Source organism: Pseudomonas sp. QLc11A (genome assembly GCF_052112305.1).
GTDB classification, from domain to species: Bacteria; Pseudomonadota; Gammaproteobacteria; order Pseudomonadales; family Pseudomonadaceae; genus Aquipseudomonas; species Aquipseudomonas laurylsulfatiphila.
The window spans coordinates 1-57,671 of the sequence record NZ_JAVAJJ010000027.1 but is presented as its reverse complement, the minus strand read 5'-3'; the positions used below and the strand labels follow the sequence as shown (position 1 = coordinate 57,671).

The following is a 57,671-nucleotide window of genomic DNA, read 5'->3' as shown; positions in this document are numbered from 1 at the left end:
GCTGCAGGCCGAGCAACTGGGCATCAAGAAAGTCGATGGCGGCCCGCAAGGCGGTCGCGTCGAGTTCGCTGCGCAGACGCCGGTCGACCCGCTGACCCTGATCAAGCTGATCCAGAGCCAGCCAAAACGCTACAAATTCGAAGGGGCCACGATGTTCAAGTTCATGGTTCCGATGGAGCGCCCGGAAGAGCGCTTTAATACTGTAGAGGCGCTGTTCGAGCGCCTCGTTCCGAAAACTGCTTGAAGGACGCCGCATGCGCCTGTTCCGCTCACTGACCCTGCTGACCCTTTTGATGCCAGCGCTGGCCGCCCCCACGGCATCTGCCGATGACCTGTATCAGGTCGAAATGATTCTGGTCCGGCAAAACGCCGTGCCGGCGATTGTCAGCCGCGCCGCACCGGAAGACTGGGCCGCTGGCGCCCAACCCGTCAGCCCCGACAGCCTGCGTACGCCAAGCCTCAATGGCGAGGTGGAAAAACTCACCAGCAGCGCCGACTACACGGTGTTGCTGCACAAGGCCTGGCAACAGACGCTCGGCGAAAACGCCAGCAAAGTGGCGATCAGCGACGGCAAGGAACAATATGGTCAGTTCCCGATCGAGGGCACGCTGAGCATGAAACTGGGACGATTTACCGACGTCGACGCCGACTTCTGGGTCAATCAGATCGATGCCAATGGCATGGTGACTGCCAGCGAGCGCTTGAAACAGGAAAGCCACACCAAGAACGGCCAGTTGAACTTCCTCGACAACGGCCACCTCGGCCTGCTGATCAAGATCACTTCGCTGACCGCCCCCGCCCCCCGAGCAGCTCCCGAAGAAATTCCGGACTGATTCCCTATGTCCGCGACCCTGAGCAAACCCCTGGCACCATCCTGGGTCAGCCGATTCAAGGAACAGAGCCTGGAGCGTGGTCGCCGATACGCGCTGGAGAATCGTGTCAGGATCGTCGAGGCCGGCGACGCAACCATCGTCGCCGCGTGCGAAGGCTCGGGCGGTAACGTTTACCGTCAGACCATTCGCCTGCGCGAGTCAGCCAAAGGCACGCTGCTGATGGTCGATGCCATCTGCTCCTGCCCGGTCCACAACAACTGCAAACATTGCGCAGCGGTGCTCCTGCAAGTGCAGGAAACCCTCGACTACCCCGCTGCCGCCAAAGACGCCGAACTCCTGGAAAAACTCCAGGCCGTCCTGGAAAACCGCAGCCCGAAAGCCCCGCCGCAAGTGCTGGTGGACAATGTGCAGCCGGTACCGCGCCTGTGGCTGGCCAGCATCGAGTTCAGCGCCTTCGAACCGCGCAACGGCCGAATGCAGCGTTACATCCAGCATCGTGCGGCGCTGTCCTTCAGCTATCTGGACGAGTACGTCTCCGGACAGAAAAACACCGATATCCTGATTCGCCAGGAAACCCAGACACTGCGGATAAAACGCCACCCGGACGTGGAACAGTCCTACCGGGAACAGTTGCGAATCCTCGGCTTCAAAGTCGCCACCCGACAAAGCAAGGCCTTGCCGGAAAGTGCCGGCGAGCTGTTCGAAATGGTCAATGACAGCGCCTGGCTGACCTTTACCCTCAATGAACTGCCGAAGTTGCGCACCCAGGGCTGGGAATTGCAGATCGACGAGGACTTCGGGTTCGACCTGACGGCGGTAGATGACTGGTACGCCACGGTCGAACAGGCTCCGGAGCGCGACTGGTTCGACCTGGAACTGGGGATCATCGTCAACGGCGAGCGCTTGAGCCTGCTGCCGATCCTGCTCAACCTGATGCGCTCCCACACCGAAATCCTCAACCCGGAACGCCTTGCCCGACGCCGCGACGACGAGTTGATCCTGGTCAACATCCCCCATCGCCCGAACTCCGAGCACGGCCCGCTGCAAGTCGCCCTGCCCTTCGGCCGCCTGAAACCGGTGCTGGCCACCCTCGGCGAGTTCTACCTGCAGGAACCCGGTGACACCACGCTGCGCCTGAGCAAGGCCGATGCCACGCGCCTGAACCCGCTGGAAGACATGCCACTGCTCTGGGAGGGTGGCGAACAGATCCGCACCTTTGCCCAGCGCCTGCGTGACATCAAGGACCACACGGCCGCCGCCCCGCAAGGCTTGAATGCGACGCTGCGTCCGTATCAGCTTGAGGGCTTGAGCTGGATGCAATCGCTGCGGCAGCTGGAAGTGGGTGGCATTCTCGCGGACGACATGGGCCTGGGCAAAACCCTGCAGACACTGGCGCACGTGCTGAGCGAGAAAAACGCCGGCCGTCTCGACCGGCCGTGCATGGTGGTGATGCCGACCAGCCTGATTCCCAACTGGCTCGACGAAGCAGCGCACTTTACGCCGCAGCTCAAGGTACTGGCGCTGTACGGTGCCAGCCGTAAAAAACACTTCGACAAGCTGGCTGACTACGACCTGATCCTGACCACCTATGCGCTGCTGCCCAAGGATGTCGAACGCCTGGCGGCGCAGCCCTTGCATATCCTGGTGCTGGATGAAGCGCAGTACATCAAGAATCCGACCAGCAAGGCCGCTCAGGCTGCCCGCGAGCTCAATGCCCGGCAGCGCCTGTGCCTGAGCGGCACACCGCTGGAAAACCATCTCGGCGAACTCTGGTCACTGTTTCACTTCCTCTTGCCCGGCTGGCTCGGTGACGTCAAAAGCTTCAACCGCGACTACCGCGTACCGATTGAAAAACGCACCAGCGAGGTCAGGCTTCAGCACCTCAACGGCCGGATCAAGCCCTTCCTGCTGCGCCGCACCAAGGAACAGGTGGCCACCGAGTTGCCGCCGAAAACCGAGATCATCCACTGGGTCGAACTCAACGAGGCCCAGCGTGACGTTTACGAAACCATGCGCCTGGCCATGGACAAGAAAGTCCGCGACGAGATCACCCGCAAAGGCGTAGCCCGCAGCCAGATCATCATTCTCGAAGCGCTGCTGAAACTGCGTCAGGTGTGCTGCGATTTGCGCCTGGTCAACGAGGCGACCCTGCCAAGCCGTGGCAGCACCTCGGGCAAACTCGACAGCCTGATGGAAATGCTCGAGGAATTGTTCGAGGAAGGTCGGCGGATCCTGCTGTTCTCGCAGTTCACTTCAATGTTGTCGCTGATTGAGGATGAGCTGAACAAGCGCGGAATTGCCTACGCCCTGCTGACCGGCCAGACCCGCGACCGCCGCACTCCGGTGAAGGAATTCCAGAGTGGCAAGCGTCAGATATTTCTGATCAGCCTGAAGGCTGGTGGCGTTGGCCTGAACCTGACTGAAGCGGACACGGTGATTCATTACGACCCGTGGTGGAACCCGGCGACTGAAAACCAGGCGACCGACCGGGCGTATCGCATTGGCCAGGAGAAGCCGGTATTTGTCTACAAGCTGATTGCGCGCGGCACGGTAGAGGAGAAGATCCAGCACCTGCAGAAGGAAAAATCCGACCTCGCGGCCGGCGTGCTGGATGGGCGCAAGGCCGGGGACTGGAAACTGCAGAGCGATGATATTGAAGCGCTGTTTGCGCCGTTGCCGGAAAATCTCGGAAAACGCTGAGATTTGTGGTGCTTGAACCGGCCCCTTCGCTGGCAAGCCAGCTCCCACAGTGACCGCGTCGAACACAAACTCTACGAACGCCACTAAACCTGTGGGAGCGAGCTTGCTCGCGATGAAGTCAACTCGATATCAAGCGGAGCTCAGCCCTTGAGCACCCGCGCCAGCGTCGATTTCACCTTGCCCATGCCGTCATGCAACGCCTGCTCGATCTCGGCCATGGTGATCACCGCCGTCGACTTGCCCGCCGCCGGGTTCACCACCAGCGCCAGACAGGCGTAATCCAGCTCCAGCTCGCGGGCCAGGGCCGCTTCCGGCATACCGGTCATGCCGACGATGTCGCAGCCGTCGCGCTCCAGCCGCGCGATTTCAGCCACCGTCTCCAGGCGCGGCCCTTGAGTGCAGGCATACACGCCATGACTGCTGTAGCCCACACCCTCCGCCGCCAGCGCCGCGATCAATTGCTGGCGCAACGGCTCGCTATAGGGGTAGCTGAAGTCGATATGGGTGACGTGTTCCAGGTCATCGGCAAAGTAGGTGTGCTCGCGACCACTGGTGTAGTCGATCAACTGATGCGGCACGCAAAAGTGCCCGGTGCCCATGGCCGCATGGATGCCGCCCACGGCATTGACGGCCAGAATGGCCTCGGCACCTGCCTGCTTCAGCGCCCAGAGATTGGCGCGATAGTTGACCTGATGCGGCGGGAAACGATGGGGATGGCCGTGACGCGCGAGGAACAGCACTTCCTTGCCGGCATACTCGCCGATTTGCACGTCGGCCGAAGGTGCACCGTAAGGCGTGTCCACCGCCAGTGACTGGCGAATGCTCAGGCCTTCGAGTTGAGTCAGGCCAGTGCCACCGATAATCGCGTAAACCGTCATAACGAACAGTCCTTAATCAATCAATTGAGCTTCTTTGAGCGCGCCGACAGCGGCCAGCCAGCGCGGATCTTGACGGTATTCGGTGCTGGCAAACGACTGGCCGCGCATCCGCGCAATGCGCCCGGAAGGCTTGACCTTCTGGCGTTGCGCAGCACTCAGGGCCAGTTCAGCGGCTGCACGATCGTTGCATACCAGACCCATGTCGCAACCGGCCGTCAGCGCCGCCTCGATACGGCTGGCGGCATCGCCGACCACGTGGGCGCCCGCCATGGACAGGTCGTCACTGAAGATCACGCCATCGAACTGCAACTCGCCGCGCAGGATGTCCTGCAACCAGCGGCGGGAGAAGCCTGCGGGCTGGGAGTCGACCTGTGGATAAATAACGTGGGCCGGCATGACCGCGGCCAGTTGCTTGCTCAATTTGGCAAACGGCACCAGGTCGTTGGCGCGGATCTCGTCGAGGCTGCGTTCGTCGTTGGGGATCGCGACGTGGGAATCAGCCTCGGCCCAGCCGTGACCCGGGAAGTGCTTGCCAGTAGCGGCCATCCCGGCGCTGTTCATGCCACGGATGAATGCACCCGCGAGCAAGGCAGCGCGCTCGGGATCACCTTCGAAAGAACGGGTGCCGACAACGGCGCTGCGCTGGTAATCGAGGTCGAGCACAGGGGCGAAACTCAGGTCCAGGCCAACGGCCAGCACTTCGGTCGCCATGATCCAGCCACACTGCTCGGCCAGGTATTCGGCGTTCGGGTTGTCGGCAATGGCGCGCATGGCGGGCAGGCGCACAAACCCCTGGCGCAGGCGCTGCACGCGGCCGCCCTCTTGATCCACCGCCAACAGCAGATCGGGGCGAATGGCGCGAATCGCTGCACTCAGCTCGCGCACTTGACGCGGATGCTCGATGTTACGGGCAAAAATGATCAGGCCGCCCACTTCGGGCTGGCGCAACAATTGGCGATCTTCAGCCGTCAGCCAGGTACCGGCGACGTCCACCATCAACGAGCCTTGCAAGCCAGCAGTCATAAAAATTCCTTGATAACAGAAAACCCTGCCCACATGAATTCGCCGCCAGGGGCAAGGCCTGGCAGATTGGCGAGTTCGATGGAAAACGGGTTCAGAACGAGAGTCGGCATGGGCGGCTAGCTTAGCGGATGTCAGCTGCCGCGCCCACCCGTGCGCGGTTAAACCTTGGCGGCAACCGGTGTCGATTTGCTGCGTGGACGCAACTGGGCAGTGGCCATGGCGGTATCGGTCACACCGGACTCGGCACGCATGCCGGCGGCCAGGAACGGCACCATCAGGCGCATGACCTGCTCGATCGAGGTGTTCACGCCGAAGTCGGTTTCGGCAATCGCGCGCAAGGCCTTGATACCGGACATGCTGAACGCTGCCGCACCCAGCATGAAGTGCACCCGCCAGAACAGTTCGATGGGCGGAATACGCGGCGCCGCTTCGTTGACCAGCATCATGTAGCGCCGGAATACCTTGCCGTACATGTCCTCCAGATAACGACGCAAGTGCCCCTGGCTCTGACTGAACGCCAGCCCCAGCAAACGCATGAAGATGGACAGGTCGTTGCCGCTGCGCGGTTGCACCACCAGGGCCTGCTCGACGAGGATTTCCAGCAACTCTTCGAGGGTCGGCTTGATATCAGGCTTGGCCTGACGCCGCTCCAGCTCTTTGTCGAGGCTGATGCAGAACGGCCCGAGGAACCGCGAGAAAACCGCCTGGATCAACGCCTTCTTTGAACCGAAGTGATAGTTCACCGCCGCCAGGTTGACACCGGCCTTGCTGGTGATCAGGCGCAACGAGGTTTCGGCGAAACCTTTTTCCGCGAACAACTGCTCGGCTGCATCAAGAATGCGTTCAACGGTTTCCGACTGGGCCATGGCTACTCCGCCTGACAAACACTTGTTTGAAACATACGTTTCAGCCTGTGCCTTGTCAAGTCTGGCAGTTCGTTTCGGGAATGGTCGGTCAGACATTTAACCACACAACGGCGAAGCTTCAATCCACTGACTGATTGACCGTCTGGCGGCGACTGAAAAATGGAGCATTGCCAAGACCGACTTACTGTATATAATCCCAGTCACTGTATAAAAAAACAGAGCAATCAATATGCTAAAGCTGACGCCACGACAAGCAGAGATTCTGGCTTTCATCAAACGCTGCCTGGAAGACAACGGATACCCCCCCACCCGTGCGGAAATCGCTCAGGAACTGGGTTTCAAGTCACCCAATGCGGCGGAAGAGCACCTCAAGGCGCTGGCCCGCAAGGGTGCCATCGAGATGACGCCTGGCGCCTCCCGTGGCATTCGCATCCCCGGCTTCGAAGCCAAGGCCGATGATTCCACCCTGCCGATCATTGGCCGGGTCGCAGCCGGTGCTCCGATTCTAGCGCAGCAACACATCGAAGAGTCCTGCAACATCAATCCTGCCTTCTTCCACCCGCGCGCCGACTACCTGCTGCGCGTCCACGGGATGAGCATGAAGGATGTCGGCATTTTCGACGGCGACCTGCTGGCCGTCCACACCACCCGCGAAGCCCGTAACGGCCAGATCGTGGTTGCACGAATCGGCGACGAAGTGACCGTCAAGCGCTTCAAGCGTGATGGCAGCAAAGTCTGGCTGATCGCCGAAAACCCCGAGTTCGCCCCTATCGAAGTGAACCTTCAAGATCAGGAACTGGTGATCGAAGGCTTGAGTGTCGGCGTGATTCGCCGCTAAAGGAGGCTCCATGCAGTTCCCACAGCCATCACCACAGCAAACCCAACTGCCGTTGTTCGAAGCGTTCATGGCACAGCCATTGGCGCCGATCCTGAAAGACGTAGTCGAGTCCCCCTGGAGCGCCGAACCTGACGTTTTCAGCGAGCTGTCACTGCGTGGTGCAGCCGGGAACTGCCTGAGCCTTCTGGCACCTATCCTCAGGGAGTTGAGCCAGGACCAGGACGCACGCTGGCTGACACTGATCGCGCCGCCCGCCAGCCTGACTCAAGCCTGGCTGCGAGATGCCGGCCTCAACCGCGAGCGCATTCTGTTGCTGCACCCCCGAGGCACCCAAAGTGCCCAGCAACTGACCTGCGAAGCCCTGCGTCTTGGGCGCAGCCATACGGTTGTCAGCTGGCTCAACCCGTTGAGCAGCCAATCCCGGCAACAGCTGATCAGCGCCGCCCGGACCGGGGACGCTCAGAGCCTGAATATTCGTTTGGGATAACTGACAGCCGGGGCGCGAGCTTCACCGCGCGAGGCTTCTCCAGGAAGAGAGAAGCCGATGTGTAGCGACATCAAGAAACCGACGGACGGGGATCAATGAAGAACCCGTGGCCCCTCGTCCTTGTCGAATTCGCCTTCAACCAGGCGACCTGCCATCTGGACTCCCACGCTCAACATCGCCTTGGCGACTTCCACGTGTTGCCCTTGCAGGAACGCTTTGGCGTCCTCGGAGAAATCCAAAGTAACCAGAGAACCCTCGTCCTCGGCCCTGCGCAGCTCGATACGGCCGTCTGGTAACTCGACAATTTCTAGAAAGGACGTTGGCATAAAGGATTGTTCTCCACGAAAGGCGGGGATTATATAGGCATCGGCCAGGCTTCGCTCGGGATCTTGACCAGATGCCACCCCAAAACTGTTTCTGTCAGCACTCGTTCAGGCCTTCGCGAAAGCGGATCGCCAATCCTTTCAGATTCTGGCGCCAGCTCTCCAGCTCTTCCCGACTCAGTTCCTCTGGCTCATCCGCTTCATCCAGATTGACCGCCTGAATCAGTGGCTGGGTCACGTCCCCTTTTGGCTTGCGGGGCGCGCGCGGCGGCTGAAACAACGCAGCATGGGCAGCCAACAACCTGGCCAGCCAGGTCTGCGGGTTATTGGCCAGTTCGACCAGCTCGGCCATTTCCGGAATGGCGATGGTTTCCAGCACTTCGCGAGTCAGCAGCAGCTCCGCACGGGGTGCATTGGCCTGAGGCAGGCGATAGAAGCCGGCGATTTCATGGCACAGGCCCAACAGCGCGCCGTACAGGTGAAACAGCGCCGATTCGCGTCCGGCCTGGATCAGCGCCAGGGAATTCATCGCCCGCCCCTCTTCAGTGCGCGCCAGTGCTTCCAGCGACAAGCCGGCGAAATAAATCTTCTGATTGGTGCGGGTATAAAGTTCGTGGGCCATGACGGCAGCCTCCACAACGAAATAATTGCTTCACGCAGGTCCTGTAGGAGCGAGCCTGCTCGCGATGGACTTGAGAGCAACGCGGGCATCCTGAAAGCCCGCGTTATCGTTGACGACCATCGCGAGCAGGCTCGCTCCTACAGGGGTCTTGCGATTCTACGCCTTCGCAGTTCCCATGCGCCTTTTGTAGGAGCGAGCCTGCTCGCGATGGACTTGAGAGCAACGCGGGCATCCTGAAGGCCCGCGTCATCGTTGACGACCATCGCGAGCAAGCTCGCTCCCACAGGGGTCTTGCGATTCTACGCCTTCGCAGCCGGGCGCTTGTCTTCAACCGTCCACTTGCCGCCGTCGTAGAACGCTTTCCAGCCAGTCGGCTTACCGTCAACTTCGGTCTGCACGTACTGTTCCTTGGTCTTGCGGCTGTAACGAATCACAGCCGGGAGGCCATCGGGATCTTTCTTCGGCGCTTCGCAGAGGAAGTGATACTTCGGATCAATCTCATCCTTGTGCGGCACGATCTCGATAACCAGCGGAGCACGCGTCTCACGGTTTTTCGGGAACTGGCTGGCCGCCAGGAACAGGCCGGATGCACCGTCGCGCAGGATATAGGTGTCGTTGACCTTTTCGCATTTCAGCTCAGGCATCTTCACCGGGTCCATCTTCGGCGGCGCCGCATCACCGCTTTTCAGCAGTTTGCGGGTGTTCTTGCAGGTCGCGTTGGTGCAGCCGAAGAACTTGCCGAAACGGCCGGTCTTGAGCTGCATCTCGCTGCCGCACTTGTCGCATTCCAGGCTCGGACCTTCATAGCCCTTGATGCGATAGGTGCCCTCTTCGATTTCGTAGCCGTCACAATCCGGGTTGTTACCGCAGATGTGTAGCTTGCGCTTCTCGTCCAGCAGGTAGGCATCCATCGCCGTGCTGCAGATCGGGCAGCGGTGCTTGCCACGCAATACCAGCGACTCCGACTCACCTTCGTCGTCCGCGGCGATTTCGTCGCCCGGCACCAGGTTGACGGTGGCCTTGCAGCGCTCTTTCGGCGGCAGGCTGTAGCCCGAGCAACCGAGGAACACACCGGTCGACGCGGTACGGATCTGCATCGGACGACCGCAGGTGGTGCACGGAATGTCTGTCATCACCGGCTGGTTGGCACGCATGCCGTTTTCCGGGCTTTCGGCTACTTCGAGCTTTTTCTTGAAGTCGCCGTAGAACTCGTCGAGTACGTTTTTCCAGTCGCGTTCGCCCTGGGCCACGTCATCGAGATGCTCTTCCATGCCGGCGGTGAAACCGTAGTCCATCAGGTTCGAGAAGCTCTCGGCCAGGCGTTCGGTGACGATGTCGCCCATCTTTTCCGAGTAGAAGCGACGGTTGTGCAACGCCACATAACCACGGTCCTGAATGGTCGAAATGATCGCTGCGTAGGTCGAAGGACGACCGATGCCGCGTTTTTCCATTTCCTTGACCAGGCTGGCTTCCGAGTAACGCGCCGGCGGCTTGGTGAAATGCTGGGTCGGATCAAGCTTGATCAGCTTCATCGCGTCGCCCTGGGCCATGTCCGGCAGTACATCGTCGTCGCCTGGCTTGGCGATTTGCGGCATGACACGGGTGTAACCGTCGAACTTCAGGATGCGGCCCTTGGCACGCAGCTCGAAGTCGCCGGCGCCCACAGTGACGGTCGTCGACAGGTATTGCGCCGGCAGCATCTGGCAAGCCAGGAACTGGCGCCAGATCAGCTCGTAGAGGCGCTCAGCGTCACGCTCCATGCCCGACAGCTTGCTTGGCTCGGTGTTGGCGTCGGAGGGACGAATCGCTTCGTGAGCCTCTTGTGCGCCTTCCTTGCTGCTGTAGACGTTCGGGGTTTCCGGCAGGTACTTCTTGCCGAACTCGCCTTCAATATAAGTACGCGCCATCGCCACGGCATCAACCGAGAGGTTGGTCGAGTCGGTACGCATGTAAGTGATGTAGCCGGCTTCGTACAGACGCTGGGCCATCATCATGGTTTTCTTCACCCCGAAGCCCAGGCGGTTGCTCGCGGCCTGCTGCAGGGTGGAGGTGATGAACGGCGCCGACGGCTTGCTGCTGGTCGGTTTGTCTTCGCGCTTGACGATGCTGTAGCTGGAAGCCTTGAGCTTTTCCAGCGCGGCCATGGCCTGGGCTTCGTTGAGCGGCTTGAAGGCTTCGCCTTTCTCGCGGGCCACGTCGAAACGCACGGTCGCGCCTTTTGCGGTGCCAAGGTCGGCGTGCACTTCCCAGTACTCTTCCGGGATGAACGCACGGATTTCACGTTCGCGCTCAACCACCAGCTTCACGGCAACCGATTGCACGCGACCGGCGGAAAGACCACGAGCGATCTTGGCCCACAGCAGCGGCGAAACCATGTAGCCCACGACGCGGTCGAGGAAACGACGGGCCTGTTGGGCGTTGACGCGGTCGATATCCAGCTCGCCCGGCCGGGAGAAGGCTTCCTGGATCGCCTTCTTGGTGATTTCGTTGAACACCACGCGCTTGTAGCGGCTGTCGTCACCACCGATGGCTTCGCGCAGGTGCCAGGCAATGGCTTCCCCCTCGCGGTCCAAGTCGGTTGCGAGATAGATGGTGTCAGCATCCTTGGCGAGCCGGCGCAGCTCTTCGATGACTTTTTCCTTGCCCGGGAGGATCTCGTACTTGGCTTTCCAGCCATGGTCCGGATCGACCCCCATGCGCGCGACCAGCTGCTTGCGCGCTTTTTCTTTAGGCGACAGTGCCGGCGCTTCACCCGCAACAGCCTTGCCGCGCTTGGCGGCCGGCTCTTTGCTGGCGCTAGCCGAACCGCTGGTGGGCAGGTCTCGGATATGGCCGATACTCGACTTCACCACGTATTCGTTGCCCAAATACTTGTTGATGGTCTTGGCCTTAGCCGGGGATTCCACAATGACCAGCGATTTGCCCATGGATCAGAAAATTCCTGAATTCGAGAAGTGAAAGGCGGTTGGCGCCTGACGCGGCACCGCTATATATAGTGGCTACAAGGTGAGGTCAAGCGCAGGGTATTGCGCGCACTCAGCTTATGGCTTGGTAAAAAGGCTTTCCTCGGCCTGCACCAAAGCAAAGCGTGGCACCTGTTCGCCGTCAACTTCGACCGACTCCAGGAACATGCTCAAGGGACGCACCCAAAAGCCGTAATCGCCATACAGGGCTTGATAGAAGACCACTTCTTCTTCGGTTTCCGAATGCCGCGCAACACTGAATACGCGGTACTGCGGACCTTTGTAATGTTGGTAGAGCCCAGGTTGTATCGGCATGCTTTGGCCCTCACTCAAATTTTTTCAAAATAAAAACAAAATAAATCCGGAAAAACAAAAACCGGGGCACTTGGCCCCGGCTTCCATCAACGAAACGCTTAAACGCGTTCGAAGACGGTGGAGATGCCTTGGCCGAGACCAATGCACATGGTGGCTACCCCGAAGGTACCGCCATTCTGCTTCATCACATTGAGCAAAGTGCCGGAGATACGCGCACCGGAGCAACCGAACGGGTGGCCCAGGGCGATCGCGCCGCCGTGCAGGTTAACCTTCTCGTTCATCTTGTCGAGCACTTTCAGATCTTTCAGCACTGGCAGGGCCTGTGCGGCGAAAGCTTCGTTGAGCTCGAAGAAGTCGATGTCGGAGATGCCAAGACCCGCACGCTTCAGTGCTTTTTGTGTGGCCGGTACTGGACCATAGCCCATGATTGCCGGATCCACACCTGCTACCGCCATCGAGCGAATCACCGCCATAGGCTGAATGCCCAGGTCCTGTGCGCGCTGCGCCGACATCACGATCATGCACGAAGCACCATCGGTGATCTGCGACGAAGTACCTGCTGTCACGGTGCCGCCCTTCGGATTGAACGCTGGCTTGAGAGCCGCCAGGCTTTCCAGGGTGGTTTCCGGACGAATGGTTTCGTCGTAGTCGAAGGTTTTCAGGAAACCGTTCTCGTCGTAGCCCTGCATCGGGATGATTTCGTCTTTGAACTTGCCTTCCACGGTCGCCTTGTGGGCGAGTTGGTGGGAGCGCATGCCGAAAGCATCTTGTTGCTCGCGGGTAATGCCGTGCATTTTGCCCAGCATTTCCGCGGTCAGGCCCATCATGCCCGAGGCTTTCGCCGCGTACAGCGACATGTGCGGGTTCGGATCGACACCGTGCATCATGCTCACGTGACCCATATGCTCGACGCCACCAACGACGAACACGTCACCATTGCCAGTCATGATCGCTTGCGCAGCAGTGTGCAAGGCGCTCATGGACGAGCCACACAGACGGCTGACGGTCTGGCCGGCCGAGGTGTGCGGGATCTGGGTCATCAGCGACGCCATGCGCGCGATGTTCCAGCCCTGCTCCAGGGTCTGGTTCACACAGCCCCAGATCACGTCTTCGACTTCGTTCGGGTCGACCTTGACGTTGCGTTCCAGCAATTTGCTGATCAGGTGCGCCGACATGTCTTCGGCGCGGGTGTTGCGGTGCATGCCGCCCTTGGAGCGGCCCATCGGAGTACGACCGAAGTCGACAATCACGACGTCTCTAGGATTCAAGCTCATAAGTTCACTCTCACTCTAGTTGGGGGCGCTTAACCGAAGAAGCTCTGGCCGTTCTTGGCCATTTCGCGCAGCTTCGCGGTCGGGTGGTACAGCGCGCCCAAATCAGCGTACTGGTCAGCCAGGGCAACGAACTCTGCCACACCGATCGAATCGATGTAACGCAGCGCACCGCCACGGAATGGAGGGAAACCAATGCCGTAGACCAGACCCATGTCGGCTTCGGCAGCGGTTTCGACGATGCCGTCTTCCAGGCAACGCACGGTTTCCAGGCACAGCGGGATCATCATCCAGTTGATGATGTCTTCGTCAGTGACTTCGCGCTGTTCAAAGACGATTGGCTTGAGCACTTCCAGCACCGAAGGATCGGCGACTTTCTTCTGCTTGCCCTTCTTGTCGGTCTCGTAGGCGTAGAAGCCCTTGCCGTTCTTCTGGCCCAGGCGCTTGGCTTCGTAGAGCACGTCGACGGCCGAGCGACGGTCGTCCTTCATGCGGTCCGGGAAGCCTTCAGCCATCACGTCACGGCCGTGGTGGCCGGTGTCGATGCCGACCACGTCCATCAGGTAGGCCGGGCCCATAGGCCAGCCGAACTTTTCCATGATCTTGTCGATACGGACGAAGTCCACACCGGCGCTGACCAGCTTGGCGAAACCGCCGAAGTACGGGAACAGTACGCGGTTGACCAGGAAGCCCGGGCAGTCGTTGACGACGATCGGGTTCTTGCCCATTTTCTTGGCGTAGGCAACGGTGGTGGCAACGGCCAGCTCGCTGGACTTCTCGCCACGGATCACTTCCACCAGCGGCATCATGTGCACCGGGTTGAAGAAGTGCATGCCGACGAAGTTTTCCGGACGCTTGAGGGCCTTGGCCAGCAAGGTGATGGAAATGGTCGAGGTGTTGGACGCGAGGATGGTGTCCTCTTTGACCTGGTCTTCAACTTCAGCCAGTACGGCCTGCTTGACCTTCGGGTTCTCGACGACTGCTTCCACCACCAGGTCCACGTGACCGAAATCACCGTAGGACAAGGTCGGACGAATGCCGTTGAGCACTTCAGCCATTTTCGCGGCGGTCATGCGGCCTTTATCAACGCGGCCAACCAGCAGTTTGGCGGCTTCGGCCAGACCCTGCTCGATGCCGTGCTCGTTGATGTCCTTCATCAGGATCGGCGTGCCTTTGGAAGCCGACTGATAGGCGATACCGCCACCCATGATGCCGGCGCCCAGTACGGCAGCCTGCTTCACGTCCTTGGCGATTTCGTCGTAGGCCTTGGCCTTTTTCTTCAGCTCCTGGTCATTCAGGAACAGACCGATCAGGCTCTGCGCGGCAGAGGTCTTGGCCAGCTTGACGAAACCTGCGGCTTCAATTTCCAGGGCCTTGTCGCGACCGAAGTTCGCGGCTTTCTGGATGGTCTTGATCGCCTCAACCGGCGCCGGGTAGTTCGGGCCAGCTTGACCTGCCACGAAACCCTTGGCGGTTTCGAAAGCCATCATTTGCTCGATAGCGTTCAGCTTCAGCTTTTCCAGCTTCGGCTGGCGCTTGGCCTTGTAGTCGAACTCGCCGGATATGGCGCGCTTGATCAGTTCCAGCGCGGCCTCTTGCAGCTTCTCTGGAGCAACCACTGCGTCGACAGCGCCAACTTTGAGCGCGTCTTCAGGACGGTTTTCCTTGCCGGCGGCAATCCACTCGATGGCGTTGTCGGCACCGATCAGACGCGGCAGACGAACGGTACCGCCGAAGCCCGGGTAGATGCCCAGCTTGACTTCCGGCAGGCCGATCTTGGCCTTGGTGGACATGACGCGGTAGTCCGCCGCCAGGCACATTTCCAGACCACCACCCAGCGCGATGCCATTGATCGCGACAACGGTCGGAACGTTGAGGTCTTCGAAATCGCTGAAAATCTTGTTGGCTTCGAGGTTGCCAGCAACAAGCTCTGCATCCGGCAGCTTGAAGTTGTCGACAAATTCGGTGATGTCGGCGCCGACGATGAACACGTCCTTGCCACTGCTGACGATCACGCCCTTGATCGAAGCATCTGCCTTGATGGTGTCTACGGCCTGACGCAGTTCGTTCAGGGTTAGACGGTTGAACTTGTTGACGGACTCACCCTTGAGGTCGAACTTCAGTTCGACGATGCCACTTTCAAGAGCCTTAACCGTGATGGCTTTACCTTCGTAAATCATCAACTGATCTCCACGATATGGAAGCTGAACAGTACACGTCGGACGCAGGCGAATGGCTTGGCAGGGACGTTGATCGTCAATGCTACGCCCATTCCCCCGGCACACCCGCCAACGCGATAGTCGGGATTCTGTAGGAGCGGTCTGAAATACAAACGCTCAATTCATACGCCCGTTTGATTTGGGTACGTCACCTTCACGGAATTTCCGGCAATTGTCAATCGCCCGAAACACGGGTTGAAACGCGACTTTCCGGTCACATCCGTACTGCGAAGACCTTAAACACGCCGAAGCATGCAGGGGCATTCATAGAATCAATTGTTAGAAAATGCGCCCTAATTCGCTGCAGCCCGTGTTTAACAAGCTACGCTGGCGGAACCAAGGGGAAATTGTGAACGCTTTTGGCGAATGCCCAGCGTAAGATCAGCCAACACCGATTTACCGGCCTGCCTGGCCAACTCCAGCCCGATGATGAATGTCGGGCTTTTTATTGCGTACAAAAAAGCGGCAATTGCGCTCCTCTGCACTCTGTAGGAGCGAGCCTGCTCGCGATGAACCTGAGAGCGCCACGGGGTGTCAGGTTTCAAGCATCATCGTTCACGTCCATCGCGAGCAGGCTCGCTCCTACAGGGGATCGGAGCTTCAGGCGAGCGCCTTGAGGGTGGCATCGATGTGCTGCAACACCTCGGCCTCGCCCTTCTCGCCCCAATACAAGGCAATCATTTGCTTGTCGGCCTCGACCTTGTAGACATTACCCGGCAATTTTTCGAAATGATTGAGCAGCGCCTGGTCTTCACAGATTTCCTGCCATTGATTGACCCAGACACCCGGTGATTTTTGCCAGTAACTCCAGCACGCCGCCTGACTGCCACGTCGCGGACGATGGTACTGGGCGCACGGGCTCGGCGGCTCCTGGCTCAGCCAGTGTGGCCACTCCTGGGGCGCCAGCTGCATGGCCAGCCCAATGCGCCGGGCCTCCATGCGCAGGGCGATGCGCCCACTCTGGGCACGCGACGGGCGCAACCATGCCAGTGGGCTGAGTACCACCAACAGGATTGACACCACTATCCACACCGTCATATCTGTACTCCCGATTCTTGATGAGCCCATTGTGTCACTTTGGAACCAATGCGCTTGAAACCAGCCATACTTACCAATATTGCAATCCTCAGGAGGAGCACCTCATGCCCTACAACCATATTCTGGTCGCTGTAGATCTGACCGAAGAGTGCGACCCTGTGATCCACCGCGCTCGCGAGCTGTCGGTGAGCAACGGCGCGAAATTGTCACTGGTGCACATTGTCGAGCCGATGGCGATGGCCTTCGGCGGCGACGTGCCGATGGACCTGTCACAACTGCAACAGCAGCAGTTCGATCAGGCCAAGGAACGCCTTGACCGCTTGATCCTCAAATATCCGGAGCTCTCCAAGGAATACAGCCACCTGACCTATGGCCAGCCACGCCAGGAAATCCACCACCTGGCCAAGGAGCAAACCTGCGACCTGATCGTGGTGGGCAGCCATGGCCGGCACGGCCTGGCACTGCTGCTCGGTTCCACCGCCAATGACGTGTTGCATGGCGCGCCTTGCGATGTGCTTGCGGTACGCCTGCAAACCAAAAGCTGACAACACCTGCCCCTGTAGGAGCGAGCCTGCTCGCGATGGTCGTCAACGATGACGCTGGAAGCCTGATGCCCCGCGGCGCTCTCAGGTTCATCGCGAGCGAGCTCGCTCCTACAGGGAACTGCGTTGCATATGAAAAGCCCGGCGTTCATCTCTGAGCGCCGGGCTTTTTATTGCAGGATCAATCAGGCATCCAGTTCGGCCCAGCGCTCGACCATCACGTCGAGTTCAGCCTGCAACTGCGCCAGCTGAGCGATCACTGCAGCCGTCTCGGCAGCCGGGCGCAGGTAGAAACTCGCGTCGGCCATTTGCGCTTCAACGGCAGCGATCTGCTGCTCCATGGCTTCGATCTCGCCGGGCAACGCTTCCAGCTCACGCTGCAATTTGTAGCTGAGCTTCTTCTTCGCCACTGGCGCTTCGACTGCCGCCGCAACCGGTGCCGGCTCGGCCTTCACCACTGCAGAGTTCAGGTCAGCCTTGCCGGACTTGCTTTCGGTTACGCCGAGCAGGCGCGGCGAGCCGCCCTGACGCAGCCAGTCCTGATAACCGCCAACGTATTCGCGCACCTTGCCTTCACCTTCGAAGACCAGGGTGCTGGTCACCACGTTGTCGAGGAATGCCCGGTCGTGACTGACCATCAATACGGTGCCGTTGAAGGTCAGCAGGACCTCTTCGAGCAATTCGAGGGTTTCGACGTCGAGGTCGTTGGTCGGTTCGTCGAGTACCAGCAGGTTGGCCGGCTTGCTGAACAGCTTGGCCAGCAACAGACGGGCACGTTCACCGCCGGACAGCGCCTTGACCGGCGTGCGGGCACGCTGCGGGCTGAACAGGAAGTCGCCGAGGTAGCTCAGCACGTGGCGGCTCTGGCCGTCGATATCGATGAAGTCGCGACCTTCGGCGACGTTGTCGATCACGGTCTTTTCCAGATCCAGCTGATGGCGCAACTGGTCGAAGTAGGCAACATCGATCCTGGTGCCCTCCTCCACCTTGCCGCTGGTTGGCTGCAAGCCGCTGAGCATCAGCTTTAGCAGCGTGGTCTTGCCGGTACCGTTGGCGCCGAGCAGACCGATACGGTCGCCGCGCTGCAGCACCATGGAGAAGTCCTTGATCAGGAACGGACCGCCCGGGTGAGCAAAGCTCACGTTATCGAGGACCATGACCTGCTTGCCGGACTTGTCGGCGGTTTCCAGCTGGATGTTGGCCTTGCCGGTCCGCTCGCGACGCTCGCTGCGCTCGACGCGCAAGGCTTTGAGCGCGCGTACGCGGCCTTCGTTACGGGTGCGGCGGGCCTTGATGCCCTGGCGAATCCACACTTCTTCCTGGGCCAGGCGCTTGTCGAACAGCGCGTTGGCGGTTTCTTCGGCCGCCAGTGCGGCTTCCTTGTGCACGAGGAAACTGGCGTAGTCGCCGTTCCAGTCGATCAGGCCACCACGATCCAGTTCGAGGATGCGGGTTGCCAGGTTCTGCAGGAAAGAACGGTCGTGCGTGATGAACAGCACGGCGCCCTGGAAATCCTTCAGCGCCTCTTCAAGCCAGGCGATGGCACCGATGTCCAGGTGGTTGGTCGGCTCGTCGAGCAGCAGCAGGTCCGGCTCGGACACCAGGGCCTGGGCCAGCAGGACGCGACGACGCCAGCCGCCGGACAACTCGGCGAGGGTCTTGTCGGCCGGCAGTTGCAGGCGACTCAGGGTGCTGTCGACCAGCGTCTGCAAGCGCCAGCCATCGCGGGCTTCGAGGTCGTGCTGGACGTGCATCAGCTTGTCCAGATCGGCATCGGTGACGATGTTCTGGCTCAGGTGGTGATACTCGGCGAGCAACGCACCGACACCGTCCAGGCCTTCGGCCACCACGTCGAACACTGTCCGCTCGTCGGCCACCGGCAATTCTTGCGGCAATTCGCCGATCTTGAGACCGGGTGCGCGCCAAACGGAGCCGTCATCGGGCTTCTGGTCGCCCTTGACGAGCTTCATCATGCTGGACTTGCCAGTGCCGTTGCGGCCGATGATGCACACCCGCTCACCACGGGCGATCTGCCAGGACACCTTGTCCAACAACGGCATAGCGCCGAAAGCAAGGGACACATCGCTGAATTTGAGCAGGGTCATGAGCTTCTCCAAAAACCGGGCGCGCATTCTACCTGACTTGAGGCTTCAGAAGGCCGGCAATTTCACTCTCGTAGCACTCTGAACGACAAATGTTGCGAACTGATGCGGGAAGACCCGCAAAGCTTTCGCCGGCTGCTGGCAAAAGGCTAAGCTACAGACAATTCAGTGCGGGCCTGACCCGCACTTGTCATGTTTTCTCTGCCTGGACGTCTCATGCGCAGTCGCCTTTTCAATCTTTTGTCGTGTTTTTTACTTTCAGCCGCAGCGCTTCAATCCGCCCAGGCGGTGGACCTGTCCACCCAACGCCAATATTACGATGAAGCCAAGCGCGCCCTGGCCAAGGGTGATACCGGCCCGTATTTCCGTTACAGCCAGGCCCTCGCCGATTATCCGCTGGAACCGTATCTGGCCTATGACGAACTGACCGCGCGCCTGAAAACCGCGAGCAACGCCGAAATCGAGAAATTCCTCGCCGAACACGGCGACCTGCCCCAGGCCAACTGGATGAAACTGCGCTGGTTGCGCTGGCTGGCGGAGCGGGGCGACTGGGCGACTTTCGTCAAGTATTACGACCCGAAAATGAACTTCACCGAACTGGACTGCCTGAATGCGCAGTACCAGATCAGCCACAACCTCAAGGCCGAAGGTTACGCCAACACCGAAAAGCTCTGGCTGACTGGCAAATCCCAGCCCGAAGCCTGCGATGCCCTGTTCGGCATGTGGGCGGCCGAAGGCCAGCTGACCGAGCAAAAACGCTGGGAACGCGCCAAACTCGCCGCCCAGGCGCGCAACTACCCGCTGGCCAACAGCCTGGTCAACGGCATGACCACCCTCGCCCCGCGCGGTCGCTTGCTGGTGGACGTCGCGCAGAAACCGGAACTGCTCAATCAGCCCTCACGCTTCACCCCGGCCGATGAAGCCATGTCCGACGTGGTCAGCCTCGGCCTGCGCCGCCTGGCTCGCCAGGACCCGGACAGGGCCATGAACCTGCTCGACGGCTACGCCAGCAGCATGCACTTCTCCCGGGATGAAAAAGTCGCAATCGCCCGGGAAATCGGCTTGACCCTCGCCAAACGTTTCGACGGCCGAGCCCTGGACGTCATGACCAAATACGATCCGGAACTGCGCGACAACACGGTTTCCGAATGGCGCCTGCGCCTGCTCCTGCGTCTGGCGCGCTGGGACGATGCCTACCAGTTGACCCGCCGCCTGCCCCAGGACCTGGCCACCACCAACCGCTGGCGCTACTGGCAGGCCCGCAGCCTGGAACTGGCGCAACCGCAGAATCCGGAAGTGCAGACGCTCTATAAAAACCTGGCCCGCGAACGCGACTTCTATGGTTTCCTCGCCGCCGATCGCTCGCAGTCACCCTATTCGCTGAACAACAAGCCGCTGGTGATGAGCCAGGCGCTGATCAACAAAGTGCGCAACACCCCCGGCATACGTCGCGCCCTGGAGTTCCACGCTCGCGGGCAAATCGTCGACGGTCGCCGCGAGTGGTACCACGTCAGCCGCCACTTCAGCCGTGACGAGATGGTTGCCCAGGCCAAACTGGCCTACGACCTGAAATGGTACTTCCCGGCCATTCGCACCATCAGCCAGGCGCAGTATTGGGACGATCTGGATATCCGCTTCCCGATGGCCCACCGCAACACGCTGGTGCGTGAAGCGAAGAATCGTGGCCTGCATCCGAGCTGGGCGTTCGCCATCACTCGCCAGGAAAGCGCCTTCATGGAAGATGCCCGCTCCGGGGTCGGCGCCTCGGGCCTGATGCAACTGATGCCCGCCACCGCCAAGGAAACCGCACGCAAGTTCAGCATTCCCTATAGCTCGCCACAGCAACTGTTCAACCCGGACAAGAACATCCAGCTCGGCGCCGCTTACCTGAGCCAGGTGCACAGCCAGTTCAACGGCAACCGCGTCCTTGCCTCCGCCGCCTACAACGCCGGCCCGGGTCGCGTGCGCCAATGGCTGCGCGGTGCCGACCACCTGAGTTTCGATGTGTGGGTAGAAAGCATCCCGTTCGACGAAACCCGCCAGTACGTGCAAAACGTGTTGTCGTACTCGGTGATCTACGGCCAGAAGCTCAACTCGCCACAGCCGATCGTGGATTGGCATGAGCGGTTTTTCGACGATCAATGACCGGTAATGCCGGTTATGTAGGAGCTGCCGCAGGCTGCGATCTTTTGATCCTGCTCTAAAAAATGCCCGCATCAAACGATGCGGGCATTTTTTTGTCAGGGGTCTTTAAGATCAAAAGATCGCAACCTGCGGCAGCTCCTACAGTTCGGCGGCAATCTTGCCGTCACTGAACTGCAACGCCGCCAGCCGTGCATACAAGGCATTGCTGGCAATCAGTTCCTGGTGCGTCCCTACCGCCACCAGCTTCCCCTGATCCATCACCGCGATCCGGTCGGCGTTTTTAACCGTGGCCAGGCGATGGGCGATCACCAGAGTGGTTCGGTTCTTCATCAGGCTCGGCAGCGCCTGCTGGATCAGGTGCTCACTCTGGGCATCGAGGGCGCTGGTGGCTTCGTCGAGGAGCAGGATCGGGGCGTCCACCAGCAACGCGCGGGCGATGGCCAGGCGTTGGCGCTGGCCGCCGGACAGGCCGAGACCGCCATCCCCCAGATGAGTCTGGTAACCGCTGGGCATGGCTTCGATAAAGTCATGGGCGTAAGCGATCTTTGCCGCTTCCTGTACCTCGGCCAGCGTCGCCTGCGGATTGCCGTAGCGAATATTGTCTTCAATGCTGCCGAAAAACAGCGCCGGGGTCTGTGACACCAGGGCGAAGCAGCGGCGCAAATCCAGCGGATCGAGCTGAGTCAACGGCACGCCATCGAGCAGGATGCGCCCCTCGGCCGGGTCGTAGAAACGCAGCAGCAAGTCATACACCGTCGACTTGCCGGCCCCGGAGGGCCCCACCAGCGCCAGCGTCTCACCGGCATTGACTGTCAGGCTCAAGCCGTCGACAGCGTAACTTTCCGGCCGCGACGGGTAGGAAAAACGCACATTTTGCAGCTGCAGGTGGCCGTCGACCCGTTCCGGCAGCGTCACCGCGCCTGCGACCGGTGGCAGGATGATGTTTTCCGAACGCAGCAACTCGGCAATCCGTTCGGCTGCGCCGGCCGCCCGCTGCAATTCCCCGATCACCTCGCTCAAGGTGCCGAACGCACTGCCGACGATCAGGCTGTAGAACACGAACGCCGCCAGCTCGCCGGCGGAAATTCGCCCGGCGATGACGTCCATCCCGCCGACCCACAGCATCACCCCGACCGCGCCCAGGACCAGCACGATCACCAGGGTAATCAACCACGCCCGCTGGAAGATGCGCTTGCGTGCGGTGTTGAACGCCTCCTCCACGGTCACGGCAAACCGTTGCTCGTCCTGGACCTGATGGTTGTAGGCCTGCACGGTCTTGATCTGCCCCAGGGTTTCGGAAACATAACTGCCGATATCGGCAATCCGGTCCTGGCTCAGGCGCGAGAGGTTACGCACCCGGCGACCGAAAATCAGGATCGGCGCGATCACCAGGGGCAAGGCCACCACTACGATACTGGTGAGCTTGGGGTTGGTGATGAACAACAGGACGATCCCGCCGATCACCATCAACAGATTGCGCAGGAACAACGATAGCGAAGACCCGATGACCGATTGCAGCAGCGTGGTGTCGGCGGTCAGGCGAGACTGGATTTCGGAGCTGCGATTGTCTTCGTAAAAACCCGGGTGCAGGTAAATCAGGTGATTGAACACGTCACGCCGGATATCGGCGACGCAGCGCTCGCCGATCCACGACACCAGGTAAAACCGTACAAAGGTGCCGATCGCCAGCCCCACGACCAGCAACATGAACAGGCCAATGGACTGATTGAGCAGATGTGGCGACTGGGTCATGAACCCCTTGTCCACCAGCAGGCGGATGCCCTGCCCCATGGACAAGGTGATGCCGGCAGTGACGATCAGCGCCAGCAAGGCGCCGAAGGCCTGCCAGCGATACGGCGCAATAAAACGACTGGCCAGGCGAACAGCACGGCGGTGACGGGCAGAGAGCATCGCAAACATCCGGGACAAGACAATCATTAGGGTCAGCCTACACCGCTCAATGGGGTGGCTCGCTGCAAATCACAATGAGTCAGGTTAATTATGTCCACCAACACTAGAGGCTAGACGCTATTGGTCTAAAGTTCGGCTAGCCACGCGAAGGCATTTCTGCTGCACTGGTTCTGTTCCCCCGGAAAGATCGCAGGGAGTTGTCATAGCCCGGTCACCTGGTGGTTCTACAGTAAGCGCACAACCTGAAGAGGAGACAGGCCATGTCCTTGCAACACAGCAGCGATGACAAGATTCAAGTGATCCGCACGCAACCAGACCAGTCTCTGGGCTGCTCGATTATCGACGAGCAAGGCCGCGAAGTACCGATCACTGAAAAAATGATCCAGAAAGCTTGCAGCGAACTGGAAAAGCGATTGGTCAAACCTGCCGAACAAGAGTGATATAGCCACCGTCTTCTTGACCCGGCCCATAGTTGGCCGGGTTTTTTATGGGTGCCTGTCCGGATATTGTGGGGCGCCCTTCGCGAGCAAGCCCGCTCCCACACTGGATCTTCATGCACCACAAATCCCCTGTGGGAGCGGGCTTGCTCGCGAAGGGGCCGCCACGGTCTATCAGATTGCCGCCGCCCCCAACGCCGCCACAATCCGCCGCAACTCAGGCGCATCCCCCTCGATCCGCACCTGCAAGCCGTCGATCTCACGGCGCGAAGGATAATTCTTGCGCAGCATATCGAATGCCGCGCGCTGCTCGCTGACACTGCCGACCAGGCTGCGACGGAAATCCGCATCGTCACGACGCGGGTCATACACGCCACGGCACAGCATCGCCAAGGCCCAGGCCGGGTCGCTTTGCGCATTCAGGGTGACGTGCGACAACCAGGGTGCCGGCAGCAAATCCCTCAGGCTGACGCGGGCCGGTTGCCCGAGGAAATCGCAATAGGCCTGATAGATCTGCGCGGTCCCCCGCTGCTTGCCGTCGAGGCTGTAACCGGCAATGTGCGGCGTTGCCAGCACGCACAGCTCGGCCAGCGCCACGTCGACTTCAGGCTCGCCTTCCCAGACATCGAGCACTGCTTGCAGGTCTTCACGCTCCAACAGCACATCGCGCAGTGCCGCGTTGTTGACCACCGGTCCGCGGCTGGCATTGATCAGCCAGGTACCGGGTCTGAGCTGGTTGAGGCGTTTTTCATCGAACAGATGCCAGGTCGATTGAGGCCCCTGCTTGGTCAGCGGCGTGTGCAGGCTGATGACGTCGCACTCTTCGATGATCTGCTCGAGGCTGACGTAGTCACCGCCTTCGTTCGCCTGCCGTGGTGGATCGCACACCAGCACCTTCCAGCCCAGGCCCTGCAGGACCTTGACCAGTCGGCCGCCCACCTCTCCGGCGCCGACCACGCCGTAGGTACGCCGGGTCAGGTCGGCCCCTTCGATTTCGGCCAGGGTCAGCAAGCTGCCGAGCACATAGTCGACCACGCCGCGGGCATTGCAGCCCGGTGCGCTGGACCAGGTGATGCCGGCCTGCTGAAAGTAATCCAGGTCCAGATGATCGGTGCCGATGGTGCACGTACCGACAAAGCGCACCTTGCTGCCTTCGAGCAGCGCGCGGTTGACGTTGGTCACCGAACGCACCAACAGCACATCGGCCTGCTCGACCGTGGCACGGTCGATGGCGCGACCCGGCACCCGGCGGATTTCACCGAAGCCTTCAAAGAAGGCATCGAGCAGGGGGATATTTTCGTCGGCAACAATCAGCATGGCAGGCTCCTTTTGGCGGATCGGCAGTGTAGGCGTAGATGACCATTGTGAGCCAGTAAGCATTGCGCGCCCTTGTGGCGAGGGGGCTTGCCCCCGTTCGGCTGCGAAGCAGTCGCGAATTCAGTCTGCATGGTGTACCTGAAAGAATATTGAAGATGATTTGGGGCCGCTTCGCAGCCCAACGGGGGCAAGCCCCCTCGCCACAGAGATCGGGTTCCTGTTTTGATTACAAATCCATAACACGGGCCTTTTCCTGACTGCCGCGTCAACGCGTAGAATGCGCGGCTGTGCATCAAAACCTCTTGGACGTTTCGCTATTGAATCCTGTTATTGAAAGTACCGTCGCCACTGCGCCTTCGCGGACGCCCCCCGTTCGCCTGGAACTCAAGGGCCTGCTCGGCCTGGCCCTGCCCATCATGATCGCGCAACTGGCTACCACGGCCATGGGCTTCGTCGATGCGGTGATGGCCGGTCGCGTCAGCCCGCGAGACCTGGCTTCGGTGGCCCTGGGCAACTCGATCTGGATTCCGGTCTACCTGTTGATGTCCGGCGTTCTGCTGGCAACCACACCCAAGGTCGCGCAACGCTTTGGCGCCGCGCAGTTCGACGAAATCGGCCCACTGGTACGCCAGGCGCTGTGGCTGGCATTGTGTGTCGGCTTGATCGGCAGCGGCCTGCTGCTTTGCGCCGAGCCGATCCTGCACTGGATGAAAGTCGATCCGCAATTGATCGAGCCGAGCATGGGTTACCTGCACGGGATCGCTTTCGGGTTTCCCGGCATGGCGTTCTATTACGTATTGCGCTGCTACAGCGATGGCATGGGGCGTACCCGCCCGAGCATGGTCATCGGCTTGTGCGGCCTGCTGCTGAACATCCCGCTGAACTATGCGTTGATCTACGGCCATTTCGGCGCACCGGCCCTGGGCGGCGTCGGTTGCGGCTGGGCCAGCGGCATCGTGATGTGGTTCATGGCGTTGAGCATGGCCGGCTGGACCTTCTGGGCCCCCTTCTATGCCCGCACCCGGGTACTGGTGCGCTTCGACCGCCCGCAATGGGCCGTGATCAAGCGCCTGGTCGGCATTGGCCTGCCGATTGGCATCGCCGTCTTCGCCGAGTCCAGCATCTTCGCAGTTATCGCGCTGTTGATCGGCAGTCTCGGCTCGACCGTGGTGGCCGGGCATCAGATCGCCCTCAATATCAGCTCGTTGCTGTTCATGATTCCTTATTCGCTGGGCATGGCGGTGACCGTGCGCGTCGGTCAGGCTCTGGGGGCCGGCAATCCCTGGCAGGCGCGCTTCGCGGCGAAGGTCGGGCTCGGCGCGGCACTGGTGTTCGCGGCGTTCTCGGCGAGCCTGATCCTGCTCCTGCGCGAACCTATCGCCTCGATCTACACGCCTGACAAGGCCGTGATCCAGATTGCGTCGATGTTGATTGTCTATGCTGCGCTGTACCAGTTTTCCGATGCCATCCAGGTGATTTGCGCGGGCGCGTTGCGTGGCTACCAGGACACCCGGGCAACCATGATCCTGACCTTGTTCGCCTATTGGGGCATCGGTCTGCCGGTCGGCTACGTGTTGGGACTGACCGACTGGTTCGGTCCGGCCAGCGGCCCGAGCGGGCTGTGGGAAGGGTTGATTGCCGGCTTGAGTTGTGCGGCGCTGATGTTGTCGATCCGCCTGACGCTCAGTGCGCGCAAACGGATTCGTAACAGCCGCTCGGCCGGCTGATTGCACAAACAAAAAGACCTGCGTTTGCAGGTCTTTTTTTGGAGGTGTCGTCAGCCTGACTTCTTGCGAATCCAGTAGAGGTAGGTGCCCTCCTCCTCGTGCTGCGCCACCAGTTCGTGGTCGAGAAACACACAGAACTTGGGAATGTCACGACGGGTCGACGGGTCGGTGGCGATGACCTTGAGCAGGCCGCCGGGCACCAGGTCACGGATGTGCTGGTGCAGCATCATCACCGGCTCGGGGCAGTTGAGGCCAGTGGCATCGAGGGTGCCGTCTACCGGCGTATCAAGCATTTCACTCATGATTCACTCCTGAAACTGGCCGGCATTGTCGCGCATTGCCGGGTGTAACGTCATCTGTGGCATAACGCCGTACCCTTGTAGGAGCGAGCTTGCTCGCGATGATCGTTAACGATAACGCTGGATGCCTGACACCCCAATGCGCTCTCAAGTCCATCGCGAGCAGGCTCGCTCCTACAGGGGGGTTGCGGTGCTTCAGCGGGACTTGGGTTTCTTCACGTCCAGCCGGCGCAAATGGCAAGTCACTTCCTCGCGGTCGTGGTACAGCTGCTTGCAGCCGATCTCGACCTTGATGCCCCGCGCCTTGAAACCATCGGCAATGCGCTCGAGCAGACGCTTCACCTCGGCATAGCGCTGTTTCATCGGCAGCTTGAGGTTGACCACTGCCTCGCGGCAATGGCCGTCACCGATCCACTCTTCCAGCATCGCCGCATTGCGCGCCGGCTTCTCGACGATGTCGCAGACCATCCAGTCCACCGGCTGCTTGGGTTTGAAGGTGAAACCGTCGGCCATCAGGTGTTGCACCAGCCCCGTGTCCATCAGGCTTTCGGCCATCGGGCCGTTGTCGATGGCGGTCACCAGCATGCCGCGGTTGACCAACTGCCAGGTCCAGCCACCCGGAGCGGCACCGAGGTCGACGCCAGTCATGTCGCTGTGCAGGCGCTCGTCCCACTGGTCGCGCGGGATGAAGTGGTGCCAGGCCTCTTCCAGCTTCAGGGTCGAGCGGCTCGGCGCCTCCCGAGGAAACTTCAAGCGGGGAATGCCCATCGGCCACATCGCCGAGTTGTTCGACTCGGCCAGCCCCATGAACACCTCACGGCCGCTTTTGAAGGTCAGCAACAGCCGCGGCTTGTGAGCGTCTTCCACCAGTTTGCCGGCGGCCATCAGCGCCTTGCGCAGGTGCACTTCGAACTTTTTGCAGAAGTTCGACAGTTCCTTGCCATCATTGGTGTCGACCATTTCCAGCCACAGGCTGCCGCACAGCGGAAAGTCCGCCATATGGGCGAGGATCACGCTGATGCGGTCGGTTTCCGGCAGATCGATGAAAATCCCCCGGGCCCACTGGCGCGGGAAGATCAGCTCGGCGAAACGCTGCCCGCGCATCAGGCGCTCGGCGCCGTCTTCTTCGGTGCAGACGAATTCGGCGCAAGCGGTGGCGGCTTTGGCCTTGGCGTAGCCGGCCACGTTCAAGCGCGCGGCGAGGTCGGAAATCTCGGAACAGACTTCACCTTCGAAGCCCGGCCGGCAATGCATGAATAGGGTGTTCATTCTTACTCCTGGACCCTGTAGGAGCGAGCGTGCTCGCGATGGACTCAAGGACGGCGCATTTATTCAGGAAACACGCGTTATCGTTAACGTCCATCGCGAGCAGGCTCGCTCCCACAAAGAGAGACCGCTTGCGTTGAAGCAAAGCCTGTCACGAAAACCGGCGCATGATAGCCGAGATCGGAACCTGGGTCTGTCCATAGAGTCCAGTTATTAGCCAGCTACCGAAAACAGGGCTAGGTTTAAGGCTCTGTCCGTCCCCTCAGTCCGTAGCCGTGCGGACTTCAAGGAGTGATCGCAATGCCGTCCCTCGATAGCCTGAATACGTTGAAAACCCTGCAGGTCGGCAACAAGACCTACCACTACTTCAGCCTGCCCGACGCCGCCAGGAGCCTGGGCGAGCTGGACAAGTTGCCGATGTCGTTGAAAGTCCTGCTGGAAAACCTGCTGCGCTGGGAGGACGAGAAAACCGTCACCGGCGCCGACCTCAAGGCACTGGCCGCGTGGCTCAAGGAGCGCCGCTCCGACCGGGAAATCCAGTACCGCCCGGCGCGGGTGCTGATGCAGGACTTCACCGGCGTTCCCGCCGTGGTCGACCTGGCCGCCATGCGCGCGGCGATGGCCAGGGCCGGCGGCGATCCACAGCGCATCAACCCGCTGTCGCCGGTGGACCTGGTGATCGACCACTCGGTGATGGTCGACAAGTTCGCCAGCAGCAGCGCCTTCGAGCAGAACGTCGACATTGAAATGCAGCGCAATGGCGAGCGTTATGCGTTCCTGCGCTGGGGCCAGAGCGCCTTCGACAACTTCAGTGTGGTGCCGCCGGGCACCGGGATCTGCCACCAGGTGAATCTTGAATACCTCGGTCGCACGGTCTGGACCAAGGACGAGGACGGCCGCACCTACGCCTTCCCCGACACCCTGGTCGGCACCGACTCCCACACCACCATGATCAACGGCCTCGGCGTGCTCGGCTGGGGCGTCGGCGGTATCGAGGCAGAAGCGGCGATGCTCGGGCAACCGGTGTCGATGCTGATTCCCGAAGTCATCGGCTTCAAACTCACCGGCAAGCTCAGGGAAGGCATCACCGCCACCGACCTGGTGCTGACCGTCACCCAGATGCTGCGCAAGAAAGGCGTGGTGGGCAAATTCGTCGAATTCTACGGCGACGGCCTTGCCGAACTGCCGCTGGCCGACCGGGCGACCATCGCCAACATGGCGCCGGAATACGGCGCCACCTGCGGTTTCTTCCCGGTGGACGACGTCACGCTGGAGTACCTGCGCCTGTCCGGCCGCCCCCTTGAAACAGTGCAATTGGTCGAGGCCTACAGCAAGGCCCAGGGCCTGTGGCGCCTGCCCGGCCAGGAGCCGGTGTTCACCGACACCCTGGCGCTGGACATGGGCAGCGTCGAAGCCAGCCTCGCGGGACCAAAACGTCCGCAGGACCGAGTGTCGCTGCCGAATGTCGCGCAAGCCTTCAGCGACTTCGTCGACCTGCAATTCAAACCCACCAGCAAGGAAGAGGGTCGCCTCGAAAGTGAAGGCGGTGGTGGCGTCGCCGTCGGAAATGCCGATATGGCCGGTGAAGCGGATTACGATTACGAAGGCCAGACCTATCGCCTGAAAAACGGCGCCGTGGTCATCGCCGCCATCACCTCCTGCACCAACACCTCCAACCCGAGCGTGATGATGGCGGCCGGGCTGGTGGCGAAGAAGGCCGTGGAAAAAGGCCTGAAACGCAAACCCTGGGTGAAGAGCTCGCTAGCCCCCGGTTCGAAGGTGGTCACCGACTACTACAAGGCGGCCGGCCTGACCCGCTACCTCGATGAATTGGGCTTTGCCCTGGTCGGCTACGGCTGCACCACCTGCATCGGCAACTCCGGGCCGCTGCCGGAACCCATCGAGAAAGCCATCCAGCAAGCCGACCTCACCGTGGCATCGGTACTCTCGGGCAATCGCAACTTCGAAGGCCGGGTGCATCCCCTGGTGAAAACCAACTGGCTGGCCTCCCCGCCACTGGTGGTCGCCTATGCGTTGGCAGGTACGGTACGCACCGACCTCAGCCGCGAACCGCTGGGCGAAGACAAGGACGGTAAACCGGTATACCTGCGGGACATCTGGCCGAGCAGCAAAGAAATCGCCGACGCGGTGAGCCAGGTCAACACCGCCATGTTCCACAAGGAATACGCCGAAGTGTTTGCCGGAGACGAACAATGGCAGGCGATCGAGGTGCCGCAAGCGGCGACCTATGTCTGGCAGGACGACTCGACCTACATCCAGCACCCGCCCTTCTTCGACGACATCGGCGGCCCGCCGCCCGTGGTCAAGGATGTCAGCGCAGCGAACATTCTCGCCCTGCTCGGCGACTCGGTGACCACTGATCACATCTCCCCCGCCGGCAACATCAAGGCGGAAAGCCCGGCAGGGCAGTACCTGCGCGACAAAGGCGTGGAACCGCGGGACTTCAACTCCTACGGTTCGCGGCGTGGCAACCATGAAGTGATGATGCGCGGCACCTTCGCCAACATCCGCATACGCAACGAAATGCTCGGCGGCGAGGAAGGCGGCAACACCCGCTACATTCCCACCGGGGAAAAAATGCCGATCTACGACGCCGCCATGCGCTATCAGGCATCGGGCACCCCGCTGGTGGTGATTGCCGGCCAGGAGTACGGCACCGGATCGAGCCGCGACTGGGCGGCCAAAGGCACCAATCTGCTGGGGGTCAAAGCGGTCATCGCCGAAAGCTTCGAACGCATCCACCGCTCCAACCTGGTCGGCATGGGCGTGCTGCCGTTGCAGTTCAAACTGGATCAGAACCGCAAGAGCCTGAACCTCAACGGCAGTGAAACCCTGGACATCCTCGGCTTGACGGGTGTCGAGCTGACACCGCGGATGAACCTGACACTGGTCATCACCCGCGAAGACGGCAGCCGCGAGAAAATCGAGGTGCTGTGCCGCATCGATACGCTCAATGAGGTGGAGTACTTCAAGTCCGGAGGGATTCTGCATTACGTGTTGCGGCAGCTGATTGCGTCGTAACTGACGAGCAATACACAGACACACACCGCCTTCGGGCGGTGTTTTTATATATGTCGCCTACATCCCTATAATCGCGCGCCACCTGAAAGGGTATCGCCCCGAATATTGTGTCCGACACACAACCTGTGGGAGCAAGCTTGCTCGCGATCGGCCGATACATTCAGCAACAATGTTGCCTGACACTCCGTCATCGCGAGCAAGCTCGCTCCCACAGGGGATTCGGGGTGCACAGCGAAATCCCGACACAAGGACTTCAGATGATTGCCCTGCCATGGACGTTTCTGGCCCTGCTCACCCTCGGCTACGGATTGGCGCTGAGTTATGGTCACCTCGATTGGCGGGCGGCAATCTCGGTGATGCTGCTGTTGACCGCAGGCTTCACCGCTCGCCAGCACGTGATTCCTGGTCTACGCATCCTCGGCCACGGCCTGTTCATCGTCCTGGCGCTGGCCCTGGCATTGCACTGGCTACCGGGCTTCCATAACGGTCGCGGCATTGCGCTGCAGCGTTTCAGCGAAAACGCCATCCCGTTTTCCATGTTCCTGAACCTGGACAAACCCCTGATCGGCTTCTGGCTGCTGTTGGCCTGCCCATGGATTGTCGGTCGTTGCCCGTTGCGCTCCTTTCTATATGCCACCGCACTGGCACTGACCTTGAGCGCCGTGCTGGCACTGGGCGGCGCGCTGCTGATGGGCGTCATCGCCTGGGCGCCGAAATGGCCGGACCAGGGCTGGCTATGGATGGTCAACAACCTGCTGCTGGTAACCCTGGTCGAGGAAGCGTTGTTTCGCGGCTATATCCAGGGCGGCCTGAGCCGGATCATGAAAAACCTGCCCCGGGGTGAAAACCTCGCCCTGCTGCTGGCGTCTCTGATTTTCGGCCTGGCCCACGCGGGGGCCGGCTGGCAATGGGTGGTACTGGCGAGTCTGGCCGGGATCGGTTACGGCGTCGCCTACCGTTTCGGTGGATTGGGCGCTGCCATCCTCAGCCACTTCGGCTTGAACCTGATGCACTTCGCACTGTTCACCTACCCGATGGCGGGATAGTCCTGCTTGCAAGGTAAACGCCCGAGAAGAAGGCCAACTATTACCAAGTGATGACATCAGCCGCCCCTAAACATCAGTGGAATTATAGGAACTGTGACCCTCGGACTCTGGGTGCGCGCATCGTCAGCTACCGCACCACTGCGCCTCTGAACACCAATCATCTGCACATCCTTAAAGTACCCTTGGCCGCCCACTGCAGCATGATCACCAAGATTTCGCAGGCTCAACTCCTCGCTCGCGACGATCCATAAACCGATTGAACAATCGAGTTTGGATTACAACGCCCCAGTCCTGACCGAGACCGAAAACGAACTTCGCGCCACTTACATCCATAACAACGCATCCAAGCATTCGCAAAAAACAGCGCTCATCACATTTGCAGATGACTACGTCTTTGTGGCTATGCAAACACCGCCGGCCACCGTAGCAGCTCTTGCAGGGATCGCGGGTGTCGAACTAGTCCACACTGTCGCGGACCACTACTACGGCAGCCCGACGAAAGTTCGGGTCAAGCGTCACCCTTACTGCAACAGCTTGACGGTTCAGAAAACTCTGGAAGCACTCGCCAGTACTGGTGCGTTTGAAATGTCCGACGCCTCGGTGCACGACCTCATCTCAGGCGCGAATGCTGTGTTCATAATAAACTCCGGCGTTGGCGTGGAAGCGTTGCTGCACGGCCGTCCGGTTGTCGTGACCGGTGAATGCGATTACTCTTAAGCCGTCGCGCAGCGATGCCGAACTAAAAAAATGCCTAAACAACGAATTCGTTTTCGATCAACAGCGCACCCGGAAGCTTTTGCACTATTACGTAAACTCTTACTCAATGACCGCAAATGACCGAGTCCGATTGAAAGCAAGCTTGTCTGTTGGTTCAATGGCTGATATGACAATTACCGTTCAGCCCAATCCATCCCCTAAACCGCGGTAACTGATGCCGGACCGCAATAAAGGCGACCGACATCAACACCAAGTCCTCCCCTCATCATATTCAAGTGAACTATTATCGTGATTAAAATCACCCCGACTATCGAATGCTCCAACAACTCACCCTTCGTGCTCTTCGGCGGAATCAACGTACTTGAATCCATGGATCTGGCGCTGATTGCTTGCGCCGAATACGTGCGCGTTACGGAAAAGCTGGGCATTCCTTACGTGTTCAAAGCCAGCTTTGATAAGGCAAACCGTTCGTCCATCCACTCTTATCGCGGCCCTGGCATGGAAGAGGGCCTACGTATATTCGAAGCTGTGAAGGCTGAGTTCGGCGTACCGGTGATTACAGATGTGCACGAGATTTACCAGGCTGCGCCAGTCGCAGAAGTCGTCGACGTTCTGCAGCTGCCTGCATTTCTAGCACGGCAGACCGACTTGGTCATGGCACTAGCGAATACGGGCAAACCGATCAACATCAAAAAGCCACAATTCCTGAGCCCATCGCAGATGCAGAACATCATGCACAAGTTCAAGGAAGCCGGTAACAATCAGTTGATCCTCTGTGACCGCGGCACTTGCCTGGGTTATGACAACTTGGTGGTGGACATGCTGGGCTTCGGCGTGATGAAGCGCACCTGCGAGAACTTGCCGATCATTTTCGACGTGACCCACGCGCTCCAGCAACGCGATCCATCGGGAGCAGCATCCGGTGGTCGTCGCGAACAAGTGGTTGAACTGGCACGTGCCGGCATGGGCGTGGGACTGGCGGGACTGTTTCTGGAAGCGCATCCGAACCCGAATGAGGCCAAATGTGACGGCCCGAGCGCGCTGCCGCTGGATCAGCTGGAACCCTTCCTGACTCAGATCAAAGCATTGGACGATCTTGTCAAGTCGTTCAAACCATTGAACATTGCCTGAAGCAACGTTTTTTGATGAAAGGATTCCGAACATGACAAGTACAGATCAACGGGTCGCAATAGTCATTCCGTCACGCTATGCCTCAACACGTCTGCCCGGCAAACCGCTCGCCGATATCGCGGGCAAACCCATGGTGCAGCACGTATATGAACGGGCCCTGCAAGTTACTCATGCTCAAGTTGTCGTGGTTGCTACCGACGACGAGCGCGTCGCGGAGGCGGTTCGAACGTTTGGGGGGGTTTGCGTAATGACCTCACCAGATCATCCGTCCGGAACCGACCGTCTGGCCGAAGTCATGGCGCAGGTCGAGGCGGACATCTACATCAACCTACAAGGTGATGAGCCACTGGTGCGCCCGGCCGACATCGATACCCTCGCCGCCGGCATGCTTGCTGATAAACAAGTACAAGTCGGTACGTTGTGTCACCCGATCGAAGCTCACGAAGCTGGCACACCGAATACGGTGAAAGTGGTACTGGCCAACAATGGCAACGCGCTGTACTTCAGTCGTTCTCCGATCCCGTACCCAAGGGACGGCAAAGTTGCCGAATACCTCAAACATGTGGGGGTGTATGGATTTCGTCGCGACGTCCTGGCCGACTTCAGCAGCCTGCCGGAACCGATGCTCGAGCACGCAGAAAAACTTGAACAATTGCGACTGATGGCTGCTGGATACTGCATTCGAGCATATCGGGTAGAACCGACCGGCCCGGGTGTAGACACGCCGGAGTGCCTGGAAAGGGTGCGAGCATTGATGAGTGGCCTACCCCTTGCGGCGTTGCCTACGCTGGACGATGTTCGTTTGGTGATTACTGACGTGGATGGTGTGCTGACCGACGGCGGCATCTATTACGACGCAACTGGCGAGTGCCTGAAGCGCTTCCACGTCCGCGATGGAATGGGCATGCGCCTACTTGAAGAAAATGGTGTGCGGGTGGCGGTGCTGTCAGGCCGCGATTCGGCGACGCTACGCAATCGCGTGGCGGATTTGGGCATAACGCTCTGCCAATTCGGCGTGAAGGATAAGCAGGCCGCCTGCCATCAACTGATGGCCGAAGCCGGCGTCAGTGCTGCACAAACGGCATGCATCGGCGACGACTGCATCGATCTGCCGGCCTTTGCAGCATGCGCTTTGTCCTTCGCGGTGGCAGATGCACCGGTTTACGTAAAAGCAGCTGCGACGCATGTGTTGATAGCTGCGGGCGGTACCGGAGCATTTCGCGAAGTTGCAGACAGTATACTAATTGCTCAAGGTAAAGGTGCCGTACTAGCCACAGCAACAGGTTATAGGCAAGTCATGGCGAAGATGGCGCAGTGAGCCTCTTGCCTCGGTCGTGATGGATGGTACGAAGGCCAGCGCGGGGTCACGTTATCATTCATCGTGAACAAGCTTACTCGTATATTTAGGCTTGAATTGGTGGGGTGATCACGCCTGTTTCGCCCTCACCTTTCTTTAGCTCGACCTCCGGTACCTGGATAGTTGTCGCTTCGCCAATTTCTCCTAAAAAAGCATATCGGGGGCAGGAAGCGACTGGTCGTGCCGTATCATTCATATGAACGCGGAGCCGCATTGCTCAAGATGCTGCGTCCTCCACTGAGTCTGATGATGACCGAGGTTTCTTGACGCGAAGGGGTCAGCGAAATGCCTTTGTCCAACTTGCAAGCAGTTCAGTTCTGAACGAAATGCAGTGCCCGAAAACAAGCCACTGACCGAGAACTGATCAACCGAAACTAAGTTTTCTGTCGTCCTTTTAGCGGCCGGCTTGTCCGAGATCGACCTAGTCGAGTACTGCCGGCGCAAAGGCCTTTACCCGTGCTATCACTGCTTGGCAACGCCACGCACTTTGACTTGAATCTGCTGCACTTCGGCCTGCTCACCCATCCGATGCCGGCATAGTAATGCCACCAGCAATGGCAAACGCCCGTATGATAGAAAGTAACAGCCGAGCCTTGACCCTCCCCCCTTACGCCACTAAAGTGCACACTTTTGAAATGGCCCCGGCGGCAGTAATGCACCGGAGAAAGCCGTACTGTTGCGTTGGAAAGGAAGCCCACCCCCCTCCTCCTGCTGCCTGTGCGGTCATCACACACGATTTCGCAACCTGCGCAGCCCCTATGTTCAATAAAATCCTGGTCGTATGCATCGGCAACATCTGCCGCAGCCCCACCGTCGAAGCCCTGCTTAAAAGCAAGCTGGCCAATCGCGGCATCGACGTCAGTTCTGCGGGCCTCGGCGCCCTTGTGGACAAACCCATGGACAAGACCGCGCTGGAAGTACTGCGCGAACATGGTGGCGATCTCCCGGACCACAAAGGCCGCCAACTAACTCGAGAAATGCTGCAACAGGCGGATATAGTCCTGACCATGGAACAACGTCACGTGGAGAGCATTGCGCGAATGGCTCCGGAAGTCCGCGGCAAGACGTTTCTACTAGGCAAGTGGCAGAACAACCGGGAAATCCCCGACCCCTACCGTCAGCAGAAAGTCGCTTTCGATCACGTCTACCTACTGATGACGCAAGGCGTCGACAGCTGGTCGCAAAAACTATAATCACCTCTTGCAAAAGTACCCCGCATGCAAAGCCCAAACAGCCTCCCCATCCAGGAACACCGCGACGACGATGACGACATCGATCTGCTCGCACTCTTCGGCACCTTGATCGATAGCAAGTGGATCATTGTTGGCATCACAGCGTTCTTTTGCGCGGTGGGTGTTGCGTATGCCGTGTTGTCGACGCCGATTTACCAGGCGAATGCGCTGGTGCAGGTTGAAGAGAAAAAAGGCGGCATGGCTGCGCTGGGCGGCATGGCGGAAATGAGCGAGATGTTCGGCGGCACCTCTCCGGCGGTGACCGAGATTGAGCTGCTCAAATCCCGCGCGGTTCTGGGCAAGGCTGTGGAGAACCTGAAGCTCGATATTATTGTTGAGCCGAACTACTTCCCGCTGATTGGCCGTTTTCTGAGCCGGCGCTTTGAGCCGGTGAGTGAAAACCAGGTGGCCTCACCTTCACTCGGCTTGGACAGCTTCACTTGGGGTGGAGAAAAACTCGATATCTTCCAACTGGAAGTGCCGGATGCTTACCTGGGCAAGGAGCTGACACTTCGCGCAGAAGGCAATGGCGCCCTCACCCTCCTGAATGACGATGACGAAGTCCTCCTCCATGGTCAGGCGGGTGAGAAACTTGAGCAAAATGGCTTCAAATTACAAGTTGCCACCCTGAACGCCAATGCTGGTGCACTGTTCACTGTTACCAAACAGCGTCGTCTCAACACTATTCTGCAATACCAGGAAGATGTGTCGGCCGCAGAACGTGGCAAGGAATCTGGCATCATCGCGCTGTCGCTGGAAAACGAAGATCCCGATCTGGCCAACAAGGTGCTGGATGAGATCAACCGCCTCTACGTACTGCAGAACGTCCAGCGTAACTCCGCCGAAGCCGCACAAAGCCTGGAGTTTCTACGCACCCAGTTGCCGGATGTACGCAAGCAACTTGAGAAGGCCGAAGGTCAGTTGAATGCCTACCAGAGCAGTGCTCGCTCCGTAGACATCACTATCGAAACCAAAGCTGTACTCGATCAGATCGTAGCCCTGGAAACCCTGATTTCCGAGCTGAAGCTCAAGCAAGCTGAAATGGAACACCGCTTCACCCGCGAACATCCGTCATACCAGGCACTGATGACCCAAATGGGTCAGCTGGATCAGCAGAAACGCGGACTGGAAAAGAAGGTCAAGAACCTGCCAGAAACCCAGCAGGAATTACTGCGCCTGACTCGTGACATGCAAGTCACCACCGACATCTACACGCAGTTGCTGAACAAAACCCAGGAGCTGGATATTGTCCGAGCCGGTACGGTAGGTAACGTCCGCGTGATCGACTCGGCGGATGCGAACATCGAAAAACCGGTCAAACCGAAAAAAGCGCTGATCGTTTTGATTGCAACGCTGCTCGGCGGCTTTATTGCGGTGGCCTACGTATTGGTGCGCAAAGCCATGAATCGTGGCGTCGAAGACCCGGAGGTCATCGAACAACTCGGCATCCCGGTTTACGCGTCGATCCCTCTCAGCAAGGGCCAATCCCAGATTGAAGGTACGTTGAAAGGCAACAACCGCGTCTCTACCGGCTCACTGTTGCTCGCCGTCAACAACCCGGCCGACCTCGCTGTTGAATCGTTGCGCAGCCTGCGTACCAGCCTGCACTTCGCAACTCTTGAAGCGAAGAACAACATCCTGATGATTTCCGGCCCAAGCCCGGCCGTGGGTAAATCCTTCGTATCGTGCAACCTGGCCGCGATCATTGCCCAGACCGGGCAAAAGGTACTGCTGGTCGACGCCGACATGCGTAAAGGCTACCTGAACAAAATGTTCCGCATGGACGTGAGCAACGGTTTGTCCGACCTCCTCGCCGGCAAGATTGATCTGAACAAGGCAACCCACTCCACCGAAGTGGACAACCTGCACGTCATCACCCGCGGTCAGATCCCACCCAACCCGTCGGAATTGCTGATGCACAGCAACTTCACCCGGTTCCTGGAGCAAGTCAGCAGCCAGTACGACCTGGTGATCATCGACACCCCGCCAATCCTCGCCGTAACCGATGCCGCCCTGGTGGGCCGCCAGTCCGGCACGAACCTGATCGTGACCCGTTTTGGCGTCAACGCCGCCAAGGAAATTGCCGTAACCAAACGTCGCTTCGAACAGAACGGTATCGTGGTCAAGGGTGCGATCTTCAACGCCGTGGAACGCAAGGCTTCAGCCTACGGCTACGGCAGCTACAGCTATTATCAATACGAATACGCCTCGGACAAAAAGTGACATCGGACATCAGGGCAGCGCCGCTGCCCTGATTCACCCATGAGAGCCCTCAGCATGCCTCGCCCGCACCCGCCCCCACGCTGGTACCTGATCCAGTGCAAACCCCGGCAAGATGCCCGCGCCGAGGAAAACCTGACTCGCCAGAGCTTCACCTGCTACCGACCTACACAACAGGTCGAACGCATTCAACGCGGTCGCCGCAGCACCTCGGTAGAGTCTCTCTTCCCCGGCTACCTGTTTATCCAGCTCGACCAGCTCAACGACAACTGGCACCCGATCCGCTCTACCCGCGGGGTCAACCAACTGGTGACGTTCGGCAAACAACCGATTGCGGTCGCTGACGATCTGATCGAGCAATTGCAACAGCAACTCAGCGAGGCACCCACAGAGTACGCAGCATTCGAACCCGGTGACCGGGTGCGCATCAACCGCGGCAGCTACAAAGAACTGGAAGCGATTTTCCTGGCCCGCGACGGTGCCGAACGCATCGTGATCCTGCTCCAGCTCCTGCACCGCGAACACACCCTCAGCATCCCGATCAACGCCATAGAAAAGACCTGATAGCAGTCAACATCAATCCCCGGCCTGGCGCACATCTGTGGCGAGGGGGCTTGCCCCCGCTGGGCCGCGCAGCGACCCTAAAACCAGCCACCGCGGCTCTACAGATAAAACACATTTACCGGCTTTACGACGCCCTCTCAGCCAACCAACCCAACCATGCGCAACATCGAAACCCTCCCCCCTTCGGCACATACCCCAGAATCGATCGCATGATGGCTCGCATAGTGGCACTTCGCCCAATAAACACTGGGCTATCGGCTGCAATCGGCTTTTCACTGGTTATTGGTAATTTTGTCCGTCCGAACCCCATATGAGCCTGTTTTATACCTTCACATTTCCTAACAAAAACGTAGAATACGCCGTCGGCTGAGGTATATTCCCATTCCGGCAGGATGCCATTGCACAAACCTCGCGTTGTGCAGCAGTCAAGGACAGACTCATTATCCTCCGAGCACAGACTCGGCCTGCCTGATTGACCCTCTTCCCCAAAAATGCCAGCGCTCGCGCATCGGCTCATTCGTCGCACCCACGGCGCACGTTCTCAGGAAACCAACGGTCAATCCTGGGGCGGTAGCGTGCCCAAAACCTTGATATTGGCCAAGGCGAGTGCGTTCCCTGTCAAGGATAAGGGAAACGCCACGACACAGACCGGTTTGTGCCAGAGGCTCAAACAGCAACCAAAGCGGCATGGAGTGAAAACTCCCGCAGCAGGCATACCCCAGGAAGGCTATGTCCAAAATCGACGCAAGGGACATTATTTTGATTCGCAAGCGCAACACCAAGCTACCAGCCGGCCGCGGTCTTACGTTCTGGACCCAATGGCTTGGCGCAATCTCCGCACTCATCCTCCTGCTCTGCGCACTGGCAACCATAAAGACAGGGGAAGTCGAAGCCCACTACCGGATACTCGCGGCATTCATGCTGCTCGGCTCAGTACCCGCCTACTCCATGATGCAGGTCTACCATAAACACCATGGCTATTTGGTCGGGCTAGGCCGATTGCTGGCTGGCTGGCTGGTGCTACTCTCCGGCTTGACCGTCGTGGCGTTTATCACCAAAACCAGTGAGCTTTTTTCCCGCGAAGTTATTATTAGCCTCGCGCTCGGCGGTTTCGCACTCCAAGCCTGTCTCTATGTGCCGCTGCATAACCTCTCCCGGCGTTACCAGCAAAAGCTGCAATCAGAACGTACGTCTCTGATTATCGGCACCGGCGACCTGGCCCAAGAACTCGCAGACAAATTGGTTCGCAACAGAAACGAACCACTGGTTGGCCTGGTAGCCGCGGACGACCAACCCTCGCCCAGCAATGGCCTTTACCCGGTGATTGGCAGCCTTGCCCACCTGCGGGACCTGATCGCAACCCACCGGATTCGGCGCCTCTACATCGCATTGCCACTGACAGAAGCCGAACAGATCGAAGGTCTGTACATCGACCTGCTGGACTCCAGCGTCGACGTCATCTGGACCCCGGACCTGCAAAGCCTGATCCTGCTCAACCACTCCGTCAGTGATATCGAAGGCCTTCCCGCCATTCACCTGAACGAGAGCCCACTGACGTCCTACCCTACCGCCGCCGCCTCTAAAGCGATAATGGACCGGACCGTCGCACTCATCGCGATCATTCTGCTCAGCCCGGTATTGTTGGCCACCGCCATCGCCGTCAAATGCTCATCCCCTGGCCCGATCCTGTTCAAACAGAAACGCCACGGCTGGAACGGCAAGATCATCAAGGTCTGGAAATTCCGCTCAATGCGCGTGCATGACGACAAAGAGGTCAAGCAGGCCAGCCGCAATGACCCGCGAATCACCCGTGTCGGTCAGTTCATCCGCCGCACGTCCCTCGACGAGCTGCCGCAACTGTTCAATGCCCTGCAAGGCCGCATGTCCCTGGTAGGTCCTCGCCCTCACGCCGTGGCACATAACGATTACTACACCGGAAAAATCGATGCCTATATGGCTCGACACCGAATCAAACCGGGAATTACCGGGCTTGCTCAAATCAGTGGTTATCGCGGCGAGACAGAAACCATCGACAAGATGGAAAAGCGTGTAGAACTGGACCTTGCGTACATCAACAACTGGTCGTTGTGGCTGGATATAAAAATCCTTATAAAGACACCACTTACACTACTATCGAAAAATATCTACTAAATCAATTCCTTGAGAAATGCAGCCAAACATTCAACGAATCAAGGCCTCTTGCAAAAATAAATTATGAGCGACCATGATTACCAACAGTAAAACAGTCGAGAAAATATTAAGCATTAGCATCCGATTGACAACGCTATTCTCAAAATTTTTTTTAATAATATTACTAGCCAAACTACTTCCTCCAAAAGACGTTGGAGTCTACGGATTAATTACTGCGACTGCAGGCTATCTCGTTTACATACTTGGCCTAGAGTTTTACTGCTTCACTACAAGAGAGCTTGCCTCATCAACCAGAAAGGAATGGGGCGCAATAATAAAAAACCACGCAACCCTTCTTGTATTTTCATACATCATAGCCATTCCGATCATTATTCTAGCAATGATCTCTCAAGAAATACCTAGCAACATTATAAGTTTGTTTATAGTAATTCTTATCATCGAGCATGTGGGACAAGAACAGAGCAGAGTGCTTATTGCCATTTCCAGACCGCTTTCTTCAAACATTGTGCTATTTATTAGAACAAGCGCATGGGTCATCGTAATATCCCCAATTTTGTGGTTTATTCCTGAAACCAGGACAATAGAAAGCGTTTTATACTCTTGGATTGCCGGAGGAATTATATCCATTGCTATCGCCGCACTGGTAACAAATATTTCTATAGAGTGCAATTTACGCTTAGATTACTCATGGGTAAAAAAGGGTCTGATAATTTCAATACCCATATTAATATCAACACTATCTGCGCGAGGTATATTCACCTTTGACAGATACATGATAGAAGCCTTTCAAGGCATCACACATGTAGCCCCCTATGTTTTATTTATTGGAATATCAAATGCAATGATATCCCTACTCGACTCCGGGGTTTATGCATATCATTATCCAAGCATGATAAAGTCCGCAAGAAACTCTCCAAAAGAATTCAAAACAACATTTAAATCCATGCTAACTCAAACTATAGCAGTATGTGCTATCTATTCAATCGCCTGTACATTAGTCATAAAATACGTACTAATCTGGATTGACAAACCAATTTATATAGCCGAGCTAAACTCTTTCTATATTTTAATGCTTGCATTCAGCGCCCATGCATTGAGCATGGCCTTTCATTACTCTCTTTATGCCCTTAAAAAAGACAAAGCATTATTCCGCTGTAACATCCTAATGCTCCCAATTTTTCTTATCACCGCAAAGACACTTGAGTATTTTAATTACTACAACGCAGTCCCAATCTCCTTGTTCTTGGTGTTCGCATGCTCATTAATATGGAAGGCAAGTGGTCACTACTTAGAAATGAAACTGCTCAGTGAAGAGAAATCAAATATCAAACAGGCTAGCACATGAATGCCGATTTGTTTAAAACCCAAACAAACATGCAATTAAACACTAAACTATCAACAATGCCCTCTTAATGCAACCCGCCAAATATTGTAGATAGATAGGGTTTGAGCATATAACTAATTCTTGCGACTGCGTCCAATTTAATAAAACATGAAAAAAATATTGCTTTTCAGCCATGAGTACCCACCTGCAATAGGTGGTGCGGGCAGCGTTGCTCAAAATATATTCAACACAGCCAAAAAATTAAACGTTGAGATAGATATTCTTTCCCTTAACTGGCTCAGGTCATCAAACCTTCCAAGGTTTTTAAAAAAAGCAATTCTACAGTTATGGCCAATGACATACGCTCCCTTCTTGATATTTCATGCCAATCGATATGATTTAATAATTTGCAACGATGGCGCTAGCATCTATTGCGCGGGCCTCTACTTAAGCAACAAAAACTTAAAAAAAGTCAAATGCATTATTCATGGCGTCGAACCCCTTCTACAACAAAACAACCGAAAGGCCAACTTTATTAACTTTAAGGGCAATTACAGCAAATGCCTGGCACACTGCAAAGAAATTTTTTTTGTTTCAGAGTACATTAAAGGTCGTTTTTCTAAAGATATAGACACCAACGGCATTCTTGATAAAATCAAAGTTTCGCACAACGGCATAGATAAAAATTTATTTTATCCCGCCTCAACGCAACAGCATAAAAATCAAATACGAATAGTATCCGTATCACGAATCGTTGAGAGGAAGGGATACAAAAAATCATTTGAAGCTGTCTTATATTTGAAAAAATCCAACCCAAGCATAGATATAAAATGGACAATCGTAGGTGATGGCGCATATCTTAATAATTTAAAAACACAAGTTTCACAAAGCGCAATCAGCGAAGATGTTATTTTCCTAGGTCAAGTAAACCAGAGCAAACTCCCACAGATATACTCTAACAACAACATCTTTCTTTTATTAACAGAACTCGAAGAAGCCTTTGGATTAGCTTATTTAGAAGCTGCAAACTGCGGATGCTATGTTATCGGAAGCGATATTGGAGGCGTCCCGGAAGCTTTTAAATACATCTCTCATGGAAAACTAATAGACACTAGCGCTTCAACGCATGAAATATCAGATGCCATACTATCTGCTGAACACCTCATCAAAAGTCTACCAACAAATAAGTGCCTACGGTCTATAGATGACTTTTTCCACGAGATCACAGATGAATAACAAAACCGGATTTACTTTAGTCACGACTCTCTTATTGCTATCGATCTTTATCAAAAACATATCAATACTAGCTCCATTCCACGTACTATTTTCAGCTTTTTTCTTAATATCAGCCACTCTTAAACCAAAGCAAATAAAACTTAAACCAGTAGCAATTTTATTATTCTTTACATCATTAATGCTTATTGCGTTTACAGCACGAAACTTTGGCGGAATTGGTGACGAAATACATATCCTTATTTATTTCCTTTTAATACTTCCTTTTTTCATCTTCACAACCACATGCAATCTTTCAAGAACAAAAGAATTCGGCAAAATCGCTATGGTTTTTTTCATAGTAATGAATTCACTGGGCATTTTGGCTTTTCTTTTCACTATCGCCACAAGAGATCACGCTGAACTAGTTATACTTTTCAACGGAGAAGCATCAGAGTCACGAAAGATTTTGATAAACTCATTAGACTCATTTGTTTTCGCTGACACTTGGGGCTATAGATACTCCGGCTTTTACCTAGATCCCAACAGGTGGTCTTTTTGTCTAATTTTTATGTATATGTTCACGGACACATGCAGAGCAGAGAGCAAAAAACTACAGCTTATTTGCAAGAGTTTGATTTTAGCATCTCTACTATTAACCTTTTCAAAAGGAGGTTACGTTGGGCTCCTGACTTATCTGACGATACGTGCAATACTTGAAAGAAAAACTGCAAGCATCGTATATTTTGCAATAATTATGACAGCGCTAGCTTCATTTATTTTTATATTTTCAGACACCGACCAAATTTTAGAGCGCGCAATATATGGCTTTGACTCTGGCAATGGAAAGTCACGAATAAATACCTGGCCTGCCTATTTTTATGAGATTACCAAAGACCCTGTTAATTTTTTATTTGGTGTTTTCACCGACGCAGACCTAACAAAGACAATGCCCATAAACCCCCATAACCTACCTTTATTCATCACTTATCAATTCGGCTCTGTGTTCTTCTTGTGTTTTATCGCTGTTCTTTATGGCCTCTATCGTAAAGCCAATCGACTAAAACACAGAAACCGTGCTTTCTTAATTTCTGGCTTTCTTAGCCTGATGCTAATGAGTCTGACGGAAGATGAAGTCCTCCTACCTATTTTCTGGTTCGCTGGAGCCTTTATCTATGCGACGCTAAAGAATGCTAAAACGCCGTACAACAAACCACAACCTCAACTGAATCCAGTAACGACATAAGCATGACTTCCTCATATCAAAATAACAAAATACCAAACATCTATCACCGATGAATATTTTATTCTTACAGCCAAGAGATTATTTTGAAGAGCTTATAGAGTTAAAGCATCTACCGAGCTCTAGCAAACTTACATTCGGGTATTCACCACTATGGCCAATAAAAAGAATTCTTTCTAACTATGATATAGTTTTTAGCTGTATCGATCATGATAAAGAAGCGCGAAAAATCTGTAGAATAGCGAAAGCCCTAGGCCTGGAAGTGGTATTTCTGCAAGACGGAATATTTGACTTCAGCAACTCATTTGAAAACAAACTTCTTAAAGCAAAAAAAACAGCACTCCTAAGCGAAGACTGCTACACACAAATTTTCTTCACTGATCTATCCGCACTTGAATACTTCAAACAATTTAACGCCGAGCTAAAATTATATTGGCCTATACGTATGTTATCGCACAACCCAGCCACACCTACAACGACCAGCTCACCACTATTCTTGATTACCGCGGCCAACAATCCAATATTCAATCAAGCGGAATTCCCGAGATTAATTAAGCTAATAAAAAACCTAGAAGCCCAACTCGAAATCCTAAACATACCGTACAACTATAGGATATTTGACATATCAATAGTTGAGGCTTTGAAAATCCCGCCTGAACGCAATATGACTTCGGGATCTTTCGAGGATTGCGTGACATCAGGTTACACTGCTGTATTTTCGACGCCAAGTTCGATAATAAACACAACAGCCAACTACGGAATTCCAGCAATAGTCTTTGATTACAGATCAACCCCAATGCTTTCGGTTGCCGGATGGAGAATTCACGAGTCGGTGGATTTAAGCGAAGAAATTGCATCCATAATACTTCAGTCTCCTTCGCGCATGGATTACCAGCGAAGGATGCTCCCAATACAATCAATACCAGAAATAAGACAACGCGCATCAACCTGTGAAAACATTAACCACTTTGAATTAAGCGGTTTTATGTTCACTAAAAGGCTTATATATAAAAAATTCTTCTCAAAAAAATTCAAACTGAAGTCAATTTTATTTTTTTTCTTAAACCGCATAAAGCGTTGAGTCTTCAAAAAATAAAACTCTGCATCCTGACAACTCTATAAAATCCTCCATTTCAGTAACTCACTGTGGAAAATCGCGTATTTAGCGGCCAATTATATTCCTGCCCAGAGATCTACTATGTTAAAAATACTTCATGTTGCCGAGTATGCAAAGGGTGGGGTTGCTACCGTCATAAATGAACTGCTATCCAGCCAAAATAAAACTCACAATACGTTTGTGCTCGTGAACGAATCTCATGCCAGCTACATTAACCCTTCACAACAAGTCTTCACCTATAGGGGGTCCAGGTCAATCTTAGGCCTGGTGCTTTTTACAGCCAAACTGATATACGTATATTTAAAGCTAAAGCCTGATATCGTACATCTTCATAGTTCTTTTGCTGGAGCTATTGGAAGACTCGCGCTTGTTTTTTTTCCTGCAAAAATAATATATCAATCGCACGGAGTCTCCTTTGACCCGCAAAGAGTCACCGGCATTAAGAAAAAGCTATTAACCTTTACAGAAGGGCTACTATCATTTCTCAGCGACGCCACGATTGCCATATCACATTACGAATTCAACTTACTTTGCAATGCAACCCATAAAAAGAAAGTTCACTTAATTGAAAATGGAGTGAGCGATACCCTATTGCAAAAACAATCCAACAAAAGAAATGGAAAACTTCTTTTTGTTGGACGCCTTGACCACCAAAAAGGCTTTGATTTAATCGTCGATTATTTTGCAAAATACAACACTTCATTCACGCTAGATGTCGCTGGCGAGCAAGTACTGGGCGACTCGAAAAAACGCCATTCAACTCCGAATATAAACTATTTGGGGTGGCTCCCCCCGGAAGAATTAGAAAAGAAATATGCAGATTACACAGCTGTAGTTATGCCTAGCAGATGGGAAGGTTTTGGATTGGTTGCTATCGAATCTCTACGCGCTGGCACGCCTGTTATTTCCTCAGACAGAGGAGCGCTACCAAGCATTATTTCTGACAACTTTAATGGGTTAATTTTCTCCATAGAAAACTTTGAGAAAGACTTCCAGCATTGCTTAGCTACACTTGAAGCAAAACCTGCTGCGTTTTTCGAAAAAAACTGCCGTGAAACCTATGAAACGAAATTTAATGCGAACATCATGGCATCAAAAATAGAACGACTTTACATTTCAACTTTGAATTCAAAAAACCAACCGCCAACCCGAACACCCCATACACATTAAAAAGTAAAAAAACGCCAAACCCTCTCATGAAATATAATATTTACCGATCACATCACTTATTTCGACGACATAAGCTTGATGGATGTTGATATTATTTCGATATGCGAGCCAGTTTTCACATCATAAGCTCATCAAAACCCCTATGATAAAATACAGCTTTATTGAAATTGCGAAGCAAGTGTTTGAAATCGAATCCAAGGCTGTTGCTCGCCTCTCTGATCGACTGAATGAATCTTTTACAGAAGCCGTACAACATATATTAGAATCGAAAGGCCGGGTAATTGTATGCGGGATGGGAAAGTCTGGCATTATTGGGAAAAAGATCGCCGCCACCTTAGCAAGTACTGGTACACCTAGCTTTTTCATGCATCCAGGCGAAGCCTATCATGGCGATCTTGGCATGGTTACTCCGGACGATATATTTGTCGCCATTTCAAACTCCGGCGAAACAGATGAAGTTGTAAAGTTGATTCCATTTCTCAGAGGGAACAACAACTATCTTATTGCATTAACTGGCAATTCTACTTCGACACTTGCTAGGGCGGCCCATAACCATCTAGATGTCGGCGTTCAAGAAGAAGCTTGCCCATTGCAACTGGCACCGACATCTTCCACAACTGCCGCGCTTGCTATGGGCGATGCGTTAGCGGTAACACTTATGAATGCACGTGACTTCAGACCCGAAAATTTTGCTCGCTTCCACCCAGGGGGCTCTTTAGGACGGCGACTGTTGAGCAAAGTGGAGGACGAAATGACAGACTCCAACTTGCCATTTGTTCAAGCAGATTCAAAGATTCTGGATGTCATTCAAACAATGACTCGAGGTAGTCTTGGCCTTGCCATTGTAAAATCCATTTCCGGTTGGGGGTTGGTAACCGATGGTGATATTCGTCGAGCTATTGATCGATACAGCGAAGCTGTATTTGAAAAAACTGCAGCAGAGTTCATGTGCTGCGATCCAATAATGGTAGCATCGGGGACTCGCGTGGAGGATGCACTACTTCTCATGGATACTCATAATATAACTTCACTCCTTGTTTTCGAGAACAAACAGATTGTTGGGGTTTTTAAGAAGTAGCGAAGTCATAACTTAGCGCTAAAAAAACTACTATATCCTCTAGCAGAATTATTTTACCCGCATCTGTAACTCAAGACAAAATCTAAACAAATTAATAAGTTTCGATAACCAACCATTTTAATCATCATTGATTATCTATTAAATATTGAACCAATTTGAAACGAGCTTGCTTTGGGCTTATCCATTCGAGTAAAGATTTATATGCACATTTCAGTTTCCATTCAGAAAACCAGACAATGCACATTTTTTTGATAGACTTCCGATTAGGTCGAAGGCAAACAGTTGTCACTATTGAAAAATAATAGTACATACCCGCAACTGTAGCTTGCAAAACAGACACTTCTTGCAATACCCTTAACCCAATAACCCCAAAGGATTATCCTTTCAAGGAGCATGACCATGAAAAAGCTACTGGCCTTCGCCCTCGCAACCTCCCTCAGCCTGCCATTGATGGCTGCTGAAACGGCACCAGCAAAAGCCCCTGGCACCGCTGCTAAAACGCCTGGTGCAAACTCCGGCCTGTCCCTGTCCACTCCAATCGCTGGCGGTGTAACCGTTGGTACTGGTCTGGCAATCGGCGCTGGCGTAATCGCTGCTGGCGTTGCTGCTTCCAACAGCGGTGGCGGCGGCGGTAACGACGGTACCCCAGGTACTACCGGCACCACTGGTACTACCGGCACTACTGGTACCACTCGGTAACAGCCCCCCGCTTAAAGTTCGATACGCTAACCTCCCAGCCCTGCTGGGAGGTTTTGTTTTGCCTATTCTCTTCGAGCAATTTCTACAATGAATCGCGCGCTTCCCTTGGCCATGCTGGTTGGCCTGACCCTGCAAGGCTGCATTTTCTCCCCTGGTCAGCACATGGACACGGGCAATCTGGTACGAGAAGGTTCACCGGAAAGCAGCCGCATTGAGCTGGTACCGATTACACCGAAGCTGGTCGCTATTGAAGCGGCGGCAGACCATTCGAACGTGGTTGCTCCGGAGCTGCTGCGTTACCAGCCAACCGAATACCGCATTGGTGCCGGCGACCTGATCTACATCACCGTTTGGGATCACCCCGAGCTGACCGCTCCGTCCGGTCCACAGCAGCAAATTGAAGCAAACGGACGCCTGATTCGCCCGGATGGCACGCTCTTCTATCCCTATGTAGGTACCATCGAAGCGGCCGGAAAAACCATTGACGAACTGCGTTCGATCATTGCCTCGCGCCTGTCCAAGGTTGTTGCCGAGCCCCAGGTGGACGTCAGCATCCTGCGCTTTGTGAGTCAGAAAGTGATTCTCTCGGGGGCCTTTGGTAAAACTGGCCAGTTGCCGATCACCAACACGCCTTTGAACCTGCTGGACGCTGTTGGCCAAGGTTCAGTACAAACCGGCACTGCCGATATTTCCGGACTGGTGCTCAAGCGCGACGGCCGTGAGTACCTGATCGATCTCGACGCGCTCAATCGCAAAAACTCGAACCTGCACCATCTCTACCTGAAAGACGGCGACCAATTGCACCTGCCTTACAACGACCAGAAAAAGGTCTATTTGTTGGGTGAAGTCACTGCAGCTCGTCCGCTTGTTTTCAAGGGCAGCAACATGAATCTCACCGATGCCCTTGGCAGTGTTGGCGGCCTGCGTCAGGAAACCTCCAGCGGCAAGGAGGTTTATGTAATCCGTGGAGTTGAGAATCTGGCAGACGAACCCGTCAAGGTGTTCCAGATCGACTTGAAGTCGCCGTCTGCGTTTGCCCTTGCCCAGCAGTTCAAGCTGAAGCCGCAGGATGTGGTTTATGTCGGCCCGGCCGATGTCACCCGCTGGAACCGCTTTATCAGCCAGGTCTTCCCAACAGCCAACCTGCTGCGTACGGGTGTTGCTATTCAAGATGACATGGGCAGCGAAAACTAAGATTTGGAATTCTTGTGAAATTTCTGCGACTGGCCACCCTGGGGGTGGCCTCCTTGCTGGTGAGCGCCTGCAATCCGTTGATGACCGCTTCCATGGACACGCTGAAGGTCGCGTTCGAAGGGCCTGAGCCCTTGGAGCTGACCCGCCAGCAAGTTGATGCAACGCCTTACTACCAGATCACCATTGCGGCCCCTACGGGTGAAGCCGTGATGGCACTGGTGCGTCTGCAGGATGGTGTCGGCTTCTGGATGGCTTCGACCCGCCAGATCCTGATGCTTGAAGACGGCTTGGCCATTCGCAGTGTCGGCTTCAACGACAATCTGGATGGCACCCGTTTTGAAGGCATGTCCCCGTTCAAGACCGGACTGCATCGCATCCCCGATGGCTTGCAAACCCGACGTCAGGTGGACTTTACCGACGGTTATCGAATGGGTGTCAGCGTGACCAGCGTTTTCAACAGGAAGGGCCTGGAGACCGTGCACATCCTCGACCGCGATGTCGAGTTATTGCGCGTGGACGAAGAGATCTCAATGGACGGCCTGGGCTTCACCGCGCAGAACCGATATTGGATCGATCCGGCCGACGGTTTCATCATGGCCAGCGAGCAACACCTCACCCCCGAATTGCCCCTACGCATTGTTCAAGTGCGCCCGAATAAGCCGGTAGTGCAATGATTTTTCGCTCTTCCTGGCTGCTTTGCTGCAGCCTGCTCATGACTTTTGCCGTAAATGCCGACTCGCTGGTCACGCTGCAAGGCGATGCCGCCAAGCCCGGGCGTTACTCGATTGTGGATGGCACCCGCCTGCATGACGTGCTGCTGGAGGCTCAGGTAAATCCCAAGGCTTATCTGCTCGGTGCAGCCTGGCTGCATACCCCTCTGCGTGATGCGCAAGAGCGTCTGAAGGTGGGTGTTCTTTTCGATCTGTCGACCTTGCACAGTAATGCACTGGCGGGCGATCAGGCTGGTCTGGCAACGCTTGCCGCGCGCCTGCGCGAAAAGGTGCAGGCCATGCCGGTGACCGGGCGCAAGGTCGCCCAACTTGACCCGGTGCAGGTTGAATTGGACCGCATCAATAACCGCGTTCTGAGTGACGGTGATGTGCTGCTTTACCCGCCTCGCCCAACCACGGTGCGGGTCGTAGGCGCGGTGCTGGCTGAGTGCGAATTGCCATTCCAGCCGTTGCAAGCAGCTATCGACTATCTCGAGGCTTGCCCGCTCGATCCAGACGCTGACGGCGACTGGCTGTTCGTGATTCAGCCTGACGGCCGGGTATTCAAAGACGGCGTGGCTCTGTGGAACGAAACCACATCCGTACCACCGGCCCCGGGCGCACGCATTTATGTGCCGGTGCACAACAGCAAGCAAGGCGACCTCACACCTGATCTGAATACCGAACTGGCTGCCTTCATTGCCACCCAGCCATTGCTGGAGGTGAAGCCATGAAGTATCACTTGATCCCTTGCTTGCTGCTGGGTTGCAGCACGTGGGCGGTGGCAGAGCCGCGTTATACCCAGAATGACTTCGGTGGCGTGGGGCTGCTGCAAACGCCTACTGCGCGTATGGCGCCTGCGGGTGAGTTGTCTTTGAACGCTAACCGTACAGATCCTTACAGTCGTTACAGCGTGTCGTTTCAGCCGTTTGATTGGTTGGAGGGGTCGTTTCGGTACACCGCTATCTCTAACCGCGATTATGGTCCGTCATCGTTGAGTGGCGACCAGAGCTATAAAGACAAGGCGATTGACGCCAAAGTACGTCTGCTCGAGGAAACGCACTGGATTCCGCAAGTGGCGTTGGGTGCGCGAGACATTGGTGGTACCGGCTTGTTCTCCAGCGAATATTTTGTCGGCAACAAACGCTTTGGCAATTTTGACCTGAGCCTGGGCCTGGCATGGGGTTACATCGGCAATCGTGGTGACATGGACAATCCATTGGGTTGGATTGATGACAAGTTCGATCAACGCCCTGCATCTACCAATAGCCAAGCCGGTGATTTTAACGGCAACCAGTACTTCCGCGGCTCACCCTCCTTCTTCGGCGGCGTGAACTACCAAACACCTTGGGACCCTCTGTCTCTGAAGCTCGAATACGAAGGCAACGACTACCAGCACGAGCCGCAGAACAACAACCAGGTCCAGGACTCCCCAATCAACCTCGGCTTAGTCTTCAAAGCCAACGACTGGATCGACCTGCACGCTGCCTGGGAACGCGGCAACACCGCGATGTTCGGCATCACCATGCACACCAACTTCGCCACCCGCAAGGCGCCGACCAAGAGCTTCGACCCCAAGCCTGAACCTGTGTCCGACACCAAACCCATGGTTGCGCCGCAGGATGTGCAGTGGGCCGGTGTCGCCAAGCGCCTGCAAAAGAACGCGGGCTACACGGTTTCGCGCATCACCCAGCGGGATTCCGAAGTCATTGTTTATGGCGAGCAAGGCCGTTATTTCTATACGCCGAAAGCGGTCGGCCGCGCTTCGCGCATTCTGGACAACAGCGTCAACGACGAAATCGACTGGTTCACCATGGTCGACACGCGCTACAGCTTGCCGGTCGAGGAAGTCAGCCTGCCGCGGGATACCTTCCGCGAAGTGGTGCAAGAGGATCGTCCGCTGGAAGACCTGCGTCGGGTCACCGAGATGAACGTCCCGGTACCGCATCACGAAAAGACCCTGTTCGAGCAAAAGCCTGACCCGCTCAGCTATGGCTTGGGCCTGGGCTACAAGCAAAACGTCGGCGGCCCCGACGGGTTCCTGTTGTACCAGTTCAGTGCGGACTTGAACGGCGAATATCGCTTCAAGCCTGACCTGTGGTGGAGCGGTACCCTGAGCGCGAACCTGGCGAACAACTTCGACAAGTTCAAGTACGACGCACCTAGCGGCTTGCCGCGTGTACGTACCGACCTGCGCCAGTACATGACGACTTCTGAAGTCACCATGCCGACCTTCCAGATGAACAAGGTCAAACGGCTGGATGAGGACCTTTACGGCATGCTGTATGGCGGTTATCTGGAGTCGATGTTCGCCGGTGTCGGTGGCGAAGCGCTGTATCGTCCGATGGGCGAACGCTGGGCCGTGGGTGTGGACATGAACTGGGTCAAGCAGCGTGATTTCGATCAGGGCTTTGGTCTGCGTGACTACGACACCATCACCGGTAATGCCACGCTTTACTACCGCAGTGCCTTCCAGGACATTCTCGGTGCGGTCAGCGTTGGGCGTTATCTGGCCAAGGACTACGGGGTTACCCTGGACTTGTCCCGTGAATTCAACAATGGCGTGCGTTTCGGTGGCTGGGTGACGATGACCAACGCGACCAAGGATGAGTACGGCGAAGGTAGTTTCGGCAAAGGTATCTACTTCTCGATTCCGTTCGACGAATTGATGGTCAGTTCCACCACCCGCCGTGCCACCCTGGCGTGGTCGCCGCTGACCCGTGACGGTGGTGCCGCACTGGCGCGCAGCTACTCGCTGTATTCCCTGACGGAGCGTCGCAACATCGACCTGTTCCACAACAACTTCTACAAGGTCACCGAATGAAGCAGCGAATCCTGCGTGCCCTGCCCAAGCTGGCGTTTTTCGTGATCTTGCTGGTGCTGGTTGTTGCCGGAATGCGCGGTGAGCCGGTGCCTCAGGTGTTCGAGAACCAGGACAAGCTGCATCACTGGGCAGGTTTTGCCTGCCTGACGGTGAGTGCCTGGCTGGCATTCCCCGGCACGCGATTGATCTGGTTGTTGTTCTGGCCGTTGCTGGGTTCGATGGTGATTGAGCTGGAGCAGAGCTTAATGCCGCTGCGCAGTGCGTCATGGGGCGATATGGTGGCTAATGCCACCGGCGTGACGTGTGGCATGCTGGTGATTCTGGCGTGGCGCGGGTATCGGTATACGAAGCTCAAAAAGGCGTCGGCGCTGGCGTCGTAAAGCGCCAGCCGACCCGACCTACTGTAGGAGCGGGCTTGCTCCGGGCGGCGCTGCGACGATGTTCGTTCAGTTGACATCGATGTTGTCTGACAGAATTTCGCGAGCAAGCCCGCTCCCACAGGGGTTTTGTGTACATCCCTTGGCGCGACATCGGCTGTTGAAAAATAAACTCAACAAATCCCCTCCCCCGCCGACACCCTGTCAAAGCCTCACGGATTGAAAACGCCATGCGTAACAACCAGCCTATTACACAACGCGAACGGACCTTTCCCGCTCAGCAACGGTTGATTTCCACCACCGATGCCAAGGGCATGATCACCTACTGCAACGACGCCTTTGTCGAAATCAGCGGGTTCTCCCGAGAGGAGCTGATCCGTGCACCGCACAACCTGGTTCGTCACCCCGACGTCCCGGCCGCGGTGTTCGCCCACATGTGGGGCACGCTGAAACAAGGCTTGCCATGGATGGGCATTGTGAAGAATCGCTGCAAGAGCGGTGATCACTACTGGGTTAACGCCTATGTGACACCGATCTTCGAAGGCAATCAGGTGACCGGTTACGAGTCGGTGCGGGTCAAGCCCACCGCCGAACAGATCCGCCGTGCCGAAGCGCTCTACCAACGCATCAACCAGGGCAAGTCAGCCATCCCCTCCTCGGACAAATGGTTGCCGATCCTGCAGGACTGGCTGCCGTTCATCCTGGTCAGCCAGTTGAGCTTCATGATCGGTGCATCGCTGAACTCCCATTGGGGTTTTGCCCTGGCCGCCGGTCTTTCGGTGCCGCTGGGCCTGATGGGCCTGCAGTGGCAACAGCGCGGCCTCAAGCGTTTGCTGCGCCTGGCCGAGCAGACCACCTCCGATCCGTTGATCGCACAGATGTACACCGACAGTCGCGGCGCCCAGGCGCGGCTGGAGATGTCTATCCTCAGCCAGGAAGCACGCTTGAAAACCTGTCTGACGCGACTGCAGGATACGGCCGAGCACTTGACCGATCAGGCCAGGCAGTCCGATGCACTGGCGCACAACAGCTCCAGCGGCCTGGAACGTCAACGGGTCGAGACCGAGCAAGTGGCCACGGCGGTCAACCAGATGGCCGCGACCACCCAGGAAGTCGCCAGCCACGTACAACGCACCGCCGACGCCACCCAGGAAGCCAATCGGCTGACCGGTCGCGGTCGTGACATCGCCGGGGAAACCCGCGAAGCCATCCAGCGCCTGTCGGTGGTGGTGGGTGAAACCGGCGTCACCGTGACCCAGCTGGCCAAGGACAGCAACGAAATCGGTGGCGTGGTCGACGTGATCAAAGGCATCGCCGACCAGACCAACCTGCTGGCCCTGAACGCCGCCATCGAAGCGGCCCGTGCCGGTGAGATGGGCCGTGGTTTTGCGGTGGTGGCCGACGAGGTCCGTCAGCTGGCGCAACGCACCAGCGAGTCCACCGGGCAGATTCATGCGCTGATCGCCAAGCTCCAGCAAACCGCCGGTACTGCGGTGCAAACCATGGAAGCAGGGCATCGTCAGGCCGAAGAAGGCGTGGCGCGGGTGCTGGAAGCGGACCAGGCACTGGTGGGAATCAGTGAGGCGGTGGCCAACATCACCGACATGACCACCCAGATCGCCGCCGCGACCGAAGAGCAAAGTGCTGTGGCCGAAGAAATCAGCCGCAACATCAGCAACATCTCGGAGCTGGCGGACCAGACCTCGGAACAGGCACAGAACTCGGCGTTATTGAGTGAAGAGCTGACCAAGACTGCGAATACCCAGTATTCGTTGGTGGAACGGTTTAACCGCTGATTGTTGCTGGAATGATAAGAACCCGGACAGTGAGAGCTTCCGGGTTTTTTATTATCAATTTGAAAAGTATGTTGCCTGTGCGAGCGCCTTCGCGGGCAAGCCCGCTCCCACAGGGTTTTGCATTGATCACACGATCAAGCCACACCACAGATCACTGTGGGAGCAACATCTTGGAGTTGGCGGACCAGACCTCGGAACAGGCGCAGAACTCGGCGTTGTTGAGTGAAGAGCTGACCAAAACCGCGAATACCCAGTATTCGTTGGTGGAGCGGTTCAACCGCTGATTGCTGCTGGAATGACAAGAACCCGGACAGTGAGACTTCCGGGTTTTTTATTATCAATTTGAAAAGTATGTTGCCTGTGCGGCCGCCTTCGCGGGCAAGCCCGCTCCCACAGGGTTTTGCATTGATCACACGATCAAGCCACACCACAGATCACTGTGGGAGTATCATCTCGGCGCTGGCGGACCAGACCTCGGAACAGGCACAGAACTCGGCGTTGTTGAGTGAAGAGCTGACCAAGACTGCGAATACCCAGTATTCGTTGGTGGAGCGGTTTAACCGCTGATTGCTGCTGGAATGATAAAAACCCGGACAGTGAGAGCTTCCGGGTTTTTTATTATCAATTTGAAAAGTATGTTGTCTGTGCGCCCGCCTTCGCGGGCAAGCCCGCTCCCACAGGGTTTTGCATTGATCACACGATCAAGCCACACCACAGATCACTGTGGGAGTAACATCTCGGCGCTGGCGGACCAGACCTCGGAACAGGCGCAGAACTCGGCGTTGTTGAGTGAGGAGCTGACCAAGACTGCGAATACCCAGTATTCGTTGGTGGAGCGGTTTAACCGCTGATTGCTGCTGGAATGATAAGAACCCGGACAGTGAGAGCTTCCGGGTTTTTTATTATCAATTTGAAAAGTATGTTGCCTGTGCGAGCGCCTTCGCGGGCAAGCCCGCTCCCACAGGGTTTTGCATTGATCACACGATCAAGCCACACCACAGATCACTGTGGGAGTAACATCTTGGCGCTGGCGGACCAGACCTCGGAACAGGCGCAGAACTCGGCGTTGTTGAGTGAGGAGCTGACCAAGACTGCGAACACCCAGTATTCGTTGGTGGAGCGGTTCAACCGCTGATTGCTGCTGGAATGATAAGAACCCGGACAGTGAGAGCTTCCGGGTTTTTTATTATCAATTTGAAAAGTATGTTGTCTGTGCGGCCGCCTTCGCGGGCAAGCCCGCTCCCACAGGGTTTTGCATTGATCACACGATCAAGCCACACCACAGATCACTGTGGGAGTAACATCTCGGCGCTGGCGGACCAGACCTCGGAACAGGCGCAGAACT

46 protein-coding genes and 5 pseudogenes (1 of these 51 running past the window's edge) are annotated in these 57,671 nt (G+C 56.6%); 36 read left to right on the top strand and 15 right to left on the bottom strand.

Annotated elements, in window-relative coordinates:
- The 3 genes in view from mfd to Q8X48_RS28370 are tightly spaced (at most 10 nt apart) and all read left to right on the top strand, a layout consistent with a single transcriptional unit that may run on beyond the window.
- A protein-coding gene (gene mfd, locus Q8X48_RS28380) for a transcription-repair coupling factor (RefSeq protein WP_126046419.1) crosses the window boundary here: on the top strand, window positions 1–244 show its 3' portion. It extends 3,206 nt beyond the left edge of the window; 244 of the gene's 3,450 nt are visible here — the last part of the coding sequence; the start codon falls outside the window, past its left edge; it ends in the stop codon at window positions 242–244.
- A gap of 10 nt (window positions 245–254) precedes the next feature.
- Window positions 255–833: a CsiV family protein gene (locus tag Q8X48_RS28375; RefSeq protein WP_015095948.1), complete on the top strand. Its 579-nt coding sequence runs from the start codon at window positions 255–257 to the stop codon at window positions 831–833.
- 6 nt (window positions 834–839) lie between these two features.
- Window positions 840–3,533, top strand: coding sequence for an SNF2-related protein (locus Q8X48_RS28370; protein WP_407802286.1), 2,694 nt, complete (start codon window positions 840–842; stop codon window positions 3,531–3,533).
- Window positions 3,534–3,673: 140 nt separating this feature from the next.
- Here Q8X48_RS28370 and Q8X48_RS28365 read toward each other — a convergent pair whose 3' ends face one another.
- From Q8X48_RS28365 to Q8X48_RS28355, 3 genes are all read right to left on the bottom strand, one after another.
- Window positions 3,674–4,411 (bottom strand): S-methyl-5'-thioinosine phosphorylase, encoded by a 738-nt coding sequence (locus tag Q8X48_RS28365; protein WP_007974037.1) that lies wholly within the window; start codon window positions 4,409–4,411, stop codon window positions 3,674–3,676.
- A gap of 12 nt (window positions 4,412–4,423) precedes the next feature.
- Window positions 4,424–5,434, bottom strand: a complete 1,011-nt coding sequence (nagZ, locus tag Q8X48_RS28360) for a beta-N-acetylhexosaminidase (RefSeq protein WP_407802285.1) — start codon at window positions 5,432–5,434, stop codon at window positions 4,424–4,426.
- A 158-nt stretch (window positions 5,435–5,592) separates the two neighbouring features.
- Entirely contained in the window at window positions 5,593–6,300 is a 708-nt protein-coding gene (locus Q8X48_RS28355) for a TetR/AcrR family transcriptional regulator (protein ID WP_095965241.1), read from the bottom strand.
- A 229-nt stretch (window positions 6,301–6,529) separates the two neighbouring features.
- Between Q8X48_RS28355 and lexA the strand changes: the two genes are divergently transcribed.
- Both lexA and sulA read left to right on the top strand, forming a co-directional pair.
- Complete coding sequence (lexA, locus tag Q8X48_RS28350; RefSeq protein WP_007974043.1) at window positions 6,530–7,138, top strand: transcriptional repressor LexA; 609 nt, start codon at window positions 6,530–6,532, stop codon at window positions 7,136–7,138.
- A gap of 10 nt (window positions 7,139–7,148) precedes the next feature.
- Window positions 7,149–7,625: an SOS-induced cell division inhibitor SulA gene (gene sulA, locus Q8X48_RS28345; RefSeq protein WP_095965240.1), complete on the top strand. Its 477-nt coding sequence runs from the start codon at window positions 7,149–7,151 to the stop codon at window positions 7,623–7,625.
- A 92-nt stretch (window positions 7,626–7,717) separates the two neighbouring features.
- Here the strand turns inward: sulA and Q8X48_RS28340 are convergent, their stop codons facing one another.
- From Q8X48_RS28340 to Q8X48_RS28310, 7 genes are all read right to left on the bottom strand, one after another.
- A complete protein-coding gene (locus Q8X48_RS28340) occupies window positions 7,718–7,951 on the bottom strand; it encodes a hypothetical protein (protein ID WP_007991404.1) in 234 nt (77 codons plus the stop codon).
- A 94-nt stretch (window positions 7,952–8,045) separates the two neighbouring features.
- Window positions 8,046–8,570 carry a DUF6586 family protein gene (locus Q8X48_RS28335; RefSeq protein WP_095965239.1) on the bottom strand — a complete coding sequence of 175 codons (525 nt, stop codon included), beginning with the start codon at window positions 8,568–8,570 and terminating at the stop codon, window positions 8,046–8,048.
- Between the two features lie 299 nt (window positions 8,571–8,869).
- On the bottom strand, window positions 8,870–11,497 hold the full coding sequence (topA, locus tag Q8X48_RS28330) for a type I DNA topoisomerase (RefSeq protein WP_407802284.1): 2,628 nt from the start codon (window positions 11,495–11,497) through the stop codon (window positions 8,870–8,872).
- Between the two features lie 114 nt (window positions 11,498–11,611).
- Window positions 11,612–11,848, bottom strand: coding sequence for a DUF1653 domain-containing protein (locus Q8X48_RS28325; RefSeq protein WP_007986363.1), 237 nt, complete (start codon window positions 11,846–11,848; stop codon window positions 11,612–11,614).
- Between the two features lie 98 nt (window positions 11,849–11,946).
- Window positions 11,947–13,122, bottom strand: a complete 1,176-nt coding sequence (gene fadA / locus Q8X48_RS28320) for an acetyl-CoA C-acyltransferase FadA (RefSeq protein WP_095965237.1) — start codon at window positions 13,120–13,122, stop codon at window positions 11,947–11,949.
- A gap of 29 nt (window positions 13,123–13,151) precedes the next feature.
- On the bottom strand, window positions 13,152–15,299 hold the full coding sequence (gene fadB / locus Q8X48_RS28315; RefSeq protein ID WP_407802283.1) for a fatty acid oxidation complex subunit alpha FadB: 2,148 nt from the start codon (window positions 15,297–15,299) through the stop codon (window positions 13,152–13,154).
- Window positions 15,300–15,938: 639 nt separating this feature from the next.
- Window positions 15,939–16,376 carry a hypothetical protein gene (locus Q8X48_RS28310; protein ID WP_407802282.1) on the bottom strand — a complete coding sequence of 146 codons (438 nt, stop codon included), beginning with the start codon at window positions 16,374–16,376 and terminating at the stop codon, window positions 15,939–15,941.
- Between the two features lie 104 nt (window positions 16,377–16,480).
- Between Q8X48_RS28310 and Q8X48_RS28305 the strand changes: the two genes are divergently transcribed.
- Window positions 16,481–16,921 carry a universal stress protein gene (locus tag Q8X48_RS28305; RefSeq protein ID WP_015095958.1) on the top strand — a complete coding sequence of 147 codons (441 nt, stop codon included), beginning with the start codon at window positions 16,481–16,483 and terminating at the stop codon, window positions 16,919–16,921.
- Window positions 16,922–17,103: 182 nt separating this feature from the next.
- Here the strand turns inward: Q8X48_RS28305 and Q8X48_RS28300 are convergent, their stop codons facing one another.
- The gene (locus Q8X48_RS28300) at window positions 17,104–19,023 is read right to left on the bottom strand and encodes an ATP-binding cassette domain-containing protein (RefSeq protein WP_407802281.1); all 1,920 of its coding nucleotides are present in this window, start codon (window positions 19,021–19,023) and stop codon (window positions 17,104–17,106) included.
- Between the two features lie 213 nt (window positions 19,024–19,236).
- Between Q8X48_RS28300 and Q8X48_RS28295 the strand changes: the two genes are divergently transcribed.
- Window positions 19,237–21,165 carry a transglycosylase SLT domain-containing protein gene (locus Q8X48_RS28295; protein WP_407802280.1) on the top strand — a complete coding sequence of 643 codons (1,929 nt, stop codon included), beginning with the start codon at window positions 19,237–19,239 and terminating at the stop codon, window positions 21,163–21,165.
- Window positions 21,166–21,303: 138 nt separating this feature from the next.
- Here the strand turns inward: Q8X48_RS28295 and Q8X48_RS28290 are convergent, their stop codons facing one another.
- Window positions 21,304–23,085 carry an ABC transporter transmembrane domain-containing protein gene (locus tag Q8X48_RS28290; RefSeq protein ID WP_407802299.1) on the bottom strand — a complete coding sequence of 594 codons (1,782 nt, stop codon included), beginning with the start codon at window positions 23,083–23,085 and terminating at the stop codon, window positions 21,304–21,306.
- A gap of 251 nt (window positions 23,086–23,336) precedes the next feature.
- On the opposite strand from Q8X48_RS28290, the gene Q8X48_RS28285 reads away from it, so the two are divergent.
- Window positions 23,337–23,516 (top strand): PA1571 family protein, encoded by a 180-nt coding sequence (locus tag Q8X48_RS28285; RefSeq protein ID WP_126046427.1) that lies wholly within the window; start codon window positions 23,337–23,339, stop codon window positions 23,514–23,516.
- Between the two features lie 171 nt (window positions 23,517–23,687).
- On the opposite strand, the gene pdxB is transcribed toward Q8X48_RS28285, so the two are convergent.
- A complete protein-coding gene (gene pdxB, locus Q8X48_RS28280) occupies window positions 23,688–24,830 on the bottom strand; it encodes a 4-phosphoerythronate dehydrogenase PdxB (protein WP_407802279.1) in 1,143 nt (380 codons plus the stop codon).
- A gap of 317 nt (window positions 24,831–25,147) precedes the next feature.
- On the opposite strand from pdxB, the gene Q8X48_RS28275 reads away from it, so the two are divergent.
- Window positions 25,148–26,557 carry an MATE family efflux transporter gene (locus tag Q8X48_RS28275; protein WP_407802278.1) on the top strand — a complete coding sequence of 470 codons (1,410 nt, stop codon included), beginning with the start codon at window positions 25,148–25,150 and terminating at the stop codon, window positions 26,555–26,557.
- 50 nt (window positions 26,558–26,607) lie between these two features.
- On the opposite strand, the gene tusA is transcribed toward Q8X48_RS28275, so the two are convergent.
- Together tusA and rlmM are read right to left on the bottom strand one after the other, a co-directional pair.
- Entirely contained in the window at window positions 26,608–26,859 is a 252-nt protein-coding gene (tusA, locus tag Q8X48_RS28270) for a sulfurtransferase TusA (RefSeq protein WP_007974070.1), read from the bottom strand.
- Between the two features lie 192 nt (window positions 26,860–27,051).
- The gene (gene rlmM, locus Q8X48_RS28265) at window positions 27,052–28,125 is read right to left on the bottom strand and encodes a 23S rRNA (cytidine(2498)-2'-O)-methyltransferase RlmM (protein WP_104449731.1); all 1,074 of its coding nucleotides are present in this window, start codon (window positions 28,123–28,125) and stop codon (window positions 27,052–27,054) included.
- A 297-nt stretch (window positions 28,126–28,422) separates the two neighbouring features.
- Here rlmM and acnA point away from each other — a divergent pair, with 297 nt between their 5' ends.
- The 27 genes and pseudogenes from acnA to Q8X48_RS28130 all read left to right on the top strand — a co-directional run.
- A complete protein-coding gene (acnA, locus tag Q8X48_RS28260) occupies window positions 28,423–31,164 on the top strand; it encodes an aconitate hydratase AcnA (RefSeq protein WP_407802277.1) in 2,742 nt (913 codons plus the stop codon).
- Window positions 31,165–31,421: 257 nt separating this feature from the next.
- Window positions 31,422–32,210 carry a CPBP family intramembrane glutamic endopeptidase gene (locus tag Q8X48_RS28255; protein ID WP_407802276.1) on the top strand — a complete coding sequence of 263 codons (789 nt, stop codon included), beginning with the start codon at window positions 31,422–31,424 and terminating at the stop codon, window positions 32,208–32,210.
- A gap of 270 nt (window positions 32,211–32,480) precedes the next feature.
- Window positions 32,481–32,927: a capsular polysaccharide export protein, LipB/KpsS family gene (locus Q8X48_RS28250; RefSeq protein ID WP_407802275.1), complete on the top strand. Its 447-nt coding sequence runs from the start codon at window positions 32,481–32,483 to the stop codon at window positions 32,925–32,927.
- Between the two features lie 288 nt (window positions 32,928–33,215).
- Window positions 33,216–34,058, top strand: coding sequence for a 3-deoxy-8-phosphooctulonate synthase (gene kdsA / locus Q8X48_RS28245; protein ID WP_407802274.1), 843 nt, complete (start codon window positions 33,216–33,218; stop codon window positions 34,056–34,058).
- Window positions 34,059–34,089: 31 nt separating this feature from the next.
- The gene (gene kdsB / locus Q8X48_RS28240; protein WP_407802273.1) at window positions 34,090–35,376 is read left to right on the top strand and encodes a 3-deoxy-manno-octulosonate cytidylyltransferase; all 1,287 of its coding nucleotides are present in this window, start codon (window positions 34,090–34,092) and stop codon (window positions 35,374–35,376) included.
- Window positions 35,377–35,637: 261 nt separating this feature from the next.
- Window positions 35,638–35,872 (top strand): annotated as a pseudogene (locus Q8X48_RS28235) (IS3 family transposase); the annotation flags it as partial.
- Between the two features lie 301 nt (window positions 35,873–36,173).
- A complete protein-coding gene (locus tag Q8X48_RS28230; RefSeq protein WP_407802272.1) occupies window positions 36,174–36,608 on the top strand; it encodes a low molecular weight protein-tyrosine-phosphatase in 435 nt (144 codons plus the stop codon).
- Window positions 36,609–36,632: 24 nt separating this feature from the next.
- A complete protein-coding gene (locus Q8X48_RS28225; RefSeq protein ID WP_407802271.1) occupies window positions 36,633–38,870 on the top strand; it encodes a polysaccharide biosynthesis tyrosine autokinase in 2,238 nt (745 codons plus the stop codon).
- A 54-nt stretch (window positions 38,871–38,924) separates the two neighbouring features.
- Window positions 38,925–39,431 carry a transcription/translation regulatory transformer protein RfaH gene (gene rfaH, locus Q8X48_RS28220; protein ID WP_407802270.1) on the top strand — a complete coding sequence of 169 codons (507 nt, stop codon included), beginning with the start codon at window positions 38,925–38,927 and terminating at the stop codon, window positions 39,429–39,431.
- A gap of 729 nt (window positions 39,432–40,160) precedes the next feature.
- A complete protein-coding gene (locus tag Q8X48_RS28215; RefSeq protein ID WP_407802269.1) occupies window positions 40,161–41,582 on the top strand; it encodes an undecaprenyl-phosphate glucose phosphotransferase in 1,422 nt (473 codons plus the stop codon).
- 73 nt (window positions 41,583–41,655) lie between these two features.
- Complete coding sequence (locus tag Q8X48_RS28210; RefSeq protein WP_407802268.1) at window positions 41,656–42,927, top strand: hypothetical protein; 1,272 nt, start codon at window positions 41,656–41,658, stop codon at window positions 42,925–42,927.
- Between the two features lie 147 nt (window positions 42,928–43,074).
- Window positions 43,075–44,142, top strand: coding sequence for a glycosyltransferase family 4 protein (locus Q8X48_RS28205; protein WP_407802267.1), 1,068 nt, complete (start codon window positions 43,075–43,077; stop codon window positions 44,140–44,142).
- Window positions 44,135–45,364: an O-antigen ligase family protein gene (locus Q8X48_RS28200; protein WP_407802266.1), complete on the top strand. Its 1,230-nt coding sequence runs from the start codon at window positions 44,135–44,137 to the stop codon at window positions 45,362–45,364. The genes Q8X48_RS28205 and Q8X48_RS28200 overlap by 8 nt, the downstream gene beginning before the upstream one ends.
- Window positions 45,365–45,413: 49 nt before the next feature.
- Window positions 45,414–46,442, top strand: a complete 1,029-nt coding sequence (locus Q8X48_RS28195) for a hypothetical protein (RefSeq protein ID WP_407802265.1) — start codon at window positions 45,414–45,416, stop codon at window positions 46,440–46,442.
- A 117-nt stretch (window positions 46,443–46,559) separates the two neighbouring features.
- Window positions 46,560–47,648 carry a glycosyltransferase family 4 protein gene (locus Q8X48_RS28190; protein ID WP_407802264.1) on the top strand — a complete coding sequence of 363 codons (1,089 nt, stop codon included), beginning with the start codon at window positions 46,560–46,562 and terminating at the stop codon, window positions 47,646–47,648.
- A gap of 82 nt (window positions 47,649–47,730) precedes the next feature.
- Complete coding sequence (locus Q8X48_RS28185; RefSeq protein ID WP_407802263.1) at window positions 47,731–48,726, top strand: KpsF/GutQ family sugar-phosphate isomerase; 996 nt, start codon at window positions 47,731–47,733, stop codon at window positions 48,724–48,726.
- 399 nt (window positions 48,727–49,125) lie between these two features.
- Window positions 49,126–49,425 (top strand): hypothetical protein, encoded by a 300-nt coding sequence (locus tag Q8X48_RS28180; RefSeq protein ID WP_407802262.1) that lies wholly within the window; start codon window positions 49,126–49,128, stop codon window positions 49,423–49,425.
- Between the two features lie 87 nt (window positions 49,426–49,512).
- On the top strand, window positions 49,513–50,619 hold the full coding sequence (locus Q8X48_RS28175) for a polysaccharide biosynthesis/export family protein (protein ID WP_407802261.1): 1,107 nt from the start codon (window positions 49,513–49,515) through the stop codon (window positions 50,617–50,619).
- Between the two features lie 14 nt (window positions 50,620–50,633).
- Entirely contained in the window at window positions 50,634–51,293 is a 660-nt protein-coding gene (locus Q8X48_RS28170; RefSeq protein WP_407802260.1) for a YjbF family lipoprotein, read from the top strand.
- Between the two features lie 38 nt (window positions 51,294–51,331).
- Window positions 51,332–52,063: a capsule biosynthesis GfcC family protein gene (locus tag Q8X48_RS28165; RefSeq protein ID WP_407802259.1), complete on the top strand. Its 732-nt coding sequence runs from the start codon at window positions 51,332–51,334 to the stop codon at window positions 52,061–52,063.
- Complete coding sequence (locus Q8X48_RS28160) at window positions 52,060–54,153, top strand: YjbH domain-containing protein (protein ID WP_407802258.1); 2,094 nt, start codon at window positions 52,060–52,062, stop codon at window positions 54,151–54,153. The genes Q8X48_RS28165 and Q8X48_RS28160 overlap by 4 nt, the downstream gene beginning before the upstream one ends.
- Window positions 54,150–54,533, top strand: coding sequence for a teicoplanin resistance protein VanZ (locus Q8X48_RS28155; protein WP_126046450.1), 384 nt, complete (start codon window positions 54,150–54,152; stop codon window positions 54,531–54,533). The genes Q8X48_RS28160 and Q8X48_RS28155 overlap by 4 nt, the downstream gene beginning before the upstream one ends.
- Window positions 54,534–54,760: 227 nt before the next feature.
- The gene (locus Q8X48_RS28150) at window positions 54,761–56,326 is read left to right on the top strand and encodes a methyl-accepting chemotaxis protein (RefSeq protein ID WP_126046451.1); all 1,566 of its coding nucleotides are present in this window, start codon (window positions 54,761–54,763) and stop codon (window positions 56,324–56,326) included.
- 161 nt (window positions 56,327–56,487) lie between these two features.
- Window positions 56,488–56,610 (top strand): annotated as a pseudogene (locus tag Q8X48_RS28145) (methyl-accepting chemotaxis protein); the annotation flags it as partial.
- Between the two features lie 160 nt (window positions 56,611–56,770).
- Window positions 56,771–56,893: pseudogene (locus Q8X48_RS28140) on the top strand (methyl-accepting chemotaxis protein); the annotation flags it as partial.
- Window positions 56,894–57,054: 161 nt separating this feature from the next.
- A pseudogene (locus Q8X48_RS28135) lies at window positions 57,055–57,177 on the top strand (methyl-accepting chemotaxis protein); the annotation flags it as partial.
- 161 nt (window positions 57,178–57,338) lie between these two features.
- A pseudogene (locus tag Q8X48_RS28130) lies at window positions 57,339–57,461 on the top strand (methyl-accepting chemotaxis protein); the annotation flags it as partial.
- Window positions 57,462–57,671 lie beyond the last annotated feature (210 nt).

Coding starts and splice junctions, on each gene's coding strand:
- Q8X48_RS28150 (WP_126046451.1), top strand. CDS start 54,761: ATGCGTAACAACCAGCCTATTACACAACGCGAACGGACCTTTCCCGCT.
- Q8X48_RS28335 (WP_095965239.1), bottom strand. CDS start 8,570: ATGGCCCACGAACTTTATACCCGCACCAATCAGAAGATTTATTTCGCC.
- Q8X48_RS28160 (WP_407802258.1), top strand. CDS start 52,060: ATGAAGTATCACTTGATCCCTTGCTTGCTGCTGGGTTGCAGCACGTGG.
- Q8X48_RS28200 (WP_407802266.1), top strand. CDS start 44,135: ATGAATAACAAAACCGGATTTACTTTAGTCACGACTCTCTTATTGCTA.
- Q8X48_RS28195 (WP_407802265.1), top strand. CDS start 45,414: ATGAATATTTTATTCTTACAGCCAAGAGATTATTTTGAAGAGCTTATA.
- Q8X48_RS28285 (WP_126046427.1), top strand. CDS start 23,337: ATGTCCTTGCAACACAGCAGCGATGACAAGATTCAAGTGATCCGCACG.
- Q8X48_RS28175 (WP_407802261.1), top strand. CDS start 49,513: ATGAATCGCGCGCTTCCCTTGGCCATGCTGGTTGGCCTGACCCTGCAA.
- Q8X48_RS28300 (WP_407802281.1), bottom strand. CDS start 19,023: ATGACCCTGCTCAAATTCAGCGATGTGTCCCTTGCTTTCGGCGCTATG.
- Q8X48_RS28310 (WP_407802282.1), bottom strand. CDS start 16,376: ATGACGGTGTGGATAGTGGTGTCAATCCTGTTGGTGGTACTCAGCCCA.
- fadA (WP_095965237.1), bottom strand. CDS start 13,122: ATGAGCTTGAATCCTAGAGACGTCGTGATTGTCGACTTCGGTCGTACT.
- Q8X48_RS28290 (WP_407802299.1), bottom strand. CDS start 23,085: ATGTTTGCGATGCTCTCTGCCCGTCACCGCCGTGCTGTTCGCCTGGCC.
- Q8X48_RS28180 (WP_407802262.1), top strand. CDS start 49,126: ATGAAAAAGCTACTGGCCTTCGCCCTCGCAACCTCCCTCAGCCTGCCA.
- Q8X48_RS28375 (WP_015095948.1), top strand. CDS start 255: ATGCGCCTGTTCCGCTCACTGACCCTGCTGACCCTTTTGATGCCAGCG.
- Q8X48_RS28225 (WP_407802271.1), top strand. CDS start 36,633: ATGCAAAGCCCAAACAGCCTCCCCATCCAGGAACACCGCGACGACGAT.
- Q8X48_RS28215 (WP_407802269.1), top strand. CDS start 40,161: ATGTCCAAAATCGACGCAAGGGACATTATTTTGATTCGCAAGCGCAAC.
- Q8X48_RS28205 (WP_407802267.1), top strand. CDS start 43,075: ATGAAAAAAATATTGCTTTTCAGCCATGAGTACCCACCTGCAATAGGT.
- Q8X48_RS28365 (WP_007974037.1), bottom strand. CDS start 4,411: ATGACGGTTTACGCGATTATCGGTGGCACTGGCCTGACTCAACTCGAA.
- tusA (WP_007974070.1), bottom strand. CDS start 26,859: ATGAGTGAAATGCTTGATACGCCGGTAGACGGCACCCTCGATGCCACT.
- Q8X48_RS28370 (WP_407802286.1), top strand. CDS start 840: ATGTCCGCGACCCTGAGCAAACCCCTGGCACCATCCTGGGTCAGCCGA.
- topA (WP_407802284.1), bottom strand. CDS start 11,497: ATGGGCAAATCGCTGGTCATTGTGGAATCCCCGGCTAAGGCCAAGACC.
- Q8X48_RS28190 (WP_407802264.1), top strand. CDS start 46,560: ATGTTAAAAATACTTCATGTTGCCGAGTATGCAAAGGGTGGGGTTGCT.
- Q8X48_RS28185 (WP_407802263.1), top strand. CDS start 47,731: ATGTTGATATTATTTCGATATGCGAGCCAGTTTTCACATCATAAGCTC.
- Q8X48_RS28210 (WP_407802268.1), top strand. CDS start 41,656: ATGATTACCAACAGTAAAACAGTCGAGAAAATATTAAGCATTAGCATC.
- sulA (WP_095965240.1), top strand. CDS start 7,149: ATGCAGTTCCCACAGCCATCACCACAGCAAACCCAACTGCCGTTGTTC.
- pdxB (WP_407802279.1), bottom strand. CDS start 24,830: ATGCTGATTGTTGCCGACGAAAATATCCCCCTGCTCGATGCCTTCTTT.
- Q8X48_RS28230 (WP_407802272.1), top strand. CDS start 36,174: ATGTTCAATAAAATCCTGGTCGTATGCATCGGCAACATCTGCCGCAGC.
- fadB (WP_407802283.1), bottom strand. CDS start 15,299: ATGATTTACGAAGGTAAAGCCATCACGGTTAAGGCTCTTGAAAGTGGC.
- Q8X48_RS28305 (WP_015095958.1), top strand. CDS start 16,481: ATGCCCTACAACCATATTCTGGTCGCTGTAGATCTGACCGAAGAGTGC.
- nagZ (WP_407802285.1), bottom strand. CDS start 5,434: ATGACTGCTGGCTTGCAAGGCTCGTTGATGGTGGACGTCGCCGGTACC.
- Q8X48_RS28155 (WP_126046450.1), top strand. CDS start 54,150: ATGAAGCAGCGAATCCTGCGTGCCCTGCCCAAGCTGGCGTTTTTCGTG.
- lexA (WP_007974043.1), top strand. CDS start 6,530: ATGCTAAAGCTGACGCCACGACAAGCAGAGATTCTGGCTTTCATCAAA.
- Q8X48_RS28355 (WP_095965241.1), bottom strand. CDS start 6,300: ATGGCCCAGTCGGAAACCGTTGAACGCATTCTTGATGCAGCCGAGCAG.
- Q8X48_RS28340 (WP_007991404.1), bottom strand. CDS start 7,951: ATGCCAACGTCCTTTCTAGAAATTGTCGAGTTACCAGACGGCCGTATC.
- Q8X48_RS28325 (WP_007986363.1), bottom strand. CDS start 11,848: ATGCCGATACAACCTGGGCTCTACCAACATTACAAAGGTCCGCAGTAC.
- Q8X48_RS28165 (WP_407802259.1), top strand. CDS start 51,332: ATGACTTTTGCCGTAAATGCCGACTCGCTGGTCACGCTGCAAGGCGAT.
- acnA (WP_407802277.1), top strand. CDS start 28,423: ATGCCGTCCCTCGATAGCCTGAATACGTTGAAAACCCTGCAGGTCGGC.
- Q8X48_RS28295 (WP_407802280.1), top strand. CDS start 19,237: ATGCGCAGTCGCCTTTTCAATCTTTTGTCGTGTTTTTTACTTTCAGCC.
- Q8X48_RS28255 (WP_407802276.1), top strand. CDS start 31,422: ATGATTGCCCTGCCATGGACGTTTCTGGCCCTGCTCACCCTCGGCTAC.
- rfaH (WP_407802270.1), top strand. CDS start 38,925: ATGCCTCGCCCGCACCCGCCCCCACGCTGGTACCTGATCCAGTGCAAA.
- rlmM (WP_104449731.1), bottom strand. CDS start 28,125: ATGAACACCCTATTCATGCATTGCCGGCCGGGCTTCGAAGGTGAAGTC.
- kdsB (WP_407802273.1), top strand. CDS start 34,090: ATGACAAGTACAGATCAACGGGTCGCAATAGTCATTCCGTCACGCTAT.